At 67.7% G+C, this 56,817-nt stretch carries 50 protein-coding genes and 1 pseudogene (1 of these 51 only partly in view); 24 read left to right on the forward strand and 27 right to left on the reverse strand.

The annotated features are described in order from the left end of the window. Nucleotides 1–537: 537 nt before the first annotated feature. From asnB to IC535_RS13530, 4 genes are all read right to left on the reverse strand, one after another. Nucleotides 538–2,481, reverse strand: coding sequence for an asparagine synthase (glutamine-hydrolyzing) (asnB, locus tag IC535_RS13515; protein WP_228886881.1), 1,944 nt, complete (start codon nt 2,479–2,481; stop codon nt 538–540). 3 nt (nt 2,482–2,484) lie between these two features. Continuing rightward, nucleotides 2,485–4,764 (reverse strand): thiamine pyrophosphate-dependent enzyme, encoded by a 2,280-nt coding sequence (locus IC535_RS13520; protein WP_228886880.1) that lies wholly within the window; start codon nt 4,762–4,764, stop codon nt 2,485–2,487. A gap of 92 nt (nt 4,765–4,856) precedes the next feature. Further along, a complete protein-coding gene (locus IC535_RS13525; protein ID WP_228886879.1) occupies nt 4,857–5,402 on the reverse strand; it encodes a GNAT family N-acetyltransferase in 546 nt (181 codons plus the stop codon). 713 nt (nt 5,403–6,115) lie between these two features. Beyond that, entirely contained in the window at nt 6,116–6,946 is an 831-nt protein-coding gene (locus IC535_RS13530) for a glycine zipper 2TM domain-containing protein (RefSeq protein ID WP_306433099.1), read from the reverse strand. Nucleotides 6,947–7,106: 160 nt separating this feature from the next. Here IC535_RS13530 and IC535_RS13535 point away from each other — a divergent pair, with 160 nt between their 5' ends. Both IC535_RS13535 and IC535_RS13540 read left to right on the forward strand, forming a co-directional pair. Next, entirely contained in the window at nt 7,107–7,331 is a 225-nt protein-coding gene (locus IC535_RS13535) for a DUF6116 family protein (RefSeq protein WP_228886878.1), read from the forward strand. Then, the gene (locus IC535_RS13540) at nt 7,328–8,092 is read left to right on the forward strand and encodes a TatD family hydrolase (RefSeq protein WP_228886877.1); all 765 of its coding nucleotides are present in this window, start codon (nt 7,328–7,330) and stop codon (nt 8,090–8,092) included. The genes IC535_RS13535 and IC535_RS13540 overlap by 4 nt, the downstream gene beginning before the upstream one ends. Nucleotides 8,093–8,576: 484 nt before the next feature. On the opposite strand, the gene IC535_RS13545 is transcribed toward IC535_RS13540, so the two are convergent. After that, nucleotides 8,577–9,383 carry a tRNA threonylcarbamoyladenosine dehydratase gene (locus IC535_RS13545; RefSeq protein ID WP_228886876.1) on the reverse strand — a complete coding sequence of 269 codons (807 nt, stop codon included), beginning with the start codon at nt 9,381–9,383 and terminating at the stop codon, nt 8,577–8,579. A gap of 93 nt (nt 9,384–9,476) precedes the next feature. Between IC535_RS13545 and IC535_RS13550 the strand changes: the two genes are divergently transcribed. Then, entirely contained in the window at nt 9,477–9,917 is a 441-nt protein-coding gene (locus IC535_RS13550; protein ID WP_228886875.1) for a hypothetical protein, read from the forward strand. Between the two features lie 119 nt (nt 9,918–10,036). Further along, on the forward strand, nt 10,037–10,522 hold the full coding sequence (locus IC535_RS13555; RefSeq protein WP_228886874.1) for a glycine zipper 2TM domain-containing protein: 486 nt from the start codon (nt 10,037–10,039) through the stop codon (nt 10,520–10,522). Nucleotides 10,523–10,607: 85 nt separating this feature from the next. On the opposite strand, the gene IC535_RS13560 is transcribed toward IC535_RS13555, so the two are convergent. Next, nucleotides 10,608–10,811, reverse strand: a complete 204-nt coding sequence (locus tag IC535_RS13560; protein ID WP_228886873.1) for a cold-shock protein — start codon at nt 10,809–10,811, stop codon at nt 10,608–10,610. A 234-nt stretch (nt 10,812–11,045) separates the two neighbouring features. Between IC535_RS13560 and IC535_RS13565 the strand changes: the two genes are divergently transcribed. From IC535_RS13565 to arsC, 3 genes are all read left to right on the forward strand, one after another. Continuing rightward, entirely contained in the window at nt 11,046–11,531 is a 486-nt protein-coding gene (locus IC535_RS13565; protein ID WP_228886872.1) for a DUF456 domain-containing protein, read from the forward strand. A 158-nt stretch (nt 11,532–11,689) separates the two neighbouring features. Then, entirely contained in the window at nt 11,690–12,856 is a 1,167-nt protein-coding gene (locus tag IC535_RS13570) for a phospholipase A (protein ID WP_429000394.1), read from the forward strand. Beyond that, nucleotides 12,856–13,206: an arsenate reductase (glutaredoxin) gene (gene arsC, locus IC535_RS13575; RefSeq protein ID WP_228886871.1), complete on the forward strand. Its 351-nt coding sequence runs from the start codon at nt 12,856–12,858 to the stop codon at nt 13,204–13,206. The genes IC535_RS13570 and arsC overlap by 1 nt, the downstream gene beginning before the upstream one ends. Nucleotides 13,207–13,273: 67 nt before the next feature. On the opposite strand, the gene IC535_RS13580 is transcribed toward arsC, so the two are convergent. Then, complete coding sequence (locus IC535_RS13580) at nt 13,274–13,618, reverse strand: hypothetical protein (protein WP_228886870.1); 345 nt, start codon at nt 13,616–13,618, stop codon at nt 13,274–13,276. A gap of 151 nt (nt 13,619–13,769) precedes the next feature. Here IC535_RS13580 and IC535_RS13585 point away from each other — a divergent pair, with 151 nt between their 5' ends. Next, on the forward strand, nt 13,770–14,879 hold the full coding sequence (locus tag IC535_RS13585; RefSeq protein WP_228886869.1) for a sterol desaturase family protein: 1,110 nt from the start codon (nt 13,770–13,772) through the stop codon (nt 14,877–14,879). A 28-nt stretch (nt 14,880–14,907) separates the two neighbouring features. On the opposite strand, the gene IC535_RS13590 is transcribed toward IC535_RS13585, so the two are convergent. Beyond that, nucleotides 14,908–15,543, reverse strand: coding sequence for a glutathione S-transferase family protein (locus tag IC535_RS13590; protein ID WP_228886868.1), 636 nt, complete (start codon nt 15,541–15,543; stop codon nt 14,908–14,910). Between the two features lie 157 nt (nt 15,544–15,700). Between IC535_RS13590 and IC535_RS13595 the strand changes: the two genes are divergently transcribed. Beyond that, nucleotides 15,701–16,336 carry a LysE family translocator gene (locus tag IC535_RS13595; protein WP_228886867.1) on the forward strand — a complete coding sequence of 212 codons (636 nt, stop codon included), beginning with the start codon at nt 15,701–15,703 and terminating at the stop codon, nt 16,334–16,336. Nucleotides 16,337–16,519: 183 nt separating this feature from the next. Here the strand turns inward: IC535_RS13595 and IC535_RS13600 are convergent, their stop codons facing one another. Next, nucleotides 16,520–18,037, reverse strand: a complete 1,518-nt coding sequence (locus tag IC535_RS13600; RefSeq protein ID WP_228886866.1) for a fumarate hydratase — start codon at nt 18,035–18,037, stop codon at nt 16,520–16,522. A 69-nt stretch (nt 18,038–18,106) separates the two neighbouring features. Between IC535_RS13600 and IC535_RS13605 the strand changes: the two are divergent. The 5 genes and pseudogenes from IC535_RS13605 to IC535_RS13625 form a co-directional block, all read left to right on the forward strand. Continuing rightward, nucleotides 18,107–18,748, forward strand: a pseudogene (locus IC535_RS13605) (sigma factor-like helix-turn-helix DNA-binding protein); the annotation flags it as partial. 32 nt (nt 18,749–18,780) lie between these two features. After that, complete coding sequence (locus IC535_RS13610; protein ID WP_228886865.1) at nt 18,781–19,224, forward strand: carboxymuconolactone decarboxylase family protein; 444 nt, start codon at nt 18,781–18,783, stop codon at nt 19,222–19,224. Nucleotides 19,225–19,512: 288 nt separating this feature from the next. Further along, nucleotides 19,513–21,384 carry an ABC transporter ATP-binding protein gene (locus IC535_RS13615; RefSeq protein WP_228886864.1) on the forward strand — a complete coding sequence of 624 codons (1,872 nt, stop codon included), beginning with the start codon at nt 19,513–19,515 and terminating at the stop codon, nt 21,382–21,384. A gap of 94 nt (nt 21,385–21,478) precedes the next feature. Next, the gene (locus IC535_RS13620; protein ID WP_228886863.1) at nt 21,479–22,258 is read left to right on the forward strand and encodes a ferredoxin--NADP reductase; all 780 of its coding nucleotides are present in this window, start codon (nt 21,479–21,481) and stop codon (nt 22,256–22,258) included. Between the two features lie 169 nt (nt 22,259–22,427). Further along, nucleotides 22,428–22,973 carry a TlpA family protein disulfide reductase gene (locus IC535_RS13625; protein WP_228886862.1) on the forward strand — a complete coding sequence of 182 codons (546 nt, stop codon included), beginning with the start codon at nt 22,428–22,430 and terminating at the stop codon, nt 22,971–22,973. An 84-nt stretch (nt 22,974–23,057) separates the two neighbouring features. Here the strand turns inward: IC535_RS13625 and IC535_RS13630 are convergent, their stop codons facing one another. After that, complete coding sequence (locus IC535_RS13630) at nt 23,058–23,540, reverse strand: glutathione peroxidase (RefSeq protein WP_228886861.1); 483 nt, start codon at nt 23,538–23,540, stop codon at nt 23,058–23,060. Nucleotides 23,541–23,792: 252 nt separating this feature from the next. Between IC535_RS13630 and IC535_RS13635 the strand changes: the two genes are divergently transcribed. Continuing rightward, nucleotides 23,793–25,964 (forward strand): M3 family metallopeptidase, encoded by a 2,172-nt coding sequence (locus IC535_RS13635; RefSeq protein ID WP_228886860.1) that lies wholly within the window; start codon nt 23,793–23,795, stop codon nt 25,962–25,964. A 332-nt stretch (nt 25,965–26,296) separates the two neighbouring features. Here IC535_RS13635 and IC535_RS13640 read toward each other — a convergent pair whose 3' ends face one another. The 4 genes from IC535_RS13640 to IC535_RS13655 all read right to left on the reverse strand — a co-directional run bounded on the left by IC535_RS13640 (nt 26,297) and on the right by IC535_RS13655 (nt 29,231). Further along, nucleotides 26,297–26,689, reverse strand: a complete 393-nt coding sequence (locus IC535_RS13640) for a tetratricopeptide repeat protein (RefSeq protein WP_228886859.1) — start codon at nt 26,687–26,689, stop codon at nt 26,297–26,299. A 167-nt stretch (nt 26,690–26,856) separates the two neighbouring features. Then, the gene (cfa, locus tag IC535_RS13645) at nt 26,857–27,975 is read right to left on the reverse strand and encodes a cyclopropane fatty acyl phospholipid synthase (protein WP_228886858.1); all 1,119 of its coding nucleotides are present in this window, start codon (nt 27,973–27,975) and stop codon (nt 26,857–26,859) included. A 14-nt stretch (nt 27,976–27,989) separates the two neighbouring features. Continuing rightward, nucleotides 27,990–28,853 (reverse strand): DUF3298 and DUF4163 domain-containing protein, encoded by an 864-nt coding sequence (locus tag IC535_RS13650; protein ID WP_228886857.1) that lies wholly within the window; start codon nt 28,851–28,853, stop codon nt 27,990–27,992. A 63-nt stretch (nt 28,854–28,916) separates the two neighbouring features. Continuing rightward, entirely contained in the window at nt 28,917–29,231 is a 315-nt protein-coding gene (locus IC535_RS13655) for a GNAT family N-acetyltransferase (RefSeq protein ID WP_228886856.1), read from the reverse strand. 304 nt (nt 29,232–29,535) lie between these two features. On the opposite strand from IC535_RS13655, the gene IC535_RS13660 reads away from it, so the two are divergent. Further along, a complete protein-coding gene (locus IC535_RS13660; protein ID WP_228886855.1) occupies nt 29,536–29,712 on the forward strand; it encodes a hypothetical protein in 177 nt (58 codons plus the stop codon). Nucleotides 29,713–29,893: 181 nt separating this feature from the next. On the opposite strand, the gene IC535_RS13665 is transcribed toward IC535_RS13660, so the two are convergent. Together IC535_RS13665 and IC535_RS13670 are read right to left on the reverse strand one after the other, a co-directional pair. Further along, complete coding sequence (locus tag IC535_RS13665) at nt 29,894–30,517, reverse strand: rhomboid family intramembrane serine protease (protein ID WP_228886854.1); 624 nt, start codon at nt 30,515–30,517, stop codon at nt 29,894–29,896. Nucleotides 30,518–30,525: 8 nt separating this feature from the next. Then, nucleotides 30,526–32,208: an MFS transporter gene (locus IC535_RS13670; RefSeq protein WP_228886853.1), complete on the reverse strand. Its 1,683-nt coding sequence runs from the start codon at nt 32,206–32,208 to the stop codon at nt 30,526–30,528. A gap of 167 nt (nt 32,209–32,375) precedes the next feature. Here IC535_RS13670 and IC535_RS13675 point away from each other — a divergent pair, with 167 nt between their 5' ends. Beyond that, complete coding sequence (locus IC535_RS13675; protein ID WP_228886852.1) at nt 32,376–33,233, forward strand: endonuclease/exonuclease/phosphatase family protein; 858 nt, start codon at nt 32,376–32,378, stop codon at nt 33,231–33,233. A 189-nt stretch (nt 33,234–33,422) separates the two neighbouring features. Here the strand turns inward: IC535_RS13675 and IC535_RS13680 are convergent, their stop codons facing one another. Beyond that, a complete protein-coding gene (locus IC535_RS13680; RefSeq protein WP_228886851.1) occupies nt 33,423–34,034 on the reverse strand; it encodes a superoxide dismutase in 612 nt (203 codons plus the stop codon). A gap of 236 nt (nt 34,035–34,270) precedes the next feature. Here IC535_RS13680 and IC535_RS13685 point away from each other — a divergent pair, with 236 nt between their 5' ends. Then, complete coding sequence (locus IC535_RS13685) at nt 34,271–34,720, forward strand: ribonuclease domain-containing protein (RefSeq protein WP_228886850.1); 450 nt, start codon at nt 34,271–34,273, stop codon at nt 34,718–34,720. Continuing rightward, nucleotides 34,717–35,151 carry a barstar family protein gene (locus IC535_RS13690; RefSeq protein ID WP_228886849.1) on the forward strand — a complete coding sequence of 145 codons (435 nt, stop codon included), beginning with the start codon at nt 34,717–34,719 and terminating at the stop codon, nt 35,149–35,151. The genes IC535_RS13685 and IC535_RS13690 overlap by 4 nt, the downstream gene beginning before the upstream one ends. A gap of 243 nt (nt 35,152–35,394) precedes the next feature. Here IC535_RS13690 and IC535_RS13695 read toward each other — a convergent pair whose 3' ends face one another. Beyond that, complete coding sequence (locus IC535_RS13695; protein WP_228886848.1) at nt 35,395–37,098, reverse strand: hypothetical protein; 1,704 nt, start codon at nt 37,096–37,098, stop codon at nt 35,395–35,397. Nucleotides 37,099–37,107: 9 nt separating this feature from the next. Continuing rightward, complete coding sequence (locus IC535_RS13700; protein WP_228886847.1) at nt 37,108–37,707, reverse strand: NfuA family Fe-S biogenesis protein; 600 nt, start codon at nt 37,705–37,707, stop codon at nt 37,108–37,110. A gap of 100 nt (nt 37,708–37,807) precedes the next feature. On the opposite strand from IC535_RS13700, the gene IC535_RS13705 reads away from it, so the two are divergent. The 3 genes from IC535_RS13705 to zupT all read left to right on the forward strand — a co-directional run bounded on the left by IC535_RS13705 (nt 37,808) and on the right by zupT (nt 39,471). Continuing rightward, entirely contained in the window at nt 37,808–38,149 is a 342-nt protein-coding gene (locus IC535_RS13705) for a 4a-hydroxytetrahydrobiopterin dehydratase (RefSeq protein ID WP_228886846.1), read from the forward strand. A gap of 5 nt (nt 38,150–38,154) precedes the next feature. Next, nucleotides 38,155–38,571: an energy transducer TonB gene (locus IC535_RS13710; RefSeq protein ID WP_228886845.1), complete on the forward strand. Its 417-nt coding sequence runs from the start codon at nt 38,155–38,157 to the stop codon at nt 38,569–38,571. A gap of 90 nt (nt 38,572–38,661) precedes the next feature. Further along, on the forward strand, nt 38,662–39,471 hold the full coding sequence (zupT, locus tag IC535_RS13715; RefSeq protein WP_228886844.1) for a zinc transporter ZupT: 810 nt from the start codon (nt 38,662–38,664) through the stop codon (nt 39,469–39,471). Nucleotides 39,472–39,615: 144 nt separating this feature from the next. Here zupT and IC535_RS13720 read toward each other — a convergent pair whose 3' ends face one another. Next, nucleotides 39,616–40,593, reverse strand: a complete 978-nt coding sequence (locus IC535_RS13720) for an RluA family pseudouridine synthase (protein ID WP_429000393.1) — start codon at nt 40,591–40,593, stop codon at nt 39,616–39,618. Between the two features lie 408 nt (nt 40,594–41,001). Here IC535_RS13720 and IC535_RS13725 point away from each other — a divergent pair, with 408 nt between their 5' ends. Beyond that, nucleotides 41,002–44,487, forward strand: coding sequence for an Rne/Rng family ribonuclease (locus tag IC535_RS13725; RefSeq protein ID WP_228886842.1), 3,486 nt, complete (start codon nt 41,002–41,004; stop codon nt 44,485–44,487). Nucleotides 44,488–44,573: 86 nt separating this feature from the next. Beyond that, entirely contained in the window at nt 44,574–44,993 is a 420-nt protein-coding gene (locus IC535_RS13730) for a hypothetical protein (RefSeq protein ID WP_228886841.1), read from the forward strand. Between the two features lie 117 nt (nt 44,994–45,110). Here the strand turns inward: IC535_RS13730 and IC535_RS13735 are convergent, their stop codons facing one another. The 7 genes from IC535_RS13735 to IC535_RS13765 form a co-directional block, all read right to left on the reverse strand. Further along, nucleotides 45,111–45,992 carry an endonuclease/exonuclease/phosphatase family protein gene (locus IC535_RS13735; RefSeq protein WP_228886884.1) on the reverse strand — a complete coding sequence of 294 codons (882 nt, stop codon included), beginning with the start codon at nt 45,990–45,992 and terminating at the stop codon, nt 45,111–45,113. Nucleotides 45,993–46,000: 8 nt separating this feature from the next. After that, on the reverse strand, nt 46,001–49,159 hold the full coding sequence (locus IC535_RS13740) for a discoidin domain-containing protein (RefSeq protein ID WP_267473033.1): 3,159 nt from the start codon (nt 49,157–49,159) through the stop codon (nt 46,001–46,003). 17 nt (nt 49,160–49,176) lie between these two features. Then, a complete protein-coding gene (locus IC535_RS13745) occupies nt 49,177–50,013 on the reverse strand; it encodes a carbohydrate ABC transporter permease (protein ID WP_228886839.1) in 837 nt (278 codons plus the stop codon). Next, nucleotides 50,010–50,891, reverse strand: coding sequence for a carbohydrate ABC transporter permease (locus tag IC535_RS13750; protein ID WP_228886838.1), 882 nt, complete (start codon nt 50,889–50,891; stop codon nt 50,010–50,012). The genes IC535_RS13745 and IC535_RS13750 overlap by 4 nt, the downstream gene beginning before the upstream one ends. Beyond that, on the reverse strand, nt 50,888–52,189 hold the full coding sequence (locus tag IC535_RS13755) for a sugar ABC transporter substrate-binding protein (RefSeq protein WP_228886883.1): 1,302 nt from the start codon (nt 52,187–52,189) through the stop codon (nt 50,888–50,890). Before IC535_RS13755 ends, IC535_RS13750 begins: the two co-directional genes overlap by 4 nt. A 33-nt stretch (nt 52,190–52,222) precedes the next feature. Beyond that, entirely contained in the window at nt 52,223–53,857 is a 1,635-nt protein-coding gene (locus IC535_RS13760; protein ID WP_228886837.1) for a glucoamylase family protein, read from the reverse strand. Between the two features lie 246 nt (nt 53,858–54,103). Continuing rightward, nucleotides 54,104–56,817, reverse strand: the 3' portion of a protein-coding gene (locus IC535_RS13765; protein ID WP_228886836.1) for a TonB-dependent receptor. It continues 346 nt past the right edge of the window; the window shows 2,714 of its 3,060 coding nt (coding positions 347–3,060); its start codon lies beyond the right edge, outside the window; the stop codon is at nt 54,104–54,106.

Genomic DNA, 56,817 nt, shown 5'->3' on the forward strand with positions numbered 1-56,817 from the left:
GCGGCCGGCTTGGTAGGGTCGGTTCCCGAACGACTGCCGGTACGGCCGATCGGTGCTGGGACGCAGGACCATGGCCGGAGCAGTGCCTTCGTCCTGGGTCATGCCCCAAAGAGGCCTTCACCGCCAACGGCAGTCGATCCGGATGCGACCCTACCGGGGCCGGCGGCCGGCTTGGTAGGGTCGGTTCCTGAACGACTGCCGGTACGGCCGATCGGTGCCGGGACGCAGGACCATGGCCGAAGCAGTGCCTTCGTCCGGGGTCATGCCCCAAAGAGGCCTTCACCGCCAACGGCAGTCGATCAGGATGCGACCCTACCAAGGTCCGACCGCGGCCGGCCTGGTAGGGTCGGTTCCCGAACGACTGCCGGTACGACTGATCGGTGCTGGGACGCAGGATCGTGCCCGGAGCAGTGCCTTCGTCCGGGGTCATGCCCCAAAGAGGCCTTCATCGCCAACGGCAGTCGATCCGGATGCGACCCTACCAGGGCCGCGTCGATCGGAATGCGACCCATCCGGTGCGCTCGCCGGCGTACCGGCTCACTCCCGCGGTACCGCCGCCCGCACCTGCTGCCAATGCACCTGCCAGGCCTGGAACATCAGCACGTTCCACAGGTGGGTATGCCACTTACGCTCGCCCTGCTGGAACTGCTGCCACAGCGGCACCACCGCCTCGACGTTGAACACGCCTTCGGCGGCCAGCCGCGCCGGATCCAGCAGGTCGTCGGCCCAGCCGCGCAGGTCGCCCTTGAGCCAGGCACTGACCGGCGCGCCGAAGCCGCGCTTGGGCCGGTGCACCATGTCCTGCGGCACATAACGGCCCAGCACGCGCTTGAGCAGGTACTTGCTGACCCCGTCGCGGTGCTTCATCGACAACGGCAGCGACCAGGCGAATTCGGCCACCCGCCAGTCCAGCAGCGGCGCGCGCGCCTCCAGGCTGACCGCCATGCTGGTACGGTCCACCTTGCACAGCAGGTCGTCGGGCAGGTAGGTGGAAAAATCGGCCAGCATCATCGCGTCGGCCGGCGAACCGGCGCCGTGCAGCGGGTCGGCCAGGTCGTAGAAACTGCTGGCGCCGCGCGCGCCCTGCACCGCCGCCACCGGGTCGCGCCAGCGCGAGATGCGGTTGCGGTAGACATCGCCGATACCGCGCGCGCCGGTTTCAGCCAGCAACGCGGCCAGCCCGCCGGTACGCGAGGCCTCGCCCTGCGCGTGCGCGTGGCTGGCCATCCAGCGCCGCAGCGGCGCCGGCACCTTGCCGAGCAGGTTCCAGTTGCGCAGCGCGCGCTGGTAGCGGCTGTAGCCGAAGAAAAGTTCGTCGCCACCGTCGCCGGAAAGCGCCACGGTCACCGCGCCGCGGGCCAGCCTGGCCACCAGCGCGGTGGGCACCTGCGAAGCGTCGGCGAAGGGCTCGTCGAACATCGCCGGCAGCTGCGGCACCACCGCCAGCGCATCGGCGCCGCTGACGTACAGTTCGGTGTGGTCGGTGCCCAGATGGGCCGCCAGCGCCTTGGCCAGCGGCGCCTCGTCGTGGTCCGAATCCTGGAAGCCGATGCTGAAACTGTGGATCGGGGTGGACGACTGCGACTGCATCAGCGCGGCCACCACCGACGAATCGGTACCGCCGGACAGGAACACCCCGACCGGCACGTCGGCCACCATGCGCAGCCCGACCGCATCGCGCAGCAAGCCGTCCAACTGGTTTTCGGCGTCGTCGTCGCTGCCGATGAACGGCAGCGCGAGCGCCTGCTGCATGCGCTCGCGCGCGTTCCAGAACGGCACCTGCTGCTGGTCGGGCCGGTGCGCGGCGGGGCCGGCGGCCACGGCGGCCGCGTCCAGCCGCAGCAAGCGGCCGGGCATCAGCTTGAAGCAGTCGCTGTGGATGCAGTGCGGCGCGGGAATGTAATCCAGCCGCAGCAGCAGGGTCAGCGCATCGCGGTCGACCCCGTTGTCGAAGTCCGGGTGCTGCCACAGCGCCTTCAACTCCGAGCCGAACACCAGGCTGGCGCCGGCCCAGCCGTAGTACAGCGGCTTCTTGCCAACCCGGTCGCGGGCCAGCCACAGGCACTGCTCGGCGCGGTCCCACAGCGCGATGGCGAACATGCCGTTGGCGCGCTGCAGGGTCTCATCCAGGCCCCAGGCCACGAACGCGGCCAGCAGCACCTCGGTGTCCGAATGGCCACGGAAGTGGTGCCCCATCGCTTCCAGCTCGGCGCGCAGCAGCGCGAAGTTGTACACCTCGCCGTTGTAGGCCAGGACGTAGCGGCCATCGTCGGAGGCCATCGGCTGGTGGCCCAGCGGCGACAGGTCCAGGATGCTCAGGCGCCGGTGCGCCAGCGCGATGCCGCTGGCCGGATCGGCCCATACCCCGCTGTCGTCGGGCCCACGGTGCACCATCGCATCGCCCATGCGCTGCGCCAATCGTTCCAGCGCCGCATGCTCCAGTTCCGGAGCGGGCAGCAGCATTCCAGCCAATCCACACATGCGTCAGAGATCCTGCGCCAGAACCCGGGCGGCGCCTACCAGGGCATTGTCGCTTGGAAGCACGCACATTGCTGCCCCCGCCAGCGGGGTATAGGTGTCGGCGCCGCAGACCCGCTGCAGCGGCAGGTGACCCAGCCCGGCCTCGACCAGCGCGGTGATCACGCCCTCGCCCACCCCGCCACTGTGCCGGCCCTCGTCCACCACCAGCACCCGCTGCGCGTCGGCGGCCTGTTCGGCGATGAAGCCGGCATTGAGCGGCACCAGCCAGCGCAGGTCCACCACCCGTACCTGCCAGCCCAGTTCCTGGCCGATGCTGCGCGCCGCGCGCAGGCTCATCGGCACGCCATTGCCATAGGTGAAGATCACCAGGTCGCTGGCGTCGGGCGCATATACCCGGCCCTGCCCCGGCAGCAGGGTCTGCTCCGGCGCGGGGTACGGGAACAGCCACTGGCCATCGCCGGGCTCGTACAGATCCTTGGTCATGTACAGCGCGATCGGCTCCAGGAACACCGACACCCGCCCGTCCACCTGGGCCAGCGCGGCCAGGGTGCGCAGCATCATCGCCGCATCGTCGCCGCGCGACGGGCAGCCGACCACCAGGCCGGGGATGTCGCGCAGCGCGGTGATCGAGTTGTCGTTGTGGAAATGCCCGCCAAACCCTTTCTGGTAACCGAGCCCGGCGATCCGCACCAGCATCGGGTTGCGGTACTGGTCGTTGGAGAAGAACTGCAGCGAACAGGCTTCGCCACGCAGCTGGTCGGCGGCATTGTGCAGGTAGGCCAGGTACTGGATTTCCGGGATCGGCAGCATGCCCAGGTTGGCCAGGCCCTGGGCCATGCCCAGGATCATGGTTTCATCCAGCAGCGTGTTGAACACCCGGCGCGGCCCGAACGCCTTGAGCAGGCCCTTGCTGACCGTATACACCCCGCCCTTGTGCGCCACGTCCTCGCCGAACAGCAGCGTGGACGGGTACTTGGCCATCAGTTCGTGCAGGCCCTGGTTGATCTGGATGGCCAAGTGCCGCGGCGGTTGCCGCTCGGGCAGCTGCGCCTGGCTGCCGAACGCGGCAAGGCGCGCCTCGGGCGCGGCGACCCGCCCGGCCTCGGCCTGCACCGCGGCCGGCGAATACGGCGCCAGCGGCGCCATGATCTGCGCCAGTCCTTCCAGCTTGGGCCGGCGGTCGGCCTCGGCGGCGGCGGCAAAACAGCGCACGCGCATCGCTTCGTAACGCTCCAGCACCTGCTCCGGGCGCATCCAGCCCGAGGCCATGGCGATCTGCGCCGAGCGCAGCAGCGGGTCGGCCGCCTCGGCCGCGCACAGTTCCGGCAGCGGCCGCCATTCGATTTCGAAATCGGTCCCGGCATGGCCCATCAGGCGCGTGGTGCGCAGGTGCAAAAAGGTCGGCCGGCGCGTATGCCGGCAATGCTCCAGCGCGCGTTGCACCTGGGCATGGCCGGCAGCCAGATCCAGGCCGTCGGCATAGAAGTAGTCCAGGCCCGGGCGGTGGCTGAAGCTCTCGGCGATCCAGCCGTCGGGGGTCTTGACCGAAATGCCGATGCCGTTGTCTTCGCAGACGAACAGCACCGGCGCCGGCAGCCGCTGGTAGGCGGCCCAGGCCGCGGTATTGAACGCGGTCTGCGCGGTGGCGTGGTTGGCCGAGGCATCGCCGAAGGAGCAGATCACCACGCTGTCGGCCGGAATCGGCAGGGTGTGGCCGATCCGGCGCGCGCTTTCGATCGCCATCGCCGTGCCCAGCGCCTTGGGCAGGTGCGAGGCGATCGTCGAGGTCTGCGGCAACACCCACAACGGCTTGCTGCCCCAGACCTTGTGCCGCCCGCCACTGGCCGGGTCGTCGCCGCTGGCGGCAAACGACAGCGCCGCGTCCATCACCGGATCCATCCCCGGCAGCTTGGCGAAGCGTTCGGCCATGAACGCGCCGGAGCGGTAATGCAGGAACGCCGGATCGGTATGCCGGGCCAGCCGCGCGACCAGCGCATTGCCTTCGTGGCCGGACGAACCGATGGTGTAGAAGACCTTGTTCTGCACGCGCAGTACGCGCGCCATCAGGTCCAGGTGGCGGCTGACCAGCTGCGACTGGAACAATGCATCGAAGCCCTGCGCATCCAGCGTGCTGCCGGGCAGGATCGGTGCATCCGGCGCCGGCCGCGGGGCGGCCTCACCGCGCCACTGCTGGACGAATTCAATGAAATTGGCATCGCAGACCTCGGCCCGGTTCAGGCCCTTCATGCGTGCGGGAATCGGATCGGGAACCACGGCAAACATCCATCAGCCTCCGTGACACGCGGCCAAAGCGACCACGCCCGAAGTCTGGCTGCAACCTGCGCCGCTTGCCAAGCGCGGGTGCAGCATGGCGCTCAGCCGGCGCGGCGCGCCCGCCACTGCGCGCGCGACTGGCCCCAGATCTCGATCGGTTTGCCATCGTGCGGCGGCGGCAGCTCATCCATGCGCAGCAGGGTGCTGCCGAGCTTGCGCGCGACTACCTTGGAATTTTCGTTGGCCGGATCGATGCTGTGGATGACCTCGTCCCAGCCCAGCGCGTCGAACGCCCAGTCGATGCTGGCGATCGCCGCCTCCGGCGCATAGCCCTTGCCCCAGTGCGCGCGACTGATGCTCCAGCCCACTTCGGGGCCCGGCCAGTCCAGCGGCTGCCACGGGCCCATCCGCCCGACCCAGTCGCCGCTGCTTTTTTCGATCACCGAGAACATCGAAAAGCCGTACAGCTGCCAGCTGCCGGCCAGGCAGCAGAAGCTGCGCCAGGCCTGCGAGCGGGGCTGTACGCCACCGAGGTGCTGCATCACCTGCGGGTCGGCGCAGAACTGCAGGAAGGCGTCGAAGTCTTCGACGCGGGGTGGGCGCAGGATCAGCCGGTCGGTCTCCAGGCGCAGATCGAAGATGCTCATGCAGGTTCCTTGGAATAAGCCGATCTGGATCTTCGCAGAAGGCGCAAGAGTAGGCCAATGGGTGCTGGCCGGATCTGCAGGAAGCCAAGGCAGGATCAAAGGCAGGATCAAACGCGTTTCGTGCCCCTTCGGGGCGCGAGTCACTTTCTGATGTCGCACATCCGTGTGCGCCACCCTACGGGCCAGCTACGCTGTTCCGCGCCGCTCCTGCGGCGCTGGTGCTCGTGCAAGAAAGTAACCAAAGAACACGCCCCCGTCCGCTCGCCGCCGGGCGTTGCCCGTCGGTGCCCTGCGCTTCTCGCGTCATCGGGGACGGCGCGGAACTCGCTGCGCTCGCGCCCCTAGACCAGCGGGCGCCCGTTATTCCAACGCGTCGCCACGCGCCCATGCGTTGCCGCGCAGCCCTCAGCACGCTTCATGCTTGGCCCGCGCCTCTTCGCCCGCGCCTCCGTAGCAATGAATGTCCATAGTGAAGAACGCGTCGCTACGCGCCTGTTCCCGGACGAATGGGAATGCGATGCTCGGCTCGCTCCAAGGGGGGGACAGGTCAAAATCACGAGCAACGGCACCAGCAGCCGGGCAGAGCCCGGCTCTACGAGCAAGGATGGTGATCGCAGCATCAGCATTCGCCCGCAGCGTGCGCCATCTCCCTCTTCCCAAACGCAACAGGCCGGCTTTCGCCGGCCTGTCGCCTTACGCATCTCACCACGCGGTTACTGCTTGTTCGAATCCAGCGCCGCGGTCTGGGTGACCAGCTGGCCATCGACCACCGGCAGGCGGTCGCTGCTCGGCTTGTTGTCCATCTTCACCGTCTTTTCCACGCCGTCGTAACGGTAGGTCACGTTGTAGCCGGTGACCGCATTGGTGGTGCCCATCGGAATGCGGTTGCCCGGCTTGCTGGCCATGCGCATCGTCCCGGTGGTGCCGTCCTCGTTGCGGTAGGTGACGTTGTAGCCGGTCACCTTGGTGGACTCGGAGGTCGCCGTTTCGGTATGGCACTGGCGCTCGGTGCGGTTGACCACGCGGCCGCCCACATGGCGCTTGTCGACCTGGTTGCCGATAAGGCCGCCGGCCACGGCACCGGCTGCGGTGGCGGCCTTCTTGCCGTTGCCGCCACCGACCTGGTTGCCGAGCAGGCCGCCGATCACCGCACCAGCCACCGTGCCGCCGACATTGCCGTCGCGCTCGGGCAGGCGCTCCTGCACCACCACGTCCTGGCAGACCTCATGCGGGGTCTGGGTGGTGGAGGTCTGGCGCACCGGCTCGGTGCCGATCACGGTGGCGTAGGCCTTTTCCTTTCTGGTCAGCGGGTCGACCTTGACCACGTCGGCGTATTCCAGCCTGCCGGCCTTGTCTTCCACGGCCAGCGCATCGGTGCGGGCACCGTCGTCGGCCAGCGGAGAGGTGTCCAGGTTGGGCCGGGTCTGTGCAGCGGTCACCGCGTCGGACGAAGAATTGCCGCTCTTCATGAAAGCAGCGGTGGCGATACCGCCGACAAGCAGCGCGCCAGCGGCGACCAAAGCAGTAGTAGTTGTACTTTTCATAACCGGCTCCTTGCGGACCATCCGCAACGTTCTTGAGCGAATTCCAGCACGTCGACCCTGAACGGAATCTCCACATTCCGTACACGCCACCTTTCCCCATTCAGGTTCTGTCGCAACAGGGCTCGTGATAGCGTTTACAGCATCTGTCGAGGAGAGCGTCATGGCCAACCCCCTGCTGCTGCCGGTGCTGGAATGGGCGCGCCGGCTGCGCTACCCCACGCTGTTCAAGCTGACCGCCGGGCTGTTCGCGCTGACCCTGTTCATTCCCGACCCGGTGCCGTTCGTCGACGAGATCCTGCTCGGGATGGGCACGCTGCTGCTGGCCAACTGGAAAAGCCGCGGCGCAGTGATGCCGCCTGCCCTGCCGGGCAAGCGCCGCGCGTGATCCTGGTCGACAGTCATTGCCACCTCGACGCCGGCGAGTTCGACACCGACCGCGCCGAGGTGATCGAACGCGCGCGCGCCGCCGGCGTGCGCACCCAGGTGGTGCCGGCGGTGACCGCCGCCAGCTGGCCCAAGCTGCGCGATACCTGCCGGCCCGCCGATGGCCTGTACCCGGCCTATGGGCTGCACCCGATGTTCCTGGCCGAGCACCGGGCCAGCGATCTCGACGACCTGCGCGGCTGGATCGAGCGCGAGCGCCCGTGCGCGGTGGGCGAATGCGGGCTGGATTTGTTCGTCGAGGGACTCGATGCGGAGCTGCAGCAGCAGTACTTCGTGGGACAACTGCGGCTGGCGCGCGAGTTCGACCTGCCGGTGATCGTGCATGCCCGTCGCGCAGTGGACGCGGTGATCGCGGCGATCAAACAGGTGGGCGGGCTGCGCGGGGTGGTGCACAGTTTCCCGGGCAGTCCGGAGCAGGCCGGGCAGTTGCACAAACTGGGTTTCCTGCTGGGCCTGGGCGGTCCGTTGACCTACGACCGTGCGCAACGCCTGCAGCGGCTGGTGGCACAGATACCGCTGGAGCAGCTGCTGCTGGAAACCGACGCGCCCGACCAGCCCGATGCCGGCATCCGCGGCGAGCGCAACGAGCCCGCACGACTGCCGGTGATCCTGGAGACCGTCGCGCGCCTACGCGGCCAGCCAGCCGAGGACATCGCCGCACAGACCACGGCGAACGCCAAGCGGCTGTTCGGCCTGCCATAACGGCGCCCACCGCTCACAACTGCCGCAAATCCTATAGGCCATTGGCCGGCTGCCGGAAAACCCGGCCACACCCAAGGCCGCCGACCCAACGCTTGCCTGTAGTGGGCCGGGGCAGTCCATCGATGGCCCACGGAACAGCAGGGCGAATGTGGCTGTCTGCATTGCGTTGCGGGGACGGCGCCGTTGGTTCGCCATCAGGCATCCATCCAGTCATGAAGAGACAAAGCGCCGACCCATTGCAGAAGGGCAGTGCCCTGCTGTTGAACTTGCCCTTCCCCAGACCACCGACCCACTGTCGATGGGCGGGGGCGTGTGGGTTCGCGGGACCCTCCACCGCATGGATGCGGTGGCGGAGCTTACACGGACGTACTTGCAGCGTGTCCCGCGGGCCCACACGCCCCCGCCCTACTCGGGCAGGCGTTGACCTGACGGCTGTTGATTGGCATTGGCTTCGGCTTTCCGAGCAGCCAACCAACGGTGGCGACTACGTGGGTGTAGCGCTCTTCCTGGGCTTCATGAGCATCTCCAGCGCCTTGCCCACCGCGGCGAAGGCGAACGCACCGGTGATGTGGGTGGCCGCGCCCAGGCCGGCGCCGCAGTCCAGCTTCAGCGCCGCGTCCGCACCAAGATTGGGACGGATGCCACATACGCTGCCGTCGGCCTGCGGGTACTTCACGTTCTCCAGCGAATACACCGCCGGCACGCCGAAGTAGCGCGAAGCGTTCTTGGGGAAGTTGAAATCGCTGCGCAGCTTCTTGCGGATCAGCGCCATCATCGCGTCATGCTCGGTGCGCGATACATCGCGGATCCGCACCAGGGTCGGATCGGTGCGCCCACCGGCCGCGCCCACCGTCAGGATCGGCAGCTTGCGGCGACGGCACCAGGCGATGGTTTCCACCTTGACCCGGAAACTGTCGCAGGCATCGATCACCAGGTCGAAATCGCGGTCCAGCAGTTCCACCATGTTGGACACGGTCAGGAACGATGCAATCGCCTCCACCTGGATGTCCGGGTTGATCGCCCGGCAGCGCTCGGCCATCGCCTCGGCCTTGTTGCGGCCGTACTGGCCGGCCAGCGCCGGCAGCTGGCGGTTGGTGTTGGACACGCAGATATCGTCGGCATCGATCAGGGTCAGCTGCCCCACCGCCGTGCGCGCCAGCGCCTCCACCACCCACGAGCCCACCCCGCCCATGCCCACCACCGCCACCTTGCGGGTCGACAGCAGGTCCACGGTGCCTACCCCATACAGCCGGTCGATGCCGGCAAATCGTTCGCGCAGTACGTCGTTCATCGGCGCATTTTAGAGGCCTGCACGGTCCAGCGGACGCCCCATCCACAGGACGCACCGTAAGATCGGTACAGCCACCCTACCCGGACGCCATCCATGAATCAGCCCGCCACCCCGCCCCGCCGCGCCTCGGCCGCCTACCGTTACCTGGTCGTCGGCGTGCTCGGCCTGCTGGTCGGCCTGATCGCCACGGTGATGGTCGCCCGCGCCATCCAGGCCCGGCAGGATCCGTTCCCGGACGCCCTGATGAACGTGATGGCCCGGCAGGTGCAGCTGCTGCGCGATGCCCAGGCGCAGAGCCGCTGCAGCCTGGCCGACAGCGTGCCGCGCCTGCAGACCCTGCGCTCGCTGTCCAACGACCTGGACCTGGCCTTCCCCGGCCTGAAGGACAGCCAGGGCTTCCAGCAGCACGCCGGCACCCTGCGCGCCAGCCTGAACCAGGGGCTGGCGGCGCCGCCGGTCGACTGTGCCGGCATGGCCGCGCTGGTGGAAAAACTCGATACCGGCTGCCAGGCCTGCCACCAGGATTTCCGCTGATTCATCTGCCAGCTACCCGGGCCGGTCGGGATTGGCACGCTGTTCACGTAGGACAGGACAGGATCTGCGCCATGCGCACCAGACGCATTCGACCACCCCTTCTGGCCAGGAGAACCACCATGAAGACCCAACTCATCGCTGCCGCCGCCGTTGCCACCGTCGCGCTGGCCGGCTGCGCCACCACCTCGCCGGGCTATGGCAGCAGTGGTTACAACAATGGCTACGGCAACCAGGGCAACAGCTACAACAACGGCCGCTGCGCCGATTGCGGCATCGTCACCCGGATCAACCAGGTGGCCTCCGGCCGTACCGCGCCGACCGCCACCGGCGCGATCCTGGGCGGTATCGTCGGCGCGGTGGCCGGCCATGAGATCTCCGACCACACCGGCGGCAGCCGCGGCAACAAGAACATCGCCGCCGCCGCAGGCGCCGTCGGTGGCGCGCTGGCCGGCAACCAGATCCAGAAGAACGTCACCAGCGACACCTTCGACATCACCGTGCGCATGGACGATGGCCGTACCGTGGTGGTCAACCAGCGCGACCTGGGCGGCATCCGCGAGAACACCTACGTACGTGTGGTCAACGGCAAGGTAATCCTGCGCTGATCACGACCGGACCAGATGGACGCGCAAAAAAGGGCCCGCTTGCGCGGGCCCTTTCGTGTCTGCCTCCGGGCAAACCGGTGTGCGCTTAGAGCGGCTTCACCTTGTCGGCCTGCAGGCCCTTCTGGCCGTTGACCACTTCGAACTCGACCGCCTGACCTTCCTTGAGGCTCTTGAAGCCCGCAGATTCGATCGCACGGAAGTGCACGAACACGTCCTCGCCGCTTTCACGGCTGATGAAACCAAAACCCTTGGCGTCGTTGAACCACTTGACGGTGCCCTTCTCGCTCATCTTAGCTACTCCCTAGAACTGTCTTGTTGTTGGATACGCCTGGTTGGGCGGCTGACAGCAAGGGGGAAGCGAGGTGCAACGATGCAGCGGATCCGGAAGATCTACCATCATCAGGCCACGATCCACGGTGACCTTGCCAAGCTCAGCGCCTGCAACTTAACCCGGGCAAAACGAAAAAGCAATTGGCAAACCCCAGCATTGTCAACCCCATTTCCCCCTACCATACCGGACAGCATGGACCATTCATTCATCTTGTATCTGCTAGCGGCCGTACTGGTCCTGGTCGGCATCGCCGGCGTCATGCTGCCCGCCCTGCCCGGCATCCCGCTGGTGTTTGCCGGGCTGCTGCTGGCGGCCTGGGCCGATGGCTTCGCGCACGTGGGCTGGTTGCCGCTGACCCTGCTCGGGCTGCTGACCCTGCTCTCCTTCGCGGTGGACATCCTGGCCACGGTGGTCGGCGCCCAGCGCGTGGGCGCCAGCAGGAAGGCGCTGTGGGGCACCCTGCTGGGCAGCATCGCCGGGCTGTTCTTCATGCCCATCGGCCTGCTGGCCGGACCGCTGCTGGGCGCACTGGCCGGCGAGTACTGGCATACCCGCGAACTGGGCCGTTCCACCAAGGTGGGCCTGGCCACCTGGCTGGGCATCCTGCTCGGCTTCGCCCTGAAGCTGGCCCTGGTACTGGCCATGCTGGGCCTGTTCGCCTTCGCCTGGTTCTTCTGAGCCGCCCGGCCGGGCCGGGCCGGGCTTCACATCCTGCGCACACCGCCGCCGGGCATAAACGCGGCAGCGGTGTGAACGCGGTGCGCTGGCACGATCCCGGGCCAGCGGCCACACTGTCGCCGCACACCCCATTCATTCTTGCCACCTGGCCTGCTTTCATGATGATCCCGCGCCCCCGCTCCGCCCTGTTCACCGCCCTGGCCCTGGCCAGCCCCTGCCTGCCGCTGGCCGCGCAGGAAGCGGCGCCCACCCCGGCATCGCCGGAGGCCTGCGCCCTGGTGGACACCGACGCGGCGCGCCTGGCCTGCTACGACAAGCTGTTCGGGCATACCCGCGGAGTGACCGTGGCCGCCGATGCCGCCGCCGCCGCGGCCGTACAGGCCCGCCGCGAGGAGCGCCAGGCCGCGCGCAGCGCCGAGGCCGATGCCCCGGCCACCCAGCGCGCCAGGCAGCGGCTGGGCGAACTGTTCAAGAGCGACGGACATGAAGATGCGCTGGCCAACGCCGGTAAGGGCTCCCTGCTGGACAGCCGCTGGGAACTGGCCCAGGACTCCAAGCTGGGCGCGTTCCAGCTGCGTGCCTACAAGCCGGTGTACCTGCTGCCGGCGTTCTGGACCAGCGACAAGAACCAGACCCCGCAATCGCCCAACCCGGCCAATACGGTCGCCACCCCACAGCTGCTGGACAGCAACGAGCTCAAGTTCCAGCTCAGTTTCAAGACCAAGGTGGTGGAAAACCTGTTCGGCGACAACGGCGACATCTGGGCCGGCTATACCCAGAGCTCGCGCTGGCAGGCCTACAACGCCGAGAACTCGCGCCCGTTCCGCGAAACCAATTACGAACCGGAAGTGATGATGGTGTTCCGCAACGGCTACTCGATCGGCGGCTGGCGCGGGCGCATGACCGGGATCAGCCTCAACCACATGTCCAACGGCCGCGCCGACCCGCTGTCGCGCAGCTGGAACCGGGTGATCCTCAACGTCGGCCTGGACCGCGAGAACTGGGCGCTGGTGCTGCGCCCGTGGTACCGCCTGCCCGAAGACCGCAAGGACGACAACAACCCGGACATCGAGGACTACATGGGCCGCGGCGACGCCACCCTGACCTGGAACAGGAATGGCCACGAAGTTTCGCTGATGGCGCGCCATTCGCTGCGCGGCGGCGACCGCTCGCACGGCGCGCTGCAGCTGGACTACGGCTTTCCGATCAGCAACCTGCTGCGCGGCCATGTGCAGGTGTTCGACGGCTACGGCGAAAGCATGATCGACTACAACCACAAGGCCACCTACATCGGCCTGGGCGTGTCGTTGCTGGAGTGGTACTGATGGCGGTGACGATCTGGCACAACCCGCGCTGCAGCAATTCGCGCGGGGCCTTGCAGCTGCTGCGCGAGCACGGCGTCGAACCGACCGTGATCGACTACCTCAAGGATCCGCCGGACCGCGCCACGCTGCAGGCGCTGGTGGCGGCGATGGGCCTGGGTGCACGCGCCCTGCTGCGCGACAAGGAAGCGGCCTATGCCGAACTCGGGCTGGCCGATGCGGCGCTGGATGACGCCGCCTTGATCGAGGCGATGCTGCAACACCCCGCACTGATCAACCGGCCGATCGTGCGCACCCCGCGCGGGGTGCGCCTGTGCCGGCCACCGGAAACGGTGCTGGCGCTGCTGCCGTAGATCCCTGCCACGCAGGGATACGTCGCGTAGATCCCTGCCATGCAGGGATGCGTCACGTAGGGATGCGTCAGCCGCAGCCGCTCATGCAGCGGCTGCGGTCTTCGCCGCAGGTAAGCGCGGGCAGGCGGTTGCGGCAGTAGTCGGCGCTGGCCTGGCAGGACTTGCGCAGCTCGGGGTTGTCGATCTTGTCGCAGCGGGTGTCGCGCTGGGTGGCCACGCCGGCGCCGCAACTGTCGCCACTGCCGAAGTCGGCACGGCGGGTCATGCAGCTGTCATGGCGACGCTGGCACTGGTCCATGCACTGGTTGGCGGCGGTGACCTCGCGCAGATTGGGCGCGGCGTAGGAATCGCCATCGCTGCTGCAGGCGGTGAGCAGCAGGGACAGCAGCAGTGCGGACAGCATCCTTGGCATGGGCGTGCTCCTTGTTCGGGGGCCGGCGGCGGCCGGCGCGCGTGGGCTAAATGTAGCACTGCCGCGTGGCCCGGCGCCGCCGCATTCGCCCCTTCCACCGGCCTGGCGCGGGGGCGACAATGGCCGCGCCCTTTTACCTGGACGCCAGCGGATGGCCCGACCACGACGCTCCTTCTTCGCCTACGCCTCGGCCCTGCTGGGCCTGCTCAGCCTGATGGGCGTGGCCTGCTTCCACTTCCCGGACCTGTTGACCAGCCGCGAGTTCCGCGCGGTCTACAACGAGCACTTCGCCCGCCACCTGCTGCTGGTCGGGCTGGCCGCCGCCTTCGTGCTTGGCACGCTGGCGATCCTGCGCGACCGCAACAAGCGTATCGCCACGGTCGGGGTGGGCAGCGCCACGGCCGCGGTGCTGCTGGGCGGTACCAACGTGCAGTTCGATGCCATCGGCCAGACCCCCTATTCGCTGGGGCTGGACTGGTTCGTGCTGTCGCTGTTCTTCTCGGCGCTGGTATTCGTGCCGCTGGAACGCTACCTGGGCAAGCAGGCGCTGTCGCCGCTGCGGCCGGGCTGGCGCACCGACGTGGGCTATTTCTTCATGAGCCACGTGCTGGTGCAGTTCATCCTGATCCTGGTCACCGCCTCCACCTCGACCATCGCCGGGCTGGCCGCCTTCCCGGCGGTCAAGCAGCTGATCCAGTCGATGCCGGTGTGGTTGCAGTTCCTGGTCGCCGTATTCGTGGCCGACATGGCCCAGGCCCTGCTGCACCGCGCCTACCACAACATTCCCTGGCTCTGGCGCTTCCACGCCGTGCACCATTCCAGCCGGCACATGGACTGGCTGGCCGGCTCGCGCATCCACCTGGTTGAAATCGTGATCACCCGCAGCTGCGTGTTGCTGCCGCTGCTGGTACTGGGCTTCTCCACCCCTGCGGTGAACGCCTATGTGATCCTGGTCGGCCTGCAGGCGGTGCTGGCCCACGCCAACCTGGGCATCCGCTTCGGCTGGCTGGAATACCTGCTGGTGCTGCCGCGCTACCACCACTGGCACCATGCCCGGCAGCAGGAATACATCGACGTCAACTACGCCATCCACCTGCCGCTGGTGGACATGCTGATGGGCACCTTCAAGCTGCCCCGCGACCAGCGCCAGTGGCCGCAGGAGTACGGCGTTATGAAGCTGGAAACCGTGCCCAAGGGCATCATCAATCAACACCTGATGCCGTTGCGCGCACGCAAGACCTTCGACGAGTTCGTCGACTGAGGTCAGCGCGCGCTAGCGCACGACGGCGTCAGCGCCAGTCGGTGATGCCTTCGCGGCGGTACACCTCGGCGAACGCCGGCCGCGCTTTCAAGCGGTCGGCATAGGCCTTGAGCACCGGCCAGGTGTCGCTGGGGCTGGGCATGTTGCGCGACCAGCGCAGCAGCATCACCACCATGAAGTCGACCACGCTGACCTGCGCGCCCAACATGTACGGCCCGTGTGCCTGCAGGTGCGCGGCCAGCTGCTGCCAGGCCGCCTCCAGCCGTTCGCGCGCGGCCTGGCGGACCGCCTCGGTCTGCTCGCCGCCGGCGAACTCATGCGCATAGAACCAGGCCCGGTAGGCCGGCTGCACCGTGTTGGCGCTCCAGAACATCCAGCGATAGGCTTCTGCGCGCGCCGGGGTACCGCTGGCCGGCAACAACCCGGCCGATGGATGCAGGTCGGCCAGGTGCAGCGCGATGGCCGCCGCTTCGGTCAGCACCTGGCCGTCCATCACCAGGGTCGGCACCACCCCGGCCGGGTTGAGCGCCAGGTACGCGGCGGTCTTGTGCTGGCGCTGCTCGAAATCCAGCAGCACCAGTTCGTGCGCCAGTTCCAGTTCGAGCAACAGCCAATGCACCACCAGCGAGGCGGTGCTGGGGGAGCCGTACAGGGTGATGCGCATCGGTGCAGCCTCGGCGGGAAAACGCCGATTATGCCTGCGGCCGCCCGCGCGCAGCGCCACGCAGGTACAGATCGGCCGCCATGGCGGCAGGCGCTGTGCCTGTCGGCGCCGGCTGCACGCGCCTAGCATGGCCGGCACCTGCCACTGGAGCCGCCGCATGCCCGCCACATCCACCCTGTTCGCCTTCGGGCTGATCGCGCTGGGCATGGTGCTCACCCCGGGGCCGAACATGATCTACCTGGTGTCGCGCTCGATCTGCCAGGGTCGCGCGGCCGGGCTGGTGTCGCTGTCGGGGATCGCCGTGGGTTTCCTGGTGTACCTGCTGTGCGCGGTACTGGGCATCACCGCGCTGTTGATGGCCGTGCCGCATGCCTATGACGTGCTGCGCATCGCCGGCGCCCTGTACCTGCTGTACCTGGCCTGGCAGGCGCTGCGCCCGGGTGGGCGCTCGCCGTTCCAGCTGCGCGAGCTGCCGCGCGACAGCCCGCGCCGGTTGTTCGCGATGGGCCTGTTGACCGCCCTGCTCAATCCGAAGATCGCGGTGATCTACCTGTCGCTGCTGCCGCAGTTCATCCAGCCGGGCGGACACGGCAGCGTGATGACGCAATCGCTGGCCCTGGGGCTGGTGCAGATCGCCACCAGCCTGGGCGTCAATGCGCTGATCGTACTGGCCGCCGGCAGCATCGCCACGTTCCTGGCCGGACGCCCGCGCTGGCAGACCGTGCAACGCGGGCTGATGGGCACGGTGCTGGGCGGGCTGGCGGTGCGCATGCTGGTGGACGCACGGCGCTGAGCGTGCACCGACCCACGGTCGGTGCCTACCGCGATCGGCAATGTCTGCCGCGTGCGGCAACCCCGACCGCGATCGCAACGCCTGCCGCGTCCAACAACGCGCAGCGCAATCGCAACGAAAAACGGCGCCCTCGGGCGCCGTTTTCTGTCATCGGATGCCGACCGTCAGCCGGCACCCGACGGGTCAGGCCACCACTACCGGAATCTTGCCGATCCGGGCCTGCCATTCGCGTGGGCCGGTCTGGTGCACCGATTCGCCGGTGGAGTCCACCGCCACGGTCACCGGCATGTCCTGCACGGTGAACTCGTAGATCGCCTCCATGCCCAGGTCGGCGAAGCCGACCACGCGGGCGGCCTTGATCGCCTTGGACACCAGGTAGGCCGAACCGCCCACCGCCATCAGGTAGGCCGACTTGTTGTCGCGGATCGCCTCGATCGCCGCCGGGCCGCGTTCGGCCTTGCCGACCATGCCGAGCAGGCCGGTCTGCTCCAGCACCTGGCGGGTGAACTTGTCCATGCGGGTAGCCGTGGTCGGGCCGGCCGGGCCCACCACTTCGTCGCGCACCGGATCGACCGGGCCCACGTAGTAGATGAAGCGGCCCTTGAGATCCACCGGCAGCGGCTCGCCCTTGTCCAGCATTTCCACCATGCGCTTGTGCGCGGCATCGCGGCCGGTCAGCAGCTTGCCGTTGAGCAGCAGGGTCTGGCCCGGCTTCCAGCTGGCCACGTCTTCGGGGGTGATGGTGTCCAGGTCCACCCGGGTGCCCTTGGAGGCGTCATAGGTGATCTGCGGCCAGTCTTCCAGCGACGGCGGGTCCAGCATCACCGGGCCGCTGCCATCCAGGGTGAAGTGCGCGTGGCGGGTGGCCGCGCAGTTGGGGATCATCGCCACCGGCAGGTTGGCCGCGTGGGTCGGGAAGTCCTTGACCTTGATGTCCAGCACCGTGGTCAGCCCGCCCAGGCCCTGCGCGCCGATGCCCAGCGCGTTGACCTTGTCGAACAGTTCCAGGCGCAGCTCTTCGGCACGATTGGAGGCGCCACGGGCCTTGAGCTCGTTGATGTCGATCGGCTCCATCAGCGATTCCTTGGCCAGCAGCATCGCCTTCTCGGCGGTGCCGCCGATGCCGATCCCGAGCATGCCCGGCGGGCACCAGCCGGCGCCCATGGTCGGCACGGTCTTGAGCACCCAGTCCACGATCGAGTCGGACGGGTTGAGCATGGCGAACTTGCTCTTGGCTTCCGAACCGCCGCCCTTGGCCGCCACGATCACCTCGACGGTGTCGCCCGGCACCACCTTGACGTTGACCACGCCAGGGGTGTTGTCCTTTGTGTTGATGCGCTTGCCGGCCGGGTCGGCCAGCACCGAGGCGCGCAGCTTGTTGTCGGGATAGTTGTAGGCACGGCGCACGCCTTCATTGGCCATGTCCTCCACGCCCATGGTGGCATCGTCCCAGCGCACGTTCATGCCGATTTCCAGGAACACGGTAACGATGCCGGTGTCCTGGCAGATCGGCCGGTGGCCTTCGGCGCACATGCGCGAATTGATCAGGATCTGCGCCATCGCTTCCTTGGCGGCCGGCGATTCCTCGCGCTCATAGGCGGCGTTGAGGCTCTTGATGTAATCGACCGGATGGTAGTACGAGATGTACTGCAGCGCGTCGGCGATGGACTGGATGAGGTCTTCCTGCTTGATCGATGTCACGACTTGCTCGCTTGCTGGAGGCTGGCGGGGGTTGAGCCCGCTATTTTACCCCCCCGCCGGGGCTGGCGGTGGCGTTGCCGGCCGTTGGCGGCGCAACGCGGCCGGCCGCCCGCTCCAGCCGCACTCCAGGTCTCGGTGGCGTTCCTGGCCCTGCTCGAACAGCTCGGCCCGGACGAGCGCGCCGCATTCCTGCTCAAGGACGTGTTCGACTACGACTACCCGCAGATCGCCCCGCTGCTGGAGCACAGCCAGGCCAACTGCCGCCAGCTGGTGCACCGCGCGCGCCAGCGCCTGCAGGCCGGCAAGCCGCGCTTTGCGGTCAGCCCCGGCCAGCACCGCGACCTACTGACCCGCTTCATGCACGCCTCCCAGGCCGGCGACCAGGCCGCCATCCGCGCCCTGCTGCACGCCAATGCCGAGATGATTTCCGACGGTGGCGGGCAGGTCACCGCCGCGATCCGCCCGCTGCTGGGCGCCGAACGCATCGCGCAGCTGTACTGGGCCATCGCCCGGCGCAATGGCGCCCATCCGGCGCGGATCGGCCAGGTCAACGGCGAACCGGCGATCCTGCGCTTCCAGGGCGACCAGCTGCACTCGGTGACCCTGGTCGGCATCGACGACGGGCGCATCGTGCGCGTGCTCAGCGTGCTCAATCCGGAAAAACTCACCGGGCTTGTCACAGCGCGCGGTGCTGGCGCGTCTTCCTGGTGAAGACGGCCACAGGGGCCGTCATGGAGTCTGCAATGTCCGCTTCGCCCCGCGTTCCCTATTTCCGCCTGGCCAATGAGGCCATCAAGGGCCTGCTGGCCACCAGCAAGGCCGTGCATGACAGCTCGATCGATCCGACGTTGATGGAACTGGTGTTCCTGCGCGTATCGCAGATCAACGGCTGCGGCTACTGCATGGACATGCACGGCACTGCCCTGCGCAACGGCGGCATCGAGCCGCGCAAGCTGGACACGCTGCCGGCCTGGCATGAAAGCCGTTTCTTCGATGCGCGCGAGCGCGCCGCACTGGGCTGGGCCGAAGCCCTGACCCGCCTGCCCGATGCCGCCCCGTCCGACGCCGCCTTCGAGGCGCTGGCCCCGCACTTCGACGAAAAGGGCATCAGCGACCTGAGCGTGGGCATCGCGGTGATCAACGCCTGGAACCGCCTCGGCGCCGGCCTGCTGCCGCCGCTGCCGTAACCCGGTGGAGCCGGCCGCCGGCCGGCTCCACGCAGATCCAAACGGGAATAGGTAGTGCCGGCCGCTGGCCGGCTCCAGGCAAATCCAAACGAGAATAGGTAGTGCCGGCCGCTGGCCGGCTCCAGTCACACCCAACCATCGCCAGGAGCCGGCCAGCGGCCGGCACTACCGGTGCAGCGTGCCGACCAACGGTCGGTACCCGCCGGTTGGGACCGGTGCGCACGATGGCGGTGTCGCGTGCAAGGTATTCATCCCTCCGCCACGGCGCGGGCGCGCACAATGGCGGCCATGCCCGCCTCCCCCGCCGCCGGCGCTACCGGCCAGAAGAATCCCAGCCTGCGCGAACGCTTCCAGGCGATGCGCAACCTGCCCCCGTTCCTGCGCCAGGTCTGGCAGACCAGTCCTGCGCTGGCCAGCGCCAGCCTCGGCCTGCGCCTGATCCGTGCGTTGTTGCCGGTGGCGATGCTGTACGTGGGCAAGCTGATCATCGATGCCGCGCTGCTACTGAGCCAGCACGAGGCCGGCTTCCCGCCGTTCGGCCAGGCGCTGTCCAGCGGCCTGCTCAACCCGCTACTGGGCCTGCTGGCGCTGGAGTTCGCCCTGGCGATCGTGTCCGACCTGCTCGGCCGGGCGGTCAACTACGCCGACAGCCTGCTCTCGGAGCTGTTCACCAACGTCACCAGCGTGCGGCTGATGGAACACGCCGCCGAGCTGGACCTGGAAGACTTCGAAGACCCCGACCTGCAGGACAAGCTGGACCGCGCGCGGCGCCAGACCATGGGCCGGATGAACCTGATGAGCCAGCTGTTCGGCCAGGTGCAGGACGCCATCACCGTGGCCAGCCTGGCAGTGGGCCTGCTGGTCTATGCACCGTGGCTGATCCTGCTGCTGGCGGTGGCGCTGGTGCCGGCGTTCATCGGCGAATCGCACTTCAACGCGGCCGGTTACTCGCTCAATTTCCAGTGGACCCCCGAGCGCCGCCAGCTGGACTACCTGCGCCAGATCGGGGCCAGCGTGGAAACCGCCAAGGAAGTGAAGATCTTCAACCTGCACCGCTTCCTGATCGAGCGTTACAAATACCTGGCCGACAAGTTCTTCCATGCCAACCGCGCACTGGCGCGCAAACGCGCGTTCTGGGGCACGCTGCTGGCCGCGCTGGGCACGCTGGGCTACTACACCGCCTATGCCTACATCGCCTGGCGCACGGTGCGCGGCGATTTCTCGATCGGCGACCTGACCTTCCTGGCCGGCAGCTTCCTGCGCCTGCGCCAGCTGCTGGAAGGCCTGTTGATCGGCTTCTCGCAGGTGGCCGGGCAGGCGCTGTACCTGGACGACCTGTTCTCTTTCTTCCAGATCCAGCCGGAAATCCACTCGCGTACCGACGCGGTGCCGATCCCGCAGCCGATCACGCGCGGCTTCGTGTTCGACAACGTCGGCTTCCGCTACCCCGATGCGGAACACTGGGCGGTGCGGCATCTGGACTTCGAGCTGCGCGCCGGTGAAGTCCTGGCCCTGGTCGGCGAAAACGGCGCCGGCAAGACCACCCTGGTCAAGCTGCTGGCGCGCCTGTACGACCCCGACGAAGGCCGCATCCTGCTGGACGGGCGCGACCTGCGCGACTACGACCTGGACGACCTGCGCGCCAACATGGGGGTGATCTTCCAGGATTTCGTGCGCTACAACCTCAGCGCCGGCGAGAACATCGGCGTGGGGCTGGTGGAGGCGATGACCGATGACGCGCGCATCCGTGATGCCGCCCGCCGCGGCATGGCCGACGAGGTCATCAACGCCCTGCCCAACGGCTACGACCAGCTGATCGGTCGCCGCTTCAAGCAGGGCGTGGACCTGTCCGGCGGGCAGTGGCAGAAGATCGCCATCGCCCGTGCCTACATGCGCGATGCGCAGGTGATGATCCTCGACGAACCGACCGCCGCCCTGGACGCGCGCAGCGAATTCGAAGTATTCCAGCGGTTCAAGGAACTGTCCGACAACCGCACCGCCGTGCTGATCTCGCACCGCTTCTCCTCGGTACGCATGGCCGACCGCATCCTGGTGCTGGCCGGCGGGCGGATCGAGGCCAGCGGCACCCATGCCGAGCTGATCGCCCAAGGCGGCCGCTATGCCGAACTGTTCGAGCTGCAGGCCGCCGGCTACCGCTGAAACCCCCATTCCACAAGCCTTTCCGGCCAGTCAATGAGAATTTATCTCATTTGAGATAAACTGGCCGGGACAAAACAGATCAGACCCCACCCCCATGTCTTCCGCTTTCGGCGCCGAAACGGTGCTTGAGGTCCGTCACTGGACCGACGCCTACTTCAGCTTCACCACGACCCGCGACAGCGGTTTCCGCTTCGAGAACGGCCAGTTCGTGATGATCGGCCTGGAAACCGAAACGCGGCCGCTGCTGCGCGCGTACTCCATCGCCAGCGCCAACTGGGAAGAGAACCTGGAGTTCTTCAGCATCAAGGTGCAGGACGGCCCGCTGACCTCGCGCCTGCAGCACATCCAGCCCGGCGACAAGGTACTGGTCGGCAAGAAGCCCACCGGCACCCTGCTGATCAGCGACCTCCACCCGGGCAAGCACCTGTACCTGCTCGGCACCGGCACCGGCCTGGCACCGTGGCTGTCGGTGATCAAGGACCCGGAAACCTACGAACGCTTCGACAAGGTGATCCTCACCCACGGCGTGCGTTACGAAAAGGACCTGGCCTACCGCGAGCTGTTCGAAAAGGAACTACGCGAGCACGAATTCCTCGGCGAGATGATCGGCGACAAACTGCTGTACTACCCGGCCGTCACCCGCGAGGCGTTCCCCAACCAGGGCCGCCTGACCTCGCTGATGGAAAGCGGCGAAATGCAGAAGACCCTCGGCCTGCCGCCGCTGGACCCCGAGCACGACCGCGCCATGATCTGCGGCAGCCCGCAGATGCTGGCCGACCTGCGCACCGTGCTGGACAGCCGCGGCTTCCAGACCTCCGCGCGCATCGGCACCCCGGGCCACTACGTGTTCGAACGCGCCTTCGTCGAAAAATAAGCGGCGGCCGGCGCTGCCGGCTGTTGGGCGCGTATGCGATCGATCGGCGGTAGGTCCGACCCAGGGTCAGACGCTTTTCACGGCCCACCGCAGTGCCCCAGCCCGGCCAGGCATCGGCTATATTCCGCCCAAGCCCGGCATCTCGCCCGGCCCCTCCGGAACCGCGTCGATGATCAGGAAGATCCGCCCCGCCCTCGTCTGCCTGCTGCTTGCCGTGGGCCTGGCCGCCAACGCCGCAGCGCCGGCCACCCCTTCGCCAAAAGCCGGCGACATCCCGCCGCAGGTCCTGGGCAAGGACCGCAAGGGTGATGTAGTCGACCTGGCCAGCCAGCGCGGCAAGATCGTCATCGTCACCTTCTGGGCCTCCTGGTGCGGCCCGTGCCGCAAGGAACTGCCGATACTCGGCCGCCTGCAGCAGGTGATCGGTCACGATGCCCTGCAGGTCTACGCGGTCAACCTCAAGGAACCGCGCGCCGATTTCAACGCCATCGCCCGCAGCCGTTCCGCCCCGCCGCTGGATTACCTGCACGACGCCAAGGGCGTGGTCAGCGAGCAGTACGGCATCAAGACCATCCCGCATATGTTCATCATCGGCCACGACGGCAGCATCGCCCACGTGCATCGCGGCTACAGCGAAGAAAGCCTGCCCGAAATCGTCGCCGACATCCTGGCCCTGCTGCCCGAGGAAGTACGCAACCGCCAGGCCGGCGGCTGACACCGCCGCCGCGGTAGAGCCACGCCATGCGTGGCTGGGACGTTTGGCAACCCGGTGATCCGGGGAGCCGGGCATAACCCGGCGTTACGCCAGCGCCGCCTCGATGTCGCCGCGCAGCGACTCGGGCTTGTCGGTCGGCGCATAGCGCTGCAGCACCTGCCCGTCGCGGCCGACCAGGAACTTGCTGAAATTCCACTTGATCCCGCGCGTGCCCAGCACCCCGGATTTTTCCGCCTTCAGCCACTGCCACAGCGGATGGGCGCCCTCGCCGTTGACCTCGACCTTGTCCGACAGCGGGAAATCCACCGCATAGGTCAGCGAACAGAAGCTGCGGATCTCCTCGGCATTGCCCGGCTCCTGGTGCCCGAACTGGTCGCACGGGAACCCGATCACCACCAGCCCGCGCGCCGCGTAATCCCGCCACAGCGCCTCCAGCCCTTCGTACTGCGGGGTGAAGCCGCATTTGCTGGCCACGTTGACCAGCAGCAGCACCTTGCCCTGGTATTGCGCCAGCGCCTGCGGCTGGCCGCTGAGGTCCACGAACGAGAAATCGAAGGCGGTGGTCATGGCGGAGATCCTGCGAAAAAAGGCATCTTAGCGCCGCGGTGGGGACGAACGGGGCAACGGGCAGCCAGCCGCAGGGGGCGATGACGCGGCGGGGTTCATGGGGAGCCGGCCAGCGGCCGGCACTACCGTCCCGTGCCGCGCTCGTCGATGCGCCGGCCAGGTGTCCCCACGCTTTCAACATGCCTTTCGACACAAGCCCGGGCCAACCGCCCCGGGTTAATCTCGGGCACTTGTCTGACCGGAGAATTCCCCTTGACCACCCGCCTTGCCCTTGCCGTCGCCGTGACCCTCGGCCTTGCCCTGCCTGCCTATTCGGCCGTCGCCGCGGCCCCCGCCGCCGCCAACGCCCAGCAGGCCAACCCGTTCTTCGCCGACAGCCCCCTGCCGCTGCACTACCCGCAGTTCGACAAGATCAAGGACAGCGACTTCGCCCCCGCCTTCGACGCCGGCATGGCCCAGCAGCTCAAGGAAGTGGAGGCCATCGCCAACAACAAGGCCAAGCCCACCTTCGACAACACCCTCATCGCCCTGGAAAAGAGCGGTGACACCCTGGACCGCGCCACCACCGTGTTCTTCAGCCTGGTCGGCGCCGACACCAACGACACCCGCAAGAAACTGCAGGCCGACTACTCGGCCAGGTTCGCCGCCCACAGCGACGCCATCGCCCTGAACGGCAAGCTGTTCGCACGCATCCAGACCCTGTACGACACCCGTGCCCAGCTGGGCCTGGACGCCGAAGGCGTGCGCCTGGTCGAGAAGTACTACGACAGCTACGTGCGCGCCGGCGCCAAGCTCAACGACGCCGACAAGACCAAGCTCAAGGCGATGAACGCCGAACTGGCCAACCTGGGCACCAAGTTCAGCCAGAACGTGCAGAACGAAGTGAACGCCTCGGCCGTGGTCGTCGATGACGTCAAGCAGCTCGACGGCCTGTCGGCCGAACAGATCGCCGCCGCCGCCGAAGCAGCCAAGGCGCGCAAGCTCGATGGCAAGTACGTCATCGCCCTGCTCAACACCACCGGCCAGCCGCCGCTGACCAACCTGCGCAACCGCGAGCTGCGCCAGAAGATCTACCAGGCGTCGGTCACCCGCGGCAGCCGCGGCGGCGAGTTCGACAACACCGCCCTGGTCTCGCGCATCATGCAGCTGCGCGCCGACAAGGCCAAGCTGATGGGCTTTGCCAACTTCGCCGCCTACAACCTGACCAACCAGACCGCCAAGACCCCCGAAGCGGTCAACGCCATGCTCGGCCAGCTCGCCCCGCCCGCGGTGGCCAACGCCAAGCGCGAAGCGGCCGACCTGCAGGCCATGATCGACCAGGAACAGAAGGCCGCCGGCAAGCCCACCTTCCAGCTCGAAGCCTGGGACTGGGCCTTCTACAGCGAGAAGGTGCGCCAGGCCAAGTACAACTTCGACGAGTCCCAGCTCAAGCCCTACTTCGAGCTGAAGAACGTGCTGGAAAACGGCGTCTTCTACGCCGCCAACCAGGAATACGGCCTGAGCTTCAAGCAGCGCACCGACCTGCCGACCTATCACGAGGACGTCACCGTCTACGACGTGTTCGACGCCGACGGCAGCCAGCTGGCCATCTTCATCTTCGACCCCTATGCACGCGCCTCCAAGCGCGGTGGCGCCTGGATGAATTCGTATGTGTCCCAGTCCGCGCTGACCGGCTTCAAGCCGGTGGTGGCCAACCACCTCAACATCCCCAAGCCGCCGGCCGGCAAGCCCTCGCTGCTGACCTGGGATGAAGTGACCACCACCTTCCACGAGTTCGGCCACGCCCTGCACGGCATGTTCTCCAACGTGAAGTACCCCTACTTCTCCGGCACCGCCGTGCCGCGCGACTTCGTCGAGTTCCCCTCGCAGGTCAACGAAATGTGGTCGGACAACCCGGCCATCCTGAAGAACTACGCCAAGCACTACCAGAACGGCAGCGCCATGCCGCAGGCGCTGCTGGACAAGGTGATCGCCGCGTCCAAGTTCAACCAGGGCTTTGCCACCACCGAGTACCTGGGTGCGGCGATGCTGGACCAGCGCTGGCACCAGATCGGCGCCGACCAGGTGCCGGCCGCCAAGGACGTGATGGCCTTCGAGCGCGCCGCGCTGGAGAAGGACGGCATCTACTACGCACCGGTCCCGCCGCGCTACAAGACCCCGTACTTCAGCCACATCATGGGCGGCTACTCGGCCGGCTACTACGCCTACATCTGGTCCGAAGTGCTCGACGCCAACACCCAGAAGTGGTTCCGCGAAAACGGCGGCCTGAGCCGCAAGAACGGCGACCATTTCCGCGCCACCCTGCTGTCCAAGGGCGGCAGCGTGGATGCGATGGAACTGTTCCGCACCTTCGCCGGGCATGAGCCGCAGATCGAACCGCTGCTGGAGAAGCGTGGGTTGAGCGGTGGGGATGGCAAGAAGTAACGCGCGCTTCGGCGACGTGGATTGAACCGAAACCGCCCGGCAATGCCGGGCGGCTTTTTTGGGGGCGCCCTCCCGCCATGCAACCTCATCGCGGCTGCATGCCAGCCCGCTGGTAGGGTCGCTCCCCGGACGACTGCACGTACTGATCCCCGGCCGATGATGGGCATGACCTGGACCGGAGACGGCGGTTGTGCGCCGCGGTGAGGCCACCGCCTTCCTCGATCAAAGCTATGCGTTCGTCGCGCCGACCAGCGGTATCGGCAGTCGTTTGGAAACCGACCCTACCTGGCCAGCCGTGGATACCGATTCGGCGACGTTCTCAATCGGCGCTTTCAGCCTGCCTGCGGATCGAAATAGGCGGCCCAGGTCTGCGGATCGGCGGACTGTGTGCTCGCGCGGGCGAACTGCCTCCTTGCCAGTGTGGTTTCGCCAGTATTGAGCAACGCCACGCCCAGATTGAAGGCGGTGTGCCTGTCAGTGCTGCCAAGGGCCAGCGCCTGTTCCAGCAGCACGCGTGCACCTGCGTGGTCGCCCCGGTCGCAGGCGACGGCGCCCAGGCAGGTCAGCAGCGGGATACTGGCGGGTTCATTGACGAGGGCGCGCTGCAGGATGGTCCATGCATTGCCCAGCGCAAGGTCGGCGCTGGCGATGCCGTTGAAGGCAGCGTCGACGTGTTGCCGGGCGGTGTCCAGTGCGGAGTGCACGGCGGTGGGCGGTTTTTCCATGGTGGGAGCGTAGCCGATGGGGGATGCAGTGGAATCGTTCTTGCCGAGCCGATCTCGATGATTTCTATGCCCCTACCGGATGTTGGCAATGTCCGTGCAGTCGACCGGGGTGCGACCCTACCAATGCCAATGCCAATGCCGTTGCCGTTGCAGTTGCCGCTGCCGCATCAGCGCGGCGCGATATACCCGCCCGGCACGCCCTGCGGGGACAGCACCAGCTGCCACAGCTGCGCATGCCGGCAGCGGAAGCTGGCCATGGCGCCGGCCAGGTAGAAACGCCACATGCGCTTGAAGCGTTCGTCGTAACGCTGCGGGTCCAGGCGGTGCCAGGCCGCTTCCACGTTCGCGCGCCAGGCCTGCAGGGTGCGGTCGTAGTCGGCGCCGAAGTTGTGCCAGTCCTCCAGCACGAACAATCCTTCGAAGGCTGCGGTGATCTGCGCGGCCGAGGGCAGCATCGAGTTGGGGAAGATGTAGCGCGCGATCCACGGGTCGGTGCGGTGGCGCGAGAGGTTGCTGCCGATGCTGTGCAGCAGGAACAGGCCGTGCGGATGCAGGCAGCGCCGGACCATCTCGAAATAACTGCGGTAATTCTTGTCGCCGACGTGCTCGAACATGCCCACCGACAGGATCGCATCGAAGGTTTCATCGACGTCGTGGTAGTCCTGCAGGCGGATCTCGATCGGCAGGCCGGCGCACAAGCGGCGGGCGTAGTCGGCCTGTTCCTGGGAAATGGTGATGCCCACCCCGGACACGCCGTAGCGTTCGGCGGCGAACTTCAGCGCCTCGCCCCAGCCGCAGCCGATGTCGAGCACGCGCTGGCCCGGGCGCAGCCCGAGCTTGCGGCAGATCAGGTCGAGCTTGGCGGCCTGGGCGGTATCCAGGTTGGAAGCGTGCGCCCAGTAGCCGCAGCTGTAGACCAGGCGCTGGCCGAGCATGGCCTGGTAGAGGTCGTTGCCCAGGTCGTAGTGGCGCTTGCCCACCTCCAGGCTGCCGGCGCCGGCCTGCAGGTTGAACAGCCGCGCCTTGAGCGCGTCGGCCAGCTCGCGCCAGCCATGGACGCGCTCGTCCAGGTGGGCCTGCATCAGGTGGAACAGGAAGTCATCCAGCGCGGCGGCATCCCACTGGGCATCCATGTAGCTTTCGCCCAGGCCCAGCGAGCCCTGGGCCATGACCCGCGTGTAGAAACGCGGGTCATGCACCTGGATGTCGTGCGGCCGCTCGCCGCCCACGGCGACCCCCGCTTCCTGCAGCAATTCGGTTACCCGCCGTTGCAGTCCCGCGTCCACCCCGCCTCCCCCGCTCAGCCGGCGGCGAACAGGCCTGCGTACGGCGCACCGACATGCGGTGCCAGCACGCTGGCCGGAACATCCACGGTCTGGGTGCCATCGGAGTACGGCCCTACCTGGTAGGGCGGAAACACGAAGCGCACCGCGCTGATCTTGCCGTCGGCCCCGGTCAGCGGCTGGAACTGGCGGAAGTTGTCGGCGCTGGGCTCGGTGCCGTCGGCGATCATCCGGCTGGCGCTGCGCAGCGATTCCTGCAACTGGCCCGGGTCCATGTCTTCGCTGCTCAGGCGGGTGGCCACGCGCTCGCGCAGCTGGTCGGCCACGTAGTCGCTGACCGCCTTCCAGCCCTTGGCATCGGCCACCAGCTTGTCGGCGGTGAGCATCTGCTGCTGCTCGGGCAGCCAGACGAAGCGGGCCACCAGCGGCTCGCCATGGGCGCCGCCGGTGTAGCGGCTGCCGTCGGCGCTGACCACTACCAGCTGCGGGGTTTCCAGCACCTTCTCAAAGCTCAGCGACAGCTCGTAGGGCATGGTCGGCTTGTCGTTGCCCAGCCCGTCCACGGCCTGCTGCAGTTCGCCGCGGGCACTGCCGGCGTAATCGGACAAGGCCTTGGCCAGGCCCGGGTAGCGCGCGATGTCGGCCGGGTAACTAATCCCGACCACGGCCTGCGGCGAAGTCTCGATCACATCGCGCAGTTCGACCGGCGCGCTGGTCGCGGCCGGGGTTTCGATGGTGCCCGGCTGCGTTGCGGCGGTGCCTTCGGCCGGCGCCGGCGCGGTGCTGTCGGCGTCACGCTTGCAGCCGGCCACCAGCACCAGGCCCACGGCCAGTGCCAACGCGCTGGCGCGCAGCGCGCGACGGTTTACTACGTTGTTCATTGCAATCCCCTTGTGGATATCCAGCATCTTGATCTCTCGTCCCTGAAGCAGGACCGGCCGCGGTCAGCCCGCCAGCAGGTCGTCGTATTCCTCGTGCCGCTGCATGAAGGCTTCGGCGTAGGCGCACGCCGGCACCACTTTGAATTTGTGTTCGCGCGCGTAGCGCAGGGCCACCTTGGTCAGCTCCCCGGCAATGCCCCGGCCGGCGATCGGCTCTGGCACTTCGGTGTGGGTGATGACCATGTGCTTGCGTCGGCGGCGGACCTGGATCTGGTAGTCCAACAGCGCCAGATGCCCCTGTACCCGGGCCTGGAACCGGTGGTTGGCAAGATCATGCTCCACCTCGTAAGCCAATCCGGGCGGGGTGACCGAAGCCATGGGCGGTGTCTCCTGCGGCGACTGACGCGATAGTGCGCAGCGTAGCGCCATGATCGTGTGAAGTCTGAACAGGGGCAAGCTTGGACGCACAGCGTCACATCCGGCCGCGCCCCCGACCGGCAGGCCTGCTGCCACCCCCGCACCGCCACGCACCCGGCCATTACCGCGCCGACGCGAAGGCGCCGGTTGGGGCGCGGCTAAAGTCTGATCCGCTCAAGCCGATATCGGGTACGGACAGGGCGCGAAAGCTGGCACGGCTTTTGCGACACCTGATTGACCGATCGTGCTCTACAAAGAGGTCCTGATGGACAACGCACTCACCTCCCCCGCCCCCGGCGATGCCGACAGCTCGCTGCTGGAAGGCCTGTTCCAACTGGCCGTTAACGGCCAGACCCAGGGCTGGGAATTCGACCAGATCGACAACGAAGTCTATGCCCGCCTGCTCAGCGCCTACGGCACCGACAGCAAGAAGCCCGCGTAGGCGCCCGACGGCGTCACGGCAGACAGGTCACGACCAACGGTCGTGACCTACCGGATCCCGCACCGGCAGGTACCGACCATTGGTCGGTACGCCCATGATCCCCACACCGGTAGGTACCGACCGTTGGTCGGTACAGCCGCACGGGTAGGCAACGACCGATGGTCGGTACGCCACCACCGGCTCAGCCCAGCGGGCGGAAGCTCGGGTTGCCCAGTTCACGCAGGAAGTGGGCAAAGATGCTCGGCTGCATGGCCAGCATGAAGATCACCCCGAACGCCGCACCGGCCAGGTGCGCGCTGTGGTTGATGCGGTCACCGCCCTTGCGGTCCATCCAGATGCTGTAGCCCACGTAGAACACCGCGTAGATGATCGCCGGTGCCGGGATGAAGAACACGAAGATCACGCTCCACGGGCTGAGCAGGATGAAGGCGAACAACACCGCCGACACCGCACCCGACGCGCCCAGGCTGAGGTAGTTCGGGTTCTTCTGGTTCTTCAGGTAGCTGGGCAGGATCGACACCACCAGCGCCCCCAGGTAGAACGCCGGATAGGTCAGGTAGCTGCCGGTCAGCTGCAGCATCACCTTCTCGATCTGGCCGCCGAAGAAGAACAGCGTGATCATGTTGAAGGCCAGATGCGCCAGGTCGGCGTGGATGAAGCCGTAGGTGATCAGCCGGTCGTACTGGCGATGGCGGTCCAGCGCCGGCGGCCACAGGATCAGGCGGTCGCCGAGCTTGCGGTTGTTGAATGCCATCCACGACACCAGGACGGTGATGGCGATCAGCAGCAGATTGACGGGGGTCATGGCGGGGCTCAGGCGGTGCGGTAGTTGTCGACCATACGATAGCGCCTGGCATACCAACCAAACGCCAACGCCGCCAGGAACGCGAAGCCGGCGAAGAAGAACATCAGGAACGCGGCCTCGCTCAGGCCGGTACTGGCGATGTTGTGGGTCACCGTGTCGTTGCGCACTGCCGCGTTGGACAACAGCACCCACAGGTTGCCGATGGTGGTGGTCAGGTTCCAGAAGCTCATCACCACGCCCTTCATCGCCTGCGGCGCCTGGCTGTAGGCGAACTCCAGGCCGGTGGCCGAGACCAGCACCTCACCGAAGGTGAGCAGCGCGTAGGGCAGGATTTGCCAGAAGATGGACATGGCATTGCCGCCATCCATCATCACCTGGATGCTGCCGATCACGACCCAGGCGAGGCCACTGAAGGCAATACCGGCAGTCATCCGGCGCAGCGCGGTCGGCTCGAAGCCGAAGCGGCGCAGCGCCGGGTACAGCACCAGGTTGTTGAACGGGATGAGCAGCATCACCAGCGCAGGGTTCAAGGCCTGCATCTGCGAGGCGGTGAACCAGCTCGGCATGACCATGTCCTTGCCCTGCAGGACCCAGGTGGAGGCCTTCTGGTCGAACAGCGAGAAGAACGGGGTGGTCAGCGCGAAGATCACCAGCACGCGCAGCACCGAGCGCACACCCTCCACCGCTTCGTCCGGGTGTTGCCCGCGGGCTGCCTCCAACCGCATCCATGCGCCACCACCGACGCCGATCAACAACGAGACCAGCGCCAGGCACAACACGATCACGATACCCAGCATCGGGGTGAAGATTCCCATACCCAGCGCTACCGCGACGCCGCCCAGCGCCATGGCCAGACCGGGTTGTTCACGACGTACCCACAGCACCGCGGCCACCGCGCAGGGAATGACCATTGCAACACCCAGCCAATAGACCGACCCGACCGCAATCAGAACGCCAAGCGCACGCATCACCGGCGATGCCGGGCCCGCTACGGGCCGGCGGCTCAGCAGGGCCGTACGCACCACAGCCGCGAAGGAATTGGGATCCTTGGACGGCAGCGGTACCAGCACGTATCGCTTGCGGCCCAGCCAGAACACGAAGGTGGCCACGAACATCAGGATGCCCGGGATGCCGAACGCCCACGCCGGGCCCAGGTTCTTCAGCGCCAGCGGGATCAGCAGCGAGGCGAACAGCGAGCCGAAGTTGATGATCCAGTAGAAGGCGTCGAAGACGATCTTGGCCAGGTGCTTGTTGCCCTGGTCGAACTGGTCGCCCATGAACGAGGCCACCAGCGGCTTGATGCCGCCGGCGCCCAGCGCGATCAGGCCCAGGCCGACGAAGAAGCCCTGGCGGCTGTCCTCGAACAGCGCAAGGCAGGCGTGCCCGGCGCAGTAGATCAGGCTGAACCACAGGATGGTGTGGTACTTGCCGAAGAACTTGTCGGCCAGCCAGCCGCCGAGCAGCGGGAAGAAATACACGCCGATCATGAAGCTGTGCATGATGTCCTTGGCCTCGGCCTCTCGCGCCGGGTCAAGCACTTCCTGCAGCAGCAGCGAGGTGATCAGGAACTGCACCAGGATGTTGCGCATCCCGTAGAAACTGAACCGTTCGCAGGCCTCGTTGCCGATGATGTACGGAATCTGGCGCGGCATCTTTCCCTTGCCTGCGCTGGCGGCGGCGATCGTGCTCATCCTGTGGGGTTGTCCTGCAAATACGGAAGGCGGCAAGGGTACCGGAAGCGGCTACCCCAGCGCACGCTGCACAGCTGCGTGACAGGGACCGGCCAACATGGCAGGCAGGCGGGCCGATCGCGCCCGAAGTCACGACGCGTCCACGGACAAAGCGTAAACTTATCGTTATGCGCACCCTCTGGATTGCTGTCACGGAACGTCGGCCGGGTTGGCTGCTGCTGTTGCTGCTGGCCGCCCCCGGCGCGTCGGCGCAGCCGCACCCGGCCGAGCCGCAGCCGCGCCTGTTGACGGTAGCCACCCTGGAACTGCCCAGCCAGGACGAAGCGCAGTGGCAACAGCAGCGCGACCAGGTGCTGCAGCTGCTGCAGGGCCTGCAACCGGATGTGATCGCGGTACAGCGGGTGTTGCAGACCCAAGGCCGCAACCCGGCCTGCTGGCTGGCCACGCGGCTGCGCTACAGCTGCGATTTCGTCACCGCCGACCCGCCCAGCCAGGCACTGCGCCATGGCAGCGCGATGCTGACCCGGCTGCCGGTCAGCGAGGACGGGGTGACCCTGCTGCACCCGCCGGGCCTGTACAGCGCGGCCGGGATGCTGCGGGTCAAGCTGCGCGAAGAGCTGGTCAACATCTATGTGGCGCGACTGCGCCCGGAACAGGACCAGGCGCAGGTGCGCCAGCACCAGACCAGCGACCTGATGACCTGGATCGGCGCCACCGCCGAGGGCCTGCCGTCGCTGATCGCCGGGGATTTCGCCGCCGACACCGCCGAACTGGTGCGCAGCTCGCCCGGCTTCCAGCCGGCACGCAAGAACCCGGGCGAACGCGTCGACCCGCCCTCGGCGGCGGGCAGCGCGCGCGGCCACGGGCTGGACGTGCTGTTCCAGGTCAAGCATTTCGACGGCGTCGGCCAGCAGGCATTGCGGCTGCCGCCCGGCGAAGGCGGCGAGGCCGGCGCCGGCGCGCTGCGGCTGGGGGTGATGGCCACCCTGCGGCTGCAGTCGGCACTGCCGGCCAGCGCACCCTAAGCCGGTAGGTCCGACCCATGGTCGGACGCATCTTCGGTCGGACGCATCTTCGTTCGGACGTGCGTTGTCCGAGCGTGGCTCGGACCTACCGGTTGTTCCTGTGCGGAAGCTCGGTGCAGGAACGAAGCCCCCAAAAAAACGGCCAGGCATCGCTGCCTGGCCGTCTTCATTGGTCCCTGGCGGGATCGATCAGGCGATCGCTTCCTGGTAACGACGCTCGACTTCGTTCCAGTCGACCACGTTGAAGAACGCGCCGATGTATTCCGGGCGACGGTTCTGGTACTTCAGGTAATAGGCGTGTTCCCACACGTCCAGCGCCAGGATCGGGGTGTTGCCGTCCATCAGCGGGCTGTCCTGGTTGGCGCTGCTTTCCACCACGACCTTCTTGTCCGGGGTGACGCTCAGCCAGGCCCAGCCGCTGCCGAAACGGGTCAGCGCGGCCTTGGTGAAGGCTTCCTTGAACTTTTCCAGGCCGCCGAGCTGGGCGTCGATCGCCTTGGCGACTTCACCGACCGGGGCACCGCCGCCGTTGGGCGACATCACCGTCCAGAACAGGCTGTGGTTGGCGTGGCCGCCACCGTTGTTGCGCACCGGGCCCTGCAGGTTTTCCGGCAGCGACTTGGTCTTCTTCACCAGCTCTTCGATCGGCAGGTCGGCGAATTCGGTGCCTTCCAGGGCCGCGTTGACATTGTTGATGTAGGTCTGGTGGTGCTTGGTGTGGTGGATTTCCATCGTGGCCGCGTCGATATGCGGCTCGAGCGCGTCATAGGCGTAGGACAGCTTGGGCAGGGTGTAGGCCATGTGGTTCTCCTGGTAGCTCACTCACCCGGCGAAGACCGGGCGTTGCGCTGTGGATGATGGGGATGGTCGCCAAGCATACCAAGGGCGATGTAAAGGAAAACTGGTGGCGCCGCTGCACCGATGTGACATCGCGATAACCGCCAACGGCGGTCAAGCCTGCGTTCGGCTGCGCCTCATCGCCGCGTGCCGCAATCGCAGTAGAGTAGTGGCCACCCTCCGCTGCCCTGCCCCCGCCCATGCGCAAGCCCCTGCTGTTGTTGGTCGCCATCGTGCTGCTGGTCGGTGGGCTGGCCGCGGCCAAACTATTGCAGCGCCCACCGGCGCCGCAGTTCGCCCCGTCGCTGACCGGCCCGGCCGCCGCCGAACCGGCCCGCGCCAGGCCGGCGCACGACCCGCTGCCAGCCTTCCTGCCCGCCCAGGCGCGGCAGACCATCGCCCTGATCCAGCGCGGCGGCCCGTTCCCGCACCGCCAGGACGGCAGCGTGTTCGGCAACCGCGAACAACGCCTGCCGCCGCGCCCGCGCGGCTATTACCACGAGTACACGGTGGACACCCCCGGGGCCGGCAACCGCGGCGCACGCCGCATCGTTACCGGCGGCACCCCGCCGACCGGCTGGTTCTATACCGACGACCACTACGAGACCTTCCGCAGTTTCGATGTTCCACCGGCCGGGAGCTGGCAATGAACCATGATGGATTCGAGATGGGCCTGCACGACATCAACAATGCCGGCGTGTATGCGATCGGCAACGACGATGTGGGGCCGCTGTCGGCGGCGATGCGCGACGCCGGCCTGCGCGTGGTGCAGATCGACCTGGACGGCTGCCGGGACAAGCGCACGCTGCTGATGCGGATCGCCACGCGGCTGGATTTTCCGTCCGGCTTCGGCGGCAACTGGGACGCGCTGACCGACAGCCTGCGCGACCTGGCCTGGCTGCCGGCCAACGGCTATGCGCTGTTCTTCACCGACGCCGACGCGCTGCGCGCCCAGGCGGCCGCCGATTTCGACACCCTGCTGGACGTGCTCGACGAAGCCAGCGGCAGCTGGAGCGAAAACAGCGTGCCGTTCTGGGCGTTCGTGGCGCTGCAGGATGCCGATGTGGCCGTGGACCGGTAGCCCCACGCCGGATCAGGCAAACCCCACACCAGGTAGAGCCACGCCATGCGTGGCTGCTCTCCGGCGCGGCGTCATGGCAGCTGCCAGCCACGCATGGCGTGGCTCTACCGGCGCAACATCCCCACACGCTCTGCAAGCCCCGTAACGCATCCATCAGGAGCCCCCTTGTTGTTCAAGGGGGCGCGCCAACGGCGCGGGGATAAGGTGGAATGCGCGGACAACGGCAGCCGCTGAGGCGCAGCCTCAGCGGCTGCCGTTGTCTTCCTGCAGCTCTTTCTTGAACGGGATATCCGGCGGCGGCCGCGCCACGGCCGGCTGGTCCTGCATGTTCGGGTTGGTCAGGCCGCAGCCGCCGCCGAACTGCAGCATCGACACCACGCAGGAAATCTTGCTGTTGGTTCCGGGAATGGGAATCTCCACGGCCTTGATGCCCTTGCGCACCCATTCGGCCAGCAGCGATTCGTTCGGCGCCCAGTACTTGTCCAGCGAGGTCGGCGTGTAGTTGTACGGCGGGCGCTTGAGCCAGGTGCCGGACTGGGCGATGCGCTCCTTGGTCCAGCCGTCCTTGTCGCCGCCGGGCGCGCCGCGTTCGCCGGCGCCCTTGCCGTCCTGGCTGGGCACGCGCGCGCTGCCGTCGGCATTGAACAGGCTGCCGCCGCGGTTGCCGGTGGCCGCGACCGCGCGGCCATTGAGGTCGGCATCCTGCCGATGGTTGGCCGCGCCCCAGTCGTCGCCGCGGGTCGGCGTGGCCCAGTTGCCCGGGTCGGCGGCGGGCCTGGCCGCAGGTGCAGGCGCAGGGCTGCGCGCGGCCGCCGGTGCAGTGGACGCGGCCGTGGCCGGGTTGGGCGTGCTGGCACTGGCACTGGCGGTCGCGGGCGCGGGGCTTGGCGGCGCCGGGCGCGGGGTGGCATTGGGCACGCTGCGCTCACGCACCGACAGCTCCCGCGTACGGCCGGGCACCACGATCTCCCGCTGCGGCACGGCGGCCACCGCCACCGTAGCCGCTGGTGCTGGCTGGATCTGGCGTTCGCGCACCTGCAGCTCGCGTTGCGGCAGGCGCGCCTCCACCTGCGGGCCGGGCACGGGCACGGTCGGGGCGGGTGCGTTGGGCACGCTGACCTCGCGCTCGCGCACGACCAGTTCCGGGCTGCGCAGCGCCGGGGTCAGCGGGCGCGGGGCCGGTGCGACCGCGGCCGGGGCCGGCGCCTGCACCAGCGGGATGCTGCGTTCGCGCACCGCGATGTCCTGCGGCTGGGGCGGCACCACGCGCACTTCGGTGCGCGCCACGCTGGTGGGCGGCACCACGAAATCGGTTGTGGCCTGCGCCACCTCGGTGGCCTGCACCGGCTGTTCCACCGCCGGGGTGGCCTCGCTGGGCGGGGCCGGCTGCGGCTCGCTGGCGGTCGGTTCGGATGCCGGTTGTGGTGCCGATGCCGTCGGCGTGGGCGCAGGTGCCGCGCCGGTATCGGCAGCGGCGGCGGCGGCAGCAGGTTCGCCACCGCCCTGCTCCTGCGGGGTGCCGCGGCCGACCAGCGACACTTCGATGCGTTCGCCTTCGCCGCCCTGTTCCGGCTCGGCCGGCGGGCGCACCAGGGCCACCCACAACAGCAATACCGCAAACAGCACGTGCAGCAACAGGCTGATCCCGGCCGAGCTCCAGCGCATCCAGCGCTGGTCGCGTGGCGCCGGTTCCCAGCCCTGCCAGAGCAGGCGGCGCAGGGCTTGTACCGCCCCCAGCGACGGCAACCGGCCGGGCGGGCCAGGCAACGGGCGCCCGATCAGCACGGCGATCACCTCGCCGGCGCGGAACGGCCGCGGCAACGGGGTCAGCGCGCGCAGCCACAGGCCCCACCCATAGGGCAGGCCGGTGGTTTTCTCAAGGATGCGGTTGTCCGGCTGGCGTGCCAGCAGCCAATCGAGGATCTCGTCAGCCCGGCGCAATGGCACGCAGCGCGATCAGGCGGCCGTGCCGCGCGGGATGTACGGCGCGTTGCCACTGTCGTGGTCGGTCGCATCGCGCACGGCGGTGATGCCCGGCACGCGGCCCATCAAGGTCTTCTCGATGCCCTGCTTGAGCGTCACATCGGCCATGCCGCACCCCTGGCAACCGCCACCGAAGCGCAGCAGCACCACGCCGTCGGCGGAAACTTCCTGCACCGCCACCTTGCCACCATGCGAGGCCAGCTGCGGATTCACTTCGTTCTCCACCACCCAGCGCACCCGTTCGATCAGCGAATCGGACTGGCCGGGGGCTTCGCCCTTGATCTTCGGTGCCTTGATGGTGAGCTGCTGGCTGCCGGTGGCGTTGCTGACGATGTCGATCTCGGCCCCGTCCAGCCAGCCCACGCTGGGCGCATCGACGAACAGGGTGAAGCCGTCGCAGTCCACCGCCCACTCATCGCCCAGCAACTGGCTCGGCTCGGCGAATTCCAGGCGGGCATCGGCGCGCGGGGTGCCGGGGTCGACCGCGCTCAGGCGCACGCCCATGCCGGGCACGGCCTCACGCTCGATCAGCTTGCGGAAATAGGTCTGGGCAGTGTCGGATATCTGGATCATCGGGCTATTCTAGCGGCTTACATGTTATGCGCTCATTCGGCTTATACACCGGGCGGCGCATCGTTCAGGCATCCCGCAACACACTGGAGTGGAGGATTTCATGGCCGACCCGATTCCGCTGGCACAGGCGCACTGCGTACCGCGCAGGGGCAGCGAGCACAAGCTGGACCAGGCCCGGGTGGCCGAACTGCTGGCGCAGGTCCCGGGCTGGGAACTGGCCGAGCAGGGCCAGGCGCTGACCCGCACCTTCCGCTTCAAGGACTACCATCGGACCATGGCGTTCGTGAACGCCCTGGCCTGGGTGGCCCACCGCGAGGACCACCACCCGGACCTGGGCGTGCATTACGACCGCGCCGTGGTGCGCTTTTCCACCCACGACGTGGGCGGGCTGAGCGAAAACGACTTCATCTGTGCAGCCAGGGCGTCGGCCCTGACGGAGTGATTGCCATGAAACTGCAGACCCTTGTGTTGTCCAGCATCGCCCTGACCGCCCTGGCCGGCTGCAACCAGCCGGCCGCGCCGCAAGCCCCGGTGGCCGCGCCGACCGAGGTGGCCGCGGTCAAGACCCCGCCACCGCAGTACCCGATCGAACTGGCCTGTCAGGGCATCGGCGGCACCAGCACCTTCAAGGTGGTGATCGCCAGCGACGGCGCGCCGGCCCAGGTCAACCTGCTGACCGGCAGCGGCAACATCCAGCTCGACGAACTGGCCAGCACGGCGGTGAAGGGCTGGCAGTTCAAGGCCGCCACCCGCGCCGGGCAGACGGTATCGACCACCATCCAGGTACCGGTCAGCTTCAATCCGCCGCAACCCAAGCCCGATGAGTGCTTTGCCGTGGAAGAGCGGTTGCGCCGGGGCGGTTGATTGCTCCCTGATCGAGGTCAGCCTTCGCCACGCCTCCCGTCGCGCGCCTCTACCGGGGCGCGCCGTACTTGAACAAGGATGCCGTGGCGCATGCTGGAAATCTCTTCTGAAAACGTCTGGATCGCCCTGGGGGTAACCCTGGCCGCCGGCCTGGCCACCGGCCTGGGCAGCTTGATGGTGCTGTTCTCGCGCCGCCCCAACCCGCGCCTGCTGGCGTTCGGGCTGGCCTTTGCCGGTGGCGCGATGGTGTTCGTGTCGCTGACCGAGATCCTCAACAAGGCGATCGATTCGTTCACCCAGGCCTACGATGCGCGCCTGGGCTTTGCCTACGGCACCGCCGCGTTCCTGGCCGGGGTGCTGCTGATCGTGGTGATCGACCACCTCATTCCCAATCCGCACGAGAGCCTGGACAAGCAGGACCCGTTGTTCCGCGACAACAACAAGGCCTATATCCGGCGGGTGGGCCTGCTGACCGCCATTGCGATCACCGCGCACAACTTCCCCGAGGGCCTGGCCACCTTCTTCGCCACCCTGGAAAGCCCGGCGGTGGGCATGCCGCTGGCGTTCGCCATCGCCATCCACAACATCCCCGAAGGCATCGCCATCGCGGTGCCGGTGTACTTCGCCACGCAGAACAAGTGGTATGCCTTCGGCGCCAGCCTGTTGTCCGGGCTGGCCGAGCCGGTGGGCGCGGCGATCGGCTACTTCGCGTTGTCGGGCATGCTCAACCACGCCACCTTCGGCTGGGTGTTCGGGCTGATTTCCGGGGTGATGGTGTTCCTGGCCCTGGACGAGCTGCTGCCGGCGGCCAAACGCTACGCCAAGGGCCACGAAACCGTGTACGGCCTGGTGGCCGGCATGGGCAGCCTGGCGATCAGCCTGGTGTTGTTCAAGTGGTGAGGCTGGGCCATAACCCGATAACAGCGGGCCCGGCCCGGTAGTGCCGGCCGCTGGCCGGCTCTGCACCGTGTCGATCGACATTCGGAGGAGCCGGCCAGCGGCCGGCACTCCCCCCGTCCCGCGCGGCCGGATCGGCCGCCGGCACTATTTCAACCGGTTCAACACCTCCACCAGCTCATCGGCCAGCGGCGCGTTGATCAGGTATGGGGTCTTGCCCGCGTCCAGCGCGAACTCCAGCGAGGCGGCGTGCAGGAACAGGCGCTTGAGGCCGATCTGCTCGCGCAGCCGCTTGTTGACGTCCGCATCGCCGTACTTGTCGTCCCCGGCCACCGGATGGCCCAGGTGCTGGGCGTGCACGCGGATCTGGTGGGTGCGGCCGGTCTCGATGCGCACCTCGCAGTACGAATGCCCGCCCTTGCGCTCCAGTACGCTGAAGTGGCTGATCGACTCCTTGCCGATCGGGTTGACCTGCACGTGGCGCTCGCCGCCCTGGCGCAGGCCCACGTGCAGCGGCGCGTCCACGGTCATGGTGCCGTCGGGCATGCGCCCCACCAGCAGGGTCAGGTAGCGCTTGCGGATGCCGGCGCCGTGGTCTTCACGCAGCAACGCCTGCAGTTCGCTCAGGGCCGAGCGCTTCTTGGCCACGATCAGCAGGCCGGAGGTGTCCCGGTCCAGCCGGTGCACCAGTTCCAGGGTCTTGCCCGGGCGCAGCGCGCGCAGGGTCTCGATCGCGCCGAAACTGATCCCGCTGCCGCCGTGGCTGGCCACGCCGGACGGCTTGTTCAGCGCCAGCAGCCGATCGTCCTCGAACACGATGGCATCTTCCAGACGCTTCATGAACGAAGGCGGCGGCCCGGCCTTGTCTCCTTCTTCAGTGAGACGAACCGGCGGGACGCGGACTTCGTCGCCGCCTTCGAGCTTGCGCTCGGCCTTGGCGCGGCCGCCGTTGACCCGGACCTGCCCGCTGCGCACCAGTTTGTAGATCAGGCTGCGCGGTGCACCCTTGAGCTGGCCGAGCAGGAAGTTGTCCAGGCGTTGCCCGGCGCGGTCGGCCGGGACAGTGATGATACGTACGCTGGTCATGGCTTCAGCGGCTTTGGGGGTGGGCTCGGTAACGGTCATTGGCCTTTTATTCTGTTACACTCGGCGGGCGAGATAAGGGATTGATTTCGTTGGAAGTTGCTCTGGGCCAGAAGCCCGACTTCCCGCGATTCCGGCACAGTGCTGCAGCCACCGCCCCCGGGGCGGCCATGTTAGCGGCTCACCGGCGGTCCCGGCCATCGCCGGATGCCTGACAAGCATTTGTGCTGAAAAACATGTCCCTGTGGCGCTCCAGCCTGGCTGACAGCTGCCTCCGGCCCCGTAACACCCAAACCAAAACACAAAGAAGCGCTCCCGCGGCCTGCCGTGGTGTTGTAGCGCTGGAAACCCAAGCCGCCCTCCCCGCGCCTGCGCGATGGGCGTCGAAGCGTGACCAGAAGCGAAACCCCATGGCGTTCCGCGCGGTAGCAGCGCGCGAGGAACGCAAGTATGAAGCGAATGCTGATCAACGCCACGCAGGCCGAAGAGCTGCGGGTAGCCATCGTGGATGGCCAGACGCTGTACGACATCGACATCGAACAGCCGTCCAAGGAACAGAAGAAGTCGAACATCTACAAAGGCCGCATCACCCGCCTTGAACCGTCGCTGGAAGCGGCCTTCGTCGAGTACGGCGGCGAGCGCCATGGCTTCCTGCCGCTGAAGGAAATCTCCCGCGATTACTTCCAGGCCGGGGTCGACCACAACAAGGCCGGCATCCGCGAGCTGCTGCGCGAGGGCCAGGAAGTGGTGGTCCAGGTGGACAAGGAAGAGCGCGGCAACAAGGGCGCCGCCCTGACCACGTTCATCTCGCTGGCCGGCCGCTACATGGTGCTGATGCCGAACTCGCCGACCGCCGGCGGCGTCTCGCGCCGGATCGAGGGCGAAGACCGCGCCGCGCTGAAGGAAGCGCTGGACAAGCTGAACATCCCCGACGACATGGGCGTGATCATCCGCACCGCCGGCGTCGGCCGCGATGCCGAAGAACTGCAGTGGGACCTGGATTACCTGCTGCAGGTGTGGAAGTCGATCGCCGAAGCGGCGCTGACCAAGCCGGCCCCGTTCCTGATCTACCAGGAATCGCGCCTGATCGTGCGCGCCCTGCGCGACTACCTGCGCGCCGACGTCGGCGAGATCCTGGTGGACACCGAGGAGCTGTACGAGACCGCCCGCGAGTTCATGCAGCAGGTGATGCCGCAGACCCTGCGCAAGCTCAAGCATTACAAGGACGACATCCCGCTGTTCAACCGCTTCCAGATCGAATCGCAGATCGAAGGCGCGTATGAGCGCAACGTGCGCCTGCCGTCGGGCGGTTCGATCGTGGTCGACCAGACCGAAGCGCTGACCGCCGTGGACGTCAACTCCTCGCGCGCCACCAAGGGCAGCGACATCGAGGACACCGCGTTCCAGACCAACCTGGAAGCGGCCGAAGAAGTGGCCCGCCAGCTGCGCCTGCGCGACCTGGGCGGCCTGGTGGTGATCGATTTCATCGACATGGCCTCCAACAAGCACCAGCGCGAAGTCGAAAACCGCCTGCAGAACGCGCTCAAGTACGACCGTGCGCGCGTGCAGCTGGGCCGCATCTCGCGCTTTGGCCTGATGGAAATGAGCCGCCAGCGCCTGCGCCCGAGCCTGGGCGAATCCAGCCAGATCATCTGCCCGCGTTGCGACGGCCATGGCCGCATGCGCAGCGTGGAGTCGCTGTCGCTGGCCATCATCCGCGTGGCCGAAGAGCATGCGATGAAGGAAAACACCGGGCAGGTGCTGGTCCAGGCCCCGGTCGAGATCGCCAACTACCTGCTCAACGAAAAGCGCGGCGCGCTGCGTGAAATCGAACAGCGCCATGACGCGCCGATCGTGATCGTGGCCGACGAGCAGCTGCACACCCCGCACTACGAAGTCACGCGCCTGCGCGACAACGAACTGGGCGAAGACAGCGGCAAGCCGAGCTACCAGCGCGGCACCCCGCGCAAGCTGCCGGTGCACGCCCTGACCAAGGCCCAGCTGAACATCCCGGTGGCCCCGGCGGTGACCCAGGTCAAGCACAGCCAGCCGGCCCCGGTGCGCGAAGCGCCCGAACCGGAAGCCGCACCGGCGCCGGTCGCCCCCGCCCCGGTGGCCGCCCCGGCCGCCACCGGCGTGGTCGGTTGGCTCAAGCGCATCTTCGCTGGCGAACCGGCCCCGGCCGCCGCCCCGCAGGCAGGCAACCGCCCGGCCCAGGACGGCAACCGCAACAACCGCAACAAGGACCGCAGCAAGGACCGTAACGGTCGCCGCGACGAGCGCGGTGAGCGCAACGGCAACGGCGGCGGCCAGCAGGCCCAGGGCCGTGGCAAGGACCAGCGCGGTGAACGTGGCGAACGTGGTGGCGAGCGCGGCGGCAAGAACGAGCGTCGCGACGAGCGCCGCCAGGACACCGCCGCCGCACCGGCCAACGGCAATGCCGCGCAGGTGCAGGCGCCCGGCCAGGCCAAGCCGCGCAACGAGCAGCAGCCGGCCAAGCCGCGCAATGAACAGCAGCAGCCCAAGCTGAAGCAGAAGCAGCCCCGGCCGCCGCAGGGCGAGGCCGACAAGGCCGTGGCCGGTGAACGCCCGGCCCGCCAGCCGCAGGCCGACGCCGCCAAGCCGGTGCAGGCCGCTGCAACGCCGGCCGATGCCGCCGTGCTGGCCGCTGCCGCACTGACCGTCAGCGACGCGCTGGATGGCACCGAGCGCCCGGCCGATACCGCCGCGCAGGCCGAGCAGGCCGGCGCAGCGACGCAGGCCGACGCGGGCGAAGCGCTGGATCACGGCGATGCACCGGCCAACGGCGACGATGCCAACGGCGAAGGCGCCTCGCGCCGTCGCCGCGGCCGTCGCGGTGGCCGTCGCCGTCGTCGTGGCAATGGCGAGCAGGCAGCGGGCAGCGATGGGTTCAATGGCGACGACAACGGTCTGGATGACGATGGCGACGACCAGGACGGCGATCTGGACGGTGGCAACACCGCCGCCTTCGAGCGCCCGGCCGTCGACAACGGCCAGCCGCAGCCGGAGTTCGAGTTCGATGACGAAGCCGGCAGTGCGCCGGCCGCCGCACCGGTTCGGGCCCCGCGCCCGGCCCCGGCGGCTGCCGCCGTCGCCGCTGCCGCACCGGCAGCGGTGGTCAGCAGCCCGGTGGTGAATGCCGCCCCGGCCGAGCCGAGCCCGGCCCCGGTGGCCGAAGCCGCGGCCGAAAAGGCCCCGGCCTCCTACACCGACCGCGTCCCGTTCGTGGAAAGCCCGACCCCGGCCCCGGCCCGGGTGGAAGCCACCGCGCCGGCCGCTGCCGTCCAGGCCCCGCGCCCGGCTGCGGCCGCTGCCCCGGTGGTGGAACCGGCACCGGCTCCGGTCGCTCCGGTTGCTGCCGAACCGGCTGCCGTGGTGACCCCGGTCGCCGCCGCTCCGGTGGCGACGCCGGCCGCGCCGGTCGCCCCGCCGGTCGTCACTGCCCCGGTGGCGGTGGAGCCGGTTGCGCAAGCTCCGGCCGTGGCCGCCGCCCCGGAGCCGACCCCGGCCCCGGTGGTTGTGCCCGCCCCGGTGGTGGAAGTGGCGCCGGTCGCCGCTGCTACCCCGGCGGTGGAAACCGCCCCGGTCGCTGCCCCGGCCGTCGTTGAAGCCGCCCCGGTGGCCGAAGCCGCCCCGGTGCAGGCCCCGCGCCCGGTGCAGACCAGCATGCTCGATGCCGTGGTCGCCGCCCGGGCCCAGCCCGAAGCGGCCGCCCCGGCGCCGGCAGCACGCGCCGAGGCGGTCGACACCGCCCCGGTCGAACGCAGCGGCCAGCTGTTCGGCAACGCCGCCGGTCAGTCCGTGGCCGGCAACGACGCGGCCGAGCAGGCAGCGCCGGCCGACACCAGCGATGAAGCCTCCACCGACGTGGTGCAGGCCGAGCCGCAGGATCCGGAAAAGCACGACAAGGGCTGATTCCGGCCAGGCGTCACCAGCCAAACGCAGACAGCGGCCTTCGGGCCGCTGTCTGCGTTTACGGCCCCCTGTGGCATGCTCGGCCGATGAACCTGCGCCCGCTGTTGCCCGTATGCCCACTACTGTTGTGCGCGCTCTGCGCCTGCCAGCCCGACCCGCCCGTGCTCAGCAAGGACGCCATCGCCCTGCGCGATGCCGGGCCGGAGGATGTCGTCCGCAGCCGGCTGCGTGGCACTGACGTCGAACTGCTCGCGCAGGACTGCAAGGTGTTCCGGGTGACCCGCGGACCTGATCAGGCGGTCACGCTTACCGAGGTACTGGCTCCGCCGCCCTACCCGTTCTTCACCGCTTGCCAGCGGCAGTCGCTGCGGCAGGAAGACGGCGCGGTGGTTGCGGTGCTGGGCCGGATGGCGTTCGGCGCCGGTGGGTGCTGCGCCACGGGCGGCACCTGGCGCACGCGCGACGGCCAGGCGTGGGAAAAGATCAGCGAGCGGACCGTTCCGTAATGCGCCGGCAGCGTGCCGATGGTGCAGGAGCAGCCACGCATGGCGTGGCTCTACGCTATCGATGCGGCCACGCAACCCGGGGGTAGAGCCACGCCATGCGTGGCCGCGTTTCCCCGATCAGGGCGTAGTGGCGGCCGGGCTGCCCGGGCTCGGCGCGAACTGCAGCCGCGTCCAGACCCCGTAATGGTCCGAGGCCCAGCGGCCTTCGGCATAGGGCTGATCGAACAGGAGTTTTGCCTCGCGCGCGAGCAGTTGGTCCTGCTGGAAGAAGACGTGGTCGATGCGGCGTGGCGCGTCGAAGTAGTGCCGGTTGAGCGTGCTGACCGGGGCCTGCGCGGTATTGACGTGCACGCTGCCGAAGCTGTCGCCGTAATGGTTGCGCAGTTCGCTCAGGTCGCCGGCATCGACCAGGGCGTTGAAATCCCCGGCAATCACCACCGGGGCACCGTCGGCGGTGGCGGCGATGAAACGCAGCAGGTCGGCCACCTGTTCGGCGCGGATGCGGCTGCCGTCGGCATCGCTGCGTTCGTTCAAGTGGGTGGCGTAGACGTTGACGGCGTGTGCGTCGATGGCGATGCGCAGGTGCGCCACGGTGCGGTAGTCGCCCAGCGGCGCCAGCAGGTGTTCGTTGCGCGCCAGCACCGGGCGCCGGGTCAGCAGTGCGTTGCCATAGCGTTTGGCGCTGCCGGGCGGGTCGGTGGAGACGAACTGGTAGTCGTAGCCCAGCCTGCGCGCCAGCCAGGCGGCCTGGTTGCGCACCCGGGGTTTCTGGATCACCTCCTGCAGCGCGATCGCGTCCGGCTGCAATGCCTGCAGTTCGCGCAGGATCACCCGGCGCCGCGCCGGCCAGTCTTCGCGGTCGTGGTGCAGGTTGAAGGTGACCATGCTCATGCCCGGCGCTTCCGCACCGCCGGTATCGGCCGCGCCGGCCGGCGCCGGCACGACGGCCAGCAGCAGCGCGCACAGCCACCCGGCGCAGCCGATGCGCAATGCCTGCATCGGCTGCATTACGGCGCCTTGCGTTCGGCGCGGCGCACCGCGGCCGGGATGTCGATCTCGACCCGGGCCGGCACCTGGGTGATGCGCAGCTCGCCGTTCAACCACTGCGCCGCTTCGCCGTTGATGGTGGTATCGCCGGGCTCGCCGCTGTAGGGCCACGGCAGGATCACCCCGCCGTGCGGCGGTACCAGCCCGGCCGGCAGTTCCAGCACCAGTTGCTTGTCGTTGCGGACCAGCGCGTAGTTGAGCAGGCCGTTGGGCGTGCGCAGGCCCTTGACCGCGATGCCCGGTGCCTCCAGCCAGCGCGAGGGCACGCCGGCGGCCAGCACCAGGCTGTCGTCGACGTCGCGGTTGTAGGCGAACATGTCCAGCGCCGAACGCACGAAGTCCGAGGCCACCCAGGCGTGCGGCAGGTCGCCGACGAAGAACGGTTTGCGCGGAGTGCGCGAGACCACTTCGGCCCACTGGTTCCACGCCTGCGGGGCGCGGTCGTTGAAGAAGAAGCCGGTGGCCTGCCAGGCACGGTCGCGCCAGCCCAGGCGCACGAACGCGGCGACGTTGCGCCATTCGTAGGGGGTGTAGTCCTTCCATTCGCGCTTGCCGTCGCGGCGCTGCTCGAACTCGGTCCAGTAACGTTCGAAGGTGTTGTCCAGGTACGGCTGCGGCAGTCGGCCCTGTTCACCACCCGGGGCCAGTGCGATGGTGGTGGAAGTGGCATCGAAGTCGCCCAGCTCGGCCGACCCGGGCAGGTAATCGATCTTGTGCAGGTTCACCGCGGCCAGCAGCGAGGCCTGCAGGTCATCACGGAACTGGTCGCGCGACGCGCTGATCTGCATCGCATCCAGCTTGCCCAGGGTGCTGGCGATGATCGCCGCGTCCTTGTAGCCGCGCAGCGCCCAGAAGTTGTCCCAGTACGAATGCATCGGCTTGGCCGAATAGCCTTCGTGGCTGATCGAGGCCGGCATCATCCCGTAGAAGGCCGGGTTGAGCGCGCGGTTTTCCTCGGTGCGCTCGCTCAGGCGCAGCCGCTCCATGTACTGGTACGCGCCCTGCACATGCGGCCACATGGCTTCCAGGAAGGTGCTGTCGCCGGTATAGCGCCAGTATTCGGCGATGTTGAAGATCAGCTCGCCATGGCTGTCGTTCTCCGGCACCGGGTCGCTGCCGCGCGCATCCACGCAGCACGGCACCTTGCCGTTGTCGAACTGGTGCGGCGCATACCAGCTGACGTAGTCGCGCACCGCATCGCTGCGGCCCATGCGCAGCAGCCCTTCGGAAATCATCGCGCCGTCGCGGATCCAGCTGCGCGAATACGAGCGCGTGCCCGGCTGCAGGCTGGGCCCGATCCGCGAGATCAGCATGTGCGCCAGCGCCGTGCGCAGGGTGTCGGCCAACGGCTTGCCGGCCGCCGGCAGCTGCAGGCTCACCTGGTCCAGCTTGGTCCGCCACATCGAGGCGACCGCCTGCTGTGCCTTGCCCGCATCGAAGCCCGCAGGCATCGTCCAGTTGCCGGTCTGCGGCAGCACGATGGTCACCTCGCGGCTCTGGCCCGGCTCCAGCCGCCAGCGGTACAGCAGCGCGCCGGAGGCCAGCCCGGTGGCGTCGGCGACCTCGCCGGTGGCCGGCAGCGTGCCGTCGGCCAGGTGCTCCACCTCCAGCTTGCTGTCAAAAGCGGTGGCGAAGGCCGCATCGGCCGGCTGCAGCGCATACACCCGCGGGCTGCCGTTGACCTCCACCTGGGTGGGGCTCACGGCCAGGTTGTCGATCCGGCTGAAGCCACCGACGGTATTGAGGAACTGGGTCGGCGGGTTGACCTGCCAGGGGCGTACCGCCAGGGCCAGGGTGTAGTCGTGGGCGACCTTGTCCGGATTGCGCAGGGTGTAGCGGCCGACCAGCTGCGCCTTGTCGGCGGTGCCCTGGACGAAACCGGTGACCTCCAGCGCGGCCTTGTCGTGGCTCCAGTCCACGCTGGCGATCGGCAGGTAATCGTCCTGCAGCGACTGGCGGCTGCTTACGTCGGCCCAGCTGAGCAGCTTCTTGTTGTCCACCAGCACGAACGGCTCCACGCTGAAGCTGGCCTTGGCCACTTCCAACGCGCCATCCTCGCCGATCAGGGCCTGTTCGCGGCCGCCGTCCAGGCCCAGCAGGGTCCAGTACGGCTGCTCGCCGCTGAAGCCACGCGGCACGAAGCCGCGCGGCAGGTCGGTGCCGACCGAGCGGATGAAATCGTTGGGGGTGGCGGCAAATTCCAGCGGCTTGAGGCTGATGTCGCGGATGCCGTAGCGCCAGCTCGGGCCGCCCTTGAGATCAAAGCGCAGGTAGCGCGCCTCGGTATCGGGCAGCGCCAGCCAGTCGCGGCCGCCACCACCGGCGGTGATCTCGCGCACCTGTCGCCAGTTGCGCCCGTCCTGCGAGGTGCGCACCACGTAACGGGTGGCCTCCAGCCCGGGCAGCCACTGGATCACCGCCCCACCGAACTCGCGCACCTTGTGCAGGTCCAGGCTGATGGTCTGGTCGGGCACCCCGCCGCTGATCCAGACCGTGTCGGCCTTGCCATCGGCGATGCGGCTCTGCAGCGCGGTGGCGGTATCGGCAATCACCGACGGTGCCAGCGCCGAGGTGTCCATCGGCGGCAGGCCCTGCAGGGTGAGCCGGTCGAAGCACACCGTGCCCTTGCCGCCGACCTTGTTGTAGATGGTGAATTCCACCGCCGCGCTGCGCTTGAGGGTCTTGTCCGCATCCGGGCCCCAAGCCTTGTCGATCTGGCGGGCGCGGTACTGCACGCCGGTCCAGGTCTTGGGGAACGCATAGCCGGGCCGGTTGACCCACCACACGTTGTCGCCGCTGGCATCGATCAGCTTGAACTGCAGGTCGTTGGCCGGCGAGTCGCCACGCAGCTGGAAGCCCAGCTGGTAGTTTTCCGGGAACTCGATGCCCAGCTCGCGGCGGATGCCCACGTAGCCGGACACCTCGTGGAAGTCGTAGTCCACGCACAGGGCGCGGCCGCCGCCGTTGCCGGCGACGCTGCGCAGCGAACCGCTGACCTGGTCGGACAGCACTAGTTTCCACGGCGCCATGTCGTCGAAGCTGTCCAGCAGCTTCGGTGCCGGCAACGGCGGCGGCGCAGCGGCCGAGGCCGCCAGTGACCAGACCAGACCCAGACCCATCACCGCCGCAGCATGCTTCACCCTTTGACACTCCCCAACAGCAGACCCTGGATGTAATAACGCTGCAATGCCAGAAACAGCAGCAGCACCGGCACCACCGTGACCACCGCGCCGGCCATCATCATCTCCACGTCCATGATGTGTTCGCGCGACAAGGTGGCCAGGGCGACCGGCAAAGTGTAGTGCTCCTGGTCGGTCAGCACGATCAACGGCCACATGAAGTCGTTCCAGGCGCCCATGAAGGTGAAGATCGACAGGGTCACCAGCACCGGCTTGAGCATCGGCAGCACGATCTGGAAGAAGATCCGCATCTCCCCTGCCCCGTCGATGCGCGCCGCTTCCAGCAGCTCGTCGGGGATCGAGCGCGCGTACTGGCGCACCAGGAAGATGCCGAACACGCTGGCCAGCGCCGGCACGATCACCCCGCCGAAGCTGTTGACCAGGCCGAGCTGCTTCATCAGCAGGAACAGCGGCAGCATCGCCACCTGGGCCGGGATCACCAGCGCGGCCAACAGCATCTGGAAGATGCGCTCGCGGCCGGCGAAGCGCAGCTTGGCAAAAGCGTAGCCGCCCATGGTGTTGAGCAGCAGCGAGCCCAGCGTGATGGCCAGCGAGACCAGCAGGCTGTTGACGAAGTTGTTGCCCATCCCGGTCCGCGCGAACAGCTCGTGGTAGTTGACCGTGGTCAGCGCCGAGGGCAGCAGCGGCGGCGGGAAATGCGCCGCCTCGCCGGTGGGCATGAACGACACCGACAGCATCCACAGCAGCGGGGCCAGGCTGACCAGCGCCAGCACGCTCAGCCCGCCGTTGACCCACCATGCATGCCAGCGCGACTGGCCGATTTCACGACTCATACCAACTGCCTCTTGCGGCCGAAACGCAGCATGACGCTGGTCACCGCCAGGATGATCAGGAACAACAGGAACGCCACCGCCGAAGCGCGGCCCAGGTTCCACCACTTGAAGCCTTCCTCGAACATGAAGTACAGCACGCTCACGGTGCTCTGCAGCGGGTCGCCGCGGGTCATCACGTAGGGTTCGGCGAACAGCTGGAAGTAACCGGACACGGTGATCACCCCCACCACCAGCAGGACCGGGCCGAGCATGGGCAGGGTGATGTGCAGGAACTGCTTCCAGCGCGAGGCGCCGTCGATGCGCGCGGCCTCGTACAGGTCGTGCGGGATCGCCTGCAGGCCGGCCAGGAAGATCACCATGTTGTAGCCGAAGTTCTTCCACACCGCGAACAGCATGATGGTCGGCATCGCCCAGTTGGGGTCGCCGAGCCAGTCGATCGGGCTGATGCCCAGGTGGCCCAGGCCGTAGTTGACCAGGCCGTAGCTGGTGTGGAACAGGTAGCGCCAGATCACCGCCACCGCCACCAGGGTGGTCACCACCGGGGCGAACAGCGCGGTGCGGAACAGCGCCTTGAAGCGCGCCGCCGGCGCATTGAGCAGGATCGCCGCGCCCAGCGACACCGCGATCGACATCGGCACGCCCACGATCACGAAATACGTGGTGTTCCACAGCGACTTCCAGAACATCGGAGTCTGCAGCAGGTCGATGTAGTTGCCCAGCCCGACAAAGCGCAGGTTGGCGCCGTCGGCCAGTGCGTACAGGTCGAAGTCGGTGATGCTCAGCGCCAGCGCCGAGGCCACCGGCAGGCCGAAGAACACGCCGATGACCAGGATGGCCGGGCCGGCGAACATCCAGCCGGCAAGCGAACGCTGCTTCATGGCGCGGCCTCCGTGGCCGGTGCCGCGGCATCGGCCGGGGTGGCCGGGGCCTGCTGCTGGCGCATCCAGCGGCGCTTGGCGAGGACCTTGTCCACGCGCTTGTCCAGTTCCTTCACTGCCACATCCTGATCAAGGCCACCACGCACCACCTGTTCGGTGATGATCCGCATTTCCTGCACGATCCGCTCCCACTCCAGCACCTTGGGGGTCGGCTTGACCCGCTCGAGCTGGTCGCGGAACGGCTGCGCCAGCGGGTCGTTGGCCAGCGAGGGGTATTCCCAGGTGCTGCGCCGCGGCGGCAGGTCGCCGATGATGGAATGGAAGCGTTCCTGGATGGCCGGGCGCGACAGGAACTCGATCAGCTTCCACGAGGCTTCCTTCTGCTGCGAGGAGCGGAAGATCACCAGGCTGGTGCCGCCGGCGATGCCCGCGCCGGGGCCGTCCGGGCCGGGCAGCGCGGCGGTGCCCCACTTGCCTTCCAGTTCCTTGGGCTGCAGCTTCTTGAACTCGCGGATATTCCACGGGCCGGACAGGTAGAACACGTTGAAACCGCGGAAGAACTCGTCCCAGACGTTGGAGATCTGGGTTTCGGACATGCGCGGCGCCCAGCCCTGGGCGAACATGTTTTCGTAGAAGCCCAGCGTCCTGCGGAAGCCGGGGCTGCTGAAGTTGCCGCGCGTGTCACCGTCGCGCAGCAGCGGGTCGGGCTGCTGCAGGGCGAAGGACAGCTGCTGCTCGAACTCGTTGATCGGCATCAGCACCGCGTAACGCTTGGGGCCCTGCATCTTCTTGATCGCGGCCATCATCGTGTTCCACTCGGCCCAGGTGCGCGGCGGGTGGTCGAAGCCGGCCTGGGCAAGCAGGTCCTTGCGGTAGTACAGCAGGCGCGTGTCGACGTACCACGGCACCCCGACCAGTTCGTCATGGACTACGTTGGTATCCCAGATGCCCTGGAAGTAGTCGGCCGGGTCGACCACCTTGGACTGGTCCACGTACGGCTGCAGCGGGGTCAGGGTGTTGAGCTCGGCGAACTCGGGAATCCAGGTATTGCCCAGCTGGCACACATCCGGCAGGCCGTCGGCGGCGAAGGCGGTCAGCAGCTTCTCGTGCGCGGCCGTCCACGGGATGTTCTGCACATCGACGTGGATGCCGGGGTTTTCGGCCTCGAATTCGCGGATCAGCCCGCTGACCACTTCGGCCTCGCGGCCCATCGCCCAGAACCGCACGGTCACCCCTTCGGGCTCCTTGCGGCAGGCACTCAACAGCAGGCTGCCGACCAGCAGCAGCAACAGACTCAGACCCAGCTTGGGGCGCGACGACAATGGCACTGCTTACTTCCCTTGAGGCTGGTTGCGGTTCGAAGTGGAGCTGTTCTTCTGTTCCTGGGCGGCGGCCGCGCGCGATTCGGCGATGCCGACCGAGCGCGCCGAGGCCGCCTTTTCATCTTTCTGCAGTTCCAGCGGCTGGTCTTCCCCTTCCGGGGTCAGCCAGCCGCCGCTGAAGCCGGCGCGCTCCAGGCCCTTGCGGATGTGCGCGTTCTTCTTCATCACGTCCCAGACGAAATCGTTCCGGTAGTTGGCGATCATGGTCAGGATCGGGCCCTGGTCGATGCCGATGTAGTCGCTGGCCACCCAGCCACGGTCGGGCACCAGCCGACCGGTCTTGATCGGGATGTCGTAGTTGAAGCTGGGGTTGAACGAATCCAGGAAGCCGTAGCTGGAATAGATGTAGTCGCCGTAGCGCTTGTGCATCTCCAGCGTGGCCGGGATCACTTCTTCCGGGGCGAACACCACCGAGGCGATCGCCGCGGTCGGCGCGATCGTGCCGTCGTCGAAATTCTCGCGCAGGCCGGCGCCGCGCGAGGAGTAATGGCGGAACTGGCGCTGCTCGCCGCGGTATTCCTGGGTGGTGTTCTGCGGCCCGTCGCTGGCGGTGAGGCCCCACACGTTCTGGCCGTAGTCCTTCCAGTTCATGGGGTTGGCGATGGCGTACTCGCGCTGGGCCAGCGCGGCCGAACGGCTGTTGAGGAAATAGGTGCTGCCACGCTCGCGCATGTAGGCATCCTGGATATCGCGGAAATCGACCCAGACGTGGGTGTACTGGTGGCCGAACAGCGGCCCGAAGGACAGGTATTCCTGGCCCTGGTAGACGCCCCAATCGTTGTCGTAGGTGCGCGTCCAGACCGTCCACGCATCCGGGCTGACCGGATGGGTCGGCGAGCCCAGGGCGAGGATGTAGACCATCATCGCCTCGTTGTAGCCCATCCAGTCGTGGTCGATGAAGCCGCTTTCGGGGAACCAGCCCATCGAGATCAGCGGCGCGCGCTGCTGCAGCCAGGTCCAGTCCACGCGCTTGTACAGCGTATCGGCGATCTGGCGGATTTCCTTTTCGCGCGGGTCATCGCCGCTGTAATAGGACTGCGCGAACAGCACGCCCATCATCAGCAGCGCCGTATCCACGCTGGACAGTTCCACCCAGCTGTCGTAACGACGGCCCTGCTGCATGTCCAGGAAGTGGTAGTAGAAGCCCTTGTAGCCGCCCTTGCCGGTGCGCTGCGGGCCCATCGGCAGGTCGCGGAAGAACTTCAGGGTGAGCAGGGTGCGGTCGATCGCCTGGTTGCGGCTGACCCAGCCGTTCTCGATGCCGATCGGATAGGCGGTCAGCGCGTAGCCGACCGAGGCGATGCTGGCGAACGGGCGCGACGGATAGCGGTCGGGGCTGAGGCCGTTGACTTCGTTGGTGGTGTCCCAGAAGAACTGGAAGGTGCGGCGCTCGATATCGTCAAACAGCGGCGGCAGCTCCGGCTTCATCGGGCGCGGCGGCGCATCGGCCTCGATCAGGATCACCGGCGGGCGCGGCTTGGCCGGCTCGTCCGGCGCCTGCTGCTGGCAACCAGCCAGCGCCAACGACAATACCGCCAACGCCACTATCCGATGTGCTTTCACCGACCACCTCTTTCTGCGCATGTTCGTGCTGGAGAGCATAGCCTCAACCGGGCTGAAATCGTTTACAGATTCCGGGCCAAAAAAATCCGCGGGGGCGGAAGGGGGAGTTCGCGGGCGGTACCCCCAGGGGCACCCACCGCACACGCGCTTGCCGATCACCGACGGGCAAGCGCCTGTGCAGTTCCGCCGGTCGGCCCAGGCCGGCCGGCGGTGCTGCCCCGGCACCGCCCATGAGGGCGGTGCCGGGTAATGCCTGTACCGCTGCGATCAGAAGCGGAAGCCGACTTCGGCCTTGACCTGGCGCGGCGTACCGACGATATCGCCGGTCTCGTTGTAGCTGGCCAGCAGCTTGCCGTCGGACTTGGTGTAGTTGTAGTTGGAGAAGTTGTCGAAGTTGAACACGTTGATGATGTCGATACGCGCATACAGCTCGGTATCGCCCGGCATCTTGAACGTCTTGGTGGCCTGCAGGTCGACCGAACGGTAGCCGAAGATCTTGCCACCGATCAGGAACTTGCCGTTGCCGTTGGGCACTGCGGCACCCGGGGTCGGCAGGTCGAAGCCGGTCGACTGGGTGACCGGGTACCAGTCGTTCACCGCGGTCGGGGTGGCCAGGGTGATCTTGCCACCGAAGGTGATGCCCCAGAAGCCGGCGTACGAACCGGTGACCACCAGGCGGTGGCGCGGCGCGCCGTTGGAGCGGATGGTCGGGTAATCCTCGATCAGGCCGCGGTCGAACGCGTACTTCTCGTTGATGTCGCGGTTGTGGCGCGCGGTGGTCCAGGTGTAGGCGATCGAGGTGCCCCAGCCGCTTTCCTTGGTGAACGGCTTCTGCGCCGACAGCAGCACCTGGGTCGCACGGGTCTTGATGCCCTGCTGGCCGATGATCAGGCTGCCGAAGCCCGGCACGTTGCAGCTCCAGGCCTGGCTCAGGCCCGGGTCGCTGCCGCCGCACAGGCGCGGGTCATCGAAGAACTGGCCGGTCGGGTAGCGGTTGCCCAGGGTGAAGGCGAAGCCGTCGTAGCTCAGCGTGCGGGAGATGGTGGCATCGGTCAGCCAGTCGCCGACCTGGTTGCTCATGCCCAGGCTGAACTGATCCGAGTACGGGGCCTTCAGGTTGTTGTTCAGCAGGTCCACTTCCAGACCGGCATTGCTGGTCGCACCGACCAGGGACTGCAGGTTGCCGATGCCGTTGAGCAGGTTCGGGTTCCAGTCATAGCAGGCGGCCTGGCCATTGAGGCAGCTGCCGGTGGCCGGGTTGCGGAAGTAGATGGTCGGCTGCGGCAGCGCCAGCTTGGTGGTTTCCAGCTGCAGGTTGTCGAACAGGTCGCGATCGTACGAACGGCCGGCACCACCGTGGATCACGTGCTGCTCGTCGGCGTTGATGTCATACGAGAAGCCCAGGCGCGGCTGCCAGGCATCCTTGAACGCCTTGCGGTTGTGGCCGGTGCTGATGTAGTTGCCGATGTCCAGGCCGCCCAGCGCCAGCGAATCGGCGTAGGTCTGGCCGGCGGGCGCGCGCGGATCCTGCGAGTAGATCGCGTCGACCACCTGCTGCGGGGTCACGAAGTCCAGGTAGGACGGGGTCTTCTCGTAGTCCCAGCGCAGGCCGATGTTCAGCTGCAGATGGTCGTTGACCTGCCAGTCGTCCTGGATGAACAGGCCGATCTGCTTGGACTTGGAACGCACTTCACCCGACACGCCCGACACGCCGGTCACCGGCTTGACGAACTGCGCCTTGTACGGGATGTCGGACGGGAAGTCCGCATCGCCCAAGGTATAGGTGAAGGCCGGATTGATCTGTGCCGCATCCGATGCGTACAGGTCGATTTCCTTGTACTTCGCGCCCATCTTGATGGTGTGGTCGCCGGCCCACTGGATGCCGTCCAGGGTCAGGTTGTCTTCGATCGACCAGCCCTTCTGGCCCTTCACCTGCGAATCCAGTGCCGAGGCGCCGCCGATCTTGACCAGGGTGCGGTCTTCGGTGCCGTCCGGTGCGGTGTAGGTGATGCCGTTGGCCAGGGTCAGCGGGGTCGGATTGTTGAACGAATCCTCGTGGGTGACCATCAGCTCGTTGTAGTAACGCTCACCGCTGTGGTTCCAGCGCAGCGCGTAACGACGGTCGGTGTTGACCACTTCGCGGCCGGCTTCCGGCGCGGTTTGCCCACTGAACTGCTGCTGGGTTTCGTCGCGGTCCTGGAAGGTCAGTTCGATGCGATCGTTGTCGGTCGGCTCGAAGTCGATCTTGGCGAAGATCAGGTCCTGCTCGAACGGCTGGCTGGCCGGGCCGAGGCCAGCGGCAGCGCCGGCCGGCAGCAGGCCGACGCGGTTGGTCACCGAGCCTTCCGGGGCGATGGTGACCGGCAGGTCGAAGCGCTTGGCTTCGTAGGTGACGAAGAAGTGCGCCTTGTCCTGGATGATCGGGCCACCCAACGCAAAGCCGTATTCCTTCTCGGCCGACGCTTCCTTGGTCTGCCCGACCTGGCGCTCGGCCGGGGTCTTGGCGCGCATGTCTTCGTTGGTGTAACGGTAGAAGGTTTCACCCTTGAACTCGTTGGTACCGGACTTGGTGGCCGCGGTCACCGCCGCGCTGGACACTTGGCCGTACTCGGCCTTGTAGTTGCCGCTGATCACCTTGTATTCGCCGATGGCCAGCTGCGGGAACGGGTTGCCGGCGCTGCCGGACTGGCCGGCCACGCCGCCGCCCTTGACATAGCTCTTCTGGCCCACGCCGTCGATGTAGACGTTGGTGCCGTCGGCATTGGTGGCACCGCCGCGCAGCGAGGTGTTGCCCTTGGCATCGCGGGTGAAGATCATGCCCGGCACCGCGTCGGCGAACTCCAGGAAGTTGCGCGACACCTGCGGGGTGGTCTGGATCTGCTGCAGGCTGACGGTCTTGCCCACCTCGGAAGTACGCACTTCCTGCAGCAGGGTCGGCGCGATCACGTTGACCGTGTCCAGGTTGGTGGCATTGGCGGTGC

Origin of the sequence: Stenotrophomonas rhizophila, assembly GCF_020857975.1 — a bacterium.
GTDB lineage: Bacteria > Pseudomonadota > Gammaproteobacteria > Xanthomonadales > Xanthomonadaceae > Stenotrophomonas > Stenotrophomonas rhizophila_C.

Coding starts and splice junctions, on each gene's coding strand:
- IC535_RS13680 (WP_228886851.1), bottom strand. CDS start 34,034: ATGGCCTACACCCTGCCCAAGCTGTCCTACGCCTATGACGCGCTCGAG.
- IC535_RS13520 (WP_228886880.1), bottom strand. CDS start 4,764: ATGTTTGCCGTGGTTCCCGATCCGATTCCCGCACGCATGAAGGGCCTG.
- IC535_RS13565 (WP_228886872.1), top strand. CDS start 11,046: ATGGACCATTCATTCATCTTGTATCTGCTAGCGGCCGTACTGGTCCTG.
- IC535_RS13735 (WP_228886884.1), bottom strand. CDS start 45,992: ATGCAGGCATTGCGCATCGGCTGCGCCGGGTGGCTGTGCGCGCTGCTG.
- IC535_RS13705 (WP_228886846.1), top strand. CDS start 37,808: ATGGCCGACCCGATTCCGCTGGCACAGGCGCACTGCGTACCGCGCAGG.
- IC535_RS13650 (WP_228886857.1), bottom strand. CDS start 28,853: ATGAACAACGTAGTAAACCGTCGCGCGCTGCGCGCCAGCGCGTTGGCA.
- IC535_RS13740 (WP_267473033.1), bottom strand. CDS start 49,159: ATGGGTCTGGGTCTGGTCTGGTCACTGGCGGCCTCGGCCGCTGCGCCG.
- IC535_RS13640 (WP_228886859.1), bottom strand. CDS start 26,689: ATGGAAAAACCGCCCACCGCCGTGCACTCCGCACTGGACACCGCCCGG.
- IC535_RS13525 (WP_228886879.1), bottom strand. CDS start 5,402: ATGAGCATCTTCGATCTGCGCCTGGAGACCGACCGGCTGATCCTGCGC.
- IC535_RS13685 (WP_228886850.1), top strand. CDS start 34,271: ATGCGCAAGCCCCTGCTGTTGTTGGTCGCCATCGTGCTGCTGGTCGGT.
- IC535_RS13700 (WP_228886847.1), bottom strand. CDS start 37,707: ATGATCCAGATATCCGACACTGCCCAGACCTATTTCCGCAAGCTGATC.
- IC535_RS13630 (WP_228886861.1), bottom strand. CDS start 23,540: ATGACCACCGCCTTCGATTTCTCGTTCGTGGACCTCAGCGGCCAGCCG.
- IC535_RS13580 (WP_228886870.1), bottom strand. CDS start 13,618: ATGCCAAGGATGCTGTCCGCACTGCTGCTGTCCCTGCTGCTCACCGCC.
- IC535_RS13615 (WP_228886864.1), top strand. CDS start 19,513: ATGCCCGCCTCCCCCGCCGCCGGCGCTACCGGCCAGAAGAATCCCAGC.
- IC535_RS13720 (WP_429000393.1), bottom strand. CDS start 40,593: ATGACCGTTACCGAGCCCACCCCCAAAGCCGCTGAAGCCATGACCAGC.
- IC535_RS13585 (WP_228886869.1), top strand. CDS start 13,770: ATGGCCCGACCACGACGCTCCTTCTTCGCCTACGCCTCGGCCCTGCTG.
- IC535_RS13530 (WP_306433099.1), bottom strand. CDS start 6,946: ATGAAAAGTACAACTACTACTGCTTTGGTCGCCGCTGGCGCGCTGCTT.
- arsC (WP_228886871.1), top strand. CDS start 12,856: ATGGCGGTGACGATCTGGCACAACCCGCGCTGCAGCAATTCGCGCGGG.
- asnB (WP_228886881.1), bottom strand. CDS start 2,481: ATGTGTGGATTGGCTGGAATGCTGCTGCCCGCTCCGGAACTGGAGCAT.
- IC535_RS13655 (WP_228886856.1), bottom strand. CDS start 29,231: ATGGCTTCGGTCACCCCGCCCGGATTGGCTTACGAGGTGGAGCATGAT.
- IC535_RS13535 (WP_228886878.1), top strand. CDS start 7,107: ATGGCCAACCCCCTGCTGCTGCCGGTGCTGGAATGGGCGCGCCGGCTG.
- IC535_RS13725 (WP_228886842.1), top strand. CDS start 41,002: ATGAAGCGAATGCTGATCAACGCCACGCAGGCCGAAGAGCTGCGGGTA.
- IC535_RS13730 (WP_228886841.1), top strand. CDS start 44,574: ATGAACCTGCGCCCGCTGTTGCCCGTATGCCCACTACTGTTGTGCGCG.
- IC535_RS13610 (WP_228886865.1), top strand. CDS start 18,781: ATGTCCGCTTCGCCCCGCGTTCCCTATTTCCGCCTGGCCAATGAGGCC.
- IC535_RS13550 (WP_228886875.1), top strand. CDS start 9,477: ATGAATCAGCCCGCCACCCCGCCCCGCCGCGCCTCGGCCGCCTACCGT.
- IC535_RS13625 (WP_228886862.1), top strand. CDS start 22,428: ATGATCAGGAAGATCCGCCCCGCCCTCGTCTGCCTGCTGCTTGCCGTG.
- IC535_RS13590 (WP_228886868.1), bottom strand. CDS start 15,543: ATGCGCATCACCCTGTACGGCTCCCCCAGCACCGCCTCGCTGGTGGTG.
- IC535_RS13710 (WP_228886845.1), top strand. CDS start 38,155: ATGAAACTGCAGACCCTTGTGTTGTCCAGCATCGCCCTGACCGCCCTG.
- IC535_RS13670 (WP_228886853.1), bottom strand. CDS start 32,208: ATGAGCACGATCGCCGCCGCCAGCGCAGGCAAGGGAAAGATGCCGCGC.
- IC535_RS13620 (WP_228886863.1), top strand. CDS start 21,479: ATGTCTTCCGCTTTCGGCGCCGAAACGGTGCTTGAGGTCCGTCACTGG.
- IC535_RS13555 (WP_228886874.1), top strand. CDS start 10,037: ATGAAGACCCAACTCATCGCTGCCGCCGCCGTTGCCACCGTCGCGCTG.
- IC535_RS13665 (WP_228886854.1), bottom strand. CDS start 30,517: ATGACCCCCGTCAATCTGCTGCTGATCGCCATCACCGTCCTGGTGTCG.
- zupT (WP_228886844.1), top strand. CDS start 38,662: ATGCTGGAAATCTCTTCTGAAAACGTCTGGATCGCCCTGGGGGTAACC.
- IC535_RS13675 (WP_228886852.1), top strand. CDS start 32,376: ATGCGCACCCTCTGGATTGCTGTCACGGAACGTCGGCCGGGTTGGCTG.
- IC535_RS13595 (WP_228886867.1), top strand. CDS start 15,701: ATGCCCGCCACATCCACCCTGTTCGCCTTCGGGCTGATCGCGCTGGGC.
- IC535_RS13660 (WP_228886855.1), top strand. CDS start 29,536: ATGGACAACGCACTCACCTCCCCCGCCCCCGGCGATGCCGACAGCTCG.
- IC535_RS13545 (WP_228886876.1), bottom strand. CDS start 9,383: ATGAACGACGTACTGCGCGAACGATTTGCCGGCATCGACCGGCTGTAT.
- IC535_RS13570 (WP_429000394.1), top strand. CDS start 11,690: ATGATGATCCCGCGCCCCCGCTCCGCCCTGTTCACCGCCCTGGCCCTG.
- IC535_RS13560 (WP_228886873.1), bottom strand. CDS start 10,811: ATGAGCGAGAAGGGCACCGTCAAGTGGTTCAACGACGCCAAGGGTTTT.
- IC535_RS13750 (WP_228886838.1), bottom strand. CDS start 50,891: ATGAAGCAGCGTTCGCTTGCCGGCTGGATGTTCGCCGGCCCGGCCATC.
- IC535_RS13690 (WP_228886849.1), top strand. CDS start 34,717: ATGAACCATGATGGATTCGAGATGGGCCTGCACGACATCAACAATGCC.
- IC535_RS13745 (WP_228886839.1), bottom strand. CDS start 50,013: ATGAGTCGTGAAATCGGCCAGTCGCGCTGGCATGCATGGTGGGTCAAC.
- IC535_RS13760 (WP_228886837.1), bottom strand. CDS start 53,857: ATGCGCAGAAAGAGGTGGTCGGTGAAAGCACATCGGATAGTGGCGTTG.